This window comes from Pseudomonas sp., from assembly GCF_050739935.1.
Lineage (GTDB): Bacteria > Pseudomonadota > Gammaproteobacteria > Pseudomonadales > Pseudomonadaceae > Aquipseudomonas.
On sequence record NZ_JBOICF010000112.1, the window covers coordinates 57,672 to 104,383 of the forward strand.

Consider the following 46,712-nt stretch of genomic DNA (forward strand, 5'->3'; position numbering starts at 1 on the left):
TGTTTCTAAATGGACAGAGGGGGACGGTTTGCGGCTGCCTTGCAGCCGATCGTCAGCAGTCGGACTTCTACGCTTTCAACAGAAGCAATTCGTCTTCGGCGCAGTAATTGCGTAGTTGCCCCTCCGAAGCGACGAACGCTTCGGAGGTAGCGAATCGGATCAACCCTTGTAGGCAGCGACCGATTTGGTGATGGCTTCGCGAGCGGCGTCGGCGCCGGCCCAGCCTTCGATCTTCACCCACTTGCCTTTTTCGAGGTCTTTGTAGTTGGCGAAGAAGTGCTCGATCTGCTGGATCAGCAGTGGTGGCAGGTCGGTGTATTCCTTCACGTCGACGTACAGCTGGGACAGCTTGTCGTGTGGCACTGCGATGACTTTGGCATCGCCGCCGCCATCGTCGGTCATGTTCAGCACGCCGACTGGGCGGGCGCGGATCACCGAGCCAGGGGCAACCGGGTAAGGCGTCACGACCAGCACATCGAGGGGGTCGCCGTCGTCAGCCAGGGTATTGGGAATGAAACCGTAGTTGGCCGGGTAGAACATTGGGGTGGCCATGAAACGATCAACGAACAGGGCGTCGCTTTCTTTGTCGATTTCGTACTTGATCGGCGCGTGGTTGGCCGGGATCTCGATTGCGACGTAGATGTCATTCGGCAGGTCTTTACCGGCCGGAATCTTGCTGTAGCTCATTGGGCTTTGCCCCCTTGGTTGACCATTCAGAATCTGGCGTGCAACGCCAAAAAGTGGCCCGGATTATAGGCATATTCGAGAAGCGTTGCCATGCGTGGCGAGCGTCTTCTAAGCGTCATGTCGAGCCTGATAGACCGGCGTTTCAGGCTTAAGTGCCGGCTTGAAGTGCCGTCAGGCGAGCAAGAGGGTCCTGTCGATAGAAGGCTTTGAGTTGTTCGTAGACCTGCGGATACGCTTCGACCAGCAAATCCGGGGCACTGAAGAAGTATTCGCTGGTGACGGCGAAAAACTCCGCGGGGTTCTCCGCGGCATAAGGATCGATCGCGGTTTCGGCGTCGGGATCGGCGTCCAGTTGGCGATTCATGTCATCGAACGCGCCCTGCATGGCGCTGGCCCAATCGGCGATGCGCATGTCGTTGTGCAGTGGCGGGTGGCCGTTGGCATCGCCGTTGAGCATGTCGAGCTTGTGCGCCAATTCGTGGATCACCAGGTTGTAGGCCTCCCACCCGCCGCTGGACAGCACTCCCGGCCACGCCAGAATGACCGGGCCTTGCGACCAGGCTTCGCCGCTGTGCTCGCCATCCCATTCGTGTTCGATGCCACTGGCGTCGCGATGCCGTTGCGGGCTTATGAAATCGTCGCCGTAGAGAATGATTTCGTGAAACCCCTGATACCAGTTCAGATCGCCCAGAGCCAGCAGCGGCAATTGCGCTTGCGCGGCGAGGAACAGGCGCGATTCGTCGTCCATCTCGACGCCTTCCAGTGCGGTCAGGTGTTTGCCATGCAGGAACAGCACGCAGCTGTCGAGCAGGTAGCGATCCTCTTCGGCAGTCAGTCCGTCGAGAATCGGCAAGCGCCGGCGCACCCGATCCCAAAGCTGCGGGTCGATCGGGTTGCGCGCCAGCGTGCGGCGTTTCAGCCAGCGCCCGAGCGACCACATGATTCAGCGCGCTGTAGCAGAACGGCCCATGCGGCTGCGGACCAGACCGATGATCATCGGCAGCAACGAAAGCACGATGATCGCCAGCACCAGCAGGGTGAGGTTTTTCTTGATGAACGGGATGTTGCCGAAGAAGTAACCGAGGGTGACCAGGCCGCCGACCCACAGGATCGAACCCAGCACGCTGAAACCGAGGAAACGCAGGTAATGCATCTTGCCCAGCCCCGCGACGAAGGGGGCGAAGGTGCGGATGATCGGCAGGAAGCGAGCCAGAGTCACGGTTTTACCGCCGTGGTGTTCGTAGAACTCGTGGGTCTTGGTCAGATAGTCGCGACGAAAGATCTTCGAATCGGGATTTTTAAACAGCCTGTCGCCAAGCGTGCGGCCGATCACGTAGTTGGTGCTGTCGCCCAGAATCGCTGCCGCCATTAGCAGACAGGCCAGCAACACCGGATCCATGCCACCACCGGCCGCGACGGCCCCTGCGATGAACAGCAGGGAATCACCTGGCAGGAACGGCGTTACGACCAGGCCCGTCTCACAAAAGATCACCAGGAACAGGATGGCGTAGACCCAGGTGCCGTAGTTGGTCACCAGCAGGTCGAGGTAGACGTCGAGGTGAAGGATGAGGTCGAGCGGGTTGAAATCCATGTACGGCACCTGATTGAAAAGCCTTGGCCGAGCCCTGTGCGGGTCGATGATGACTGCTGATGTGGGGCGCATTATAGAGGGAAGAAACGCGATGTTGCTGGGTGCGATATCCCGATTGAAACATTTGGTAGTGATGGGGGTGACACCAGCGAACCTGCGTGAGCTTGCTCACGAAGAGCCGGAGCATCCGTTACGTCTCTGGCGGCTGATGGGCAGCATTCGTGAGCAGGCTCACTCCCACAGTAAGTTTTCAGCCAATGAAAGCGGCCGGTCAGTTGATCGGCAGAACGTAATTCCTGAACTGGGTATCTTCGCGAAACCCAATCGACTCGTACACCTTTTGCGCAACGTCGTTGTTGGCGCTGGTCGACACACGCATGCGCACGGCGTGGGTTTCCCGGGCCATTTTCTTGGCCTTCTGGATCAGGTGATCGGCGACCAGTTGGCGCCGGGCGTCTTCGGCGACGTAGATGTCGTTAAGAATCCACACGCGCTTGAGCGATAACGAGGAATAGCTGGGATACAGCTGGCAGAAACCCAGCAGCTTGTTGTCATCTTCATCGTGCAGGGCCAGGTAAATGACCGATTCTTCGCGGCGCAGGCGTTTTTCCAGAAAGTCGCGGGAGGAATCAGGGAAGGGATGTTCGCCGTAGAACTCGCGGTATTTGACGAACAGGGGGGCCAATAGGTCCAGGTGCTCCAGAGTGGCTTGGATGATCCGCATGGTTGGGCCTCAACTTCATTGTGCAATTCATGAAAGGGGGAGGACGCGCCTGGCACTGGGGCAGACGGATTTGACTGTGCCTAAGCGGTTTAGAAAGCGCAATCCAAAGTCGGGGGGTAGTCAGGCTGGGCAGGACCGTGGGAGCGAATTCATTTGCGAAAAATGGGTCGGCCGAAGCAGATGTATCGACTGTACCGCCGTATCGCGAATGAATTCGCTCCCACAGAGGTGCGCGGAGAGTGATGAATCAAAAACGGCCTCCGAGGAGGCCGTTCTTTAACAGGCAATTACCGGATCAAAAGAAACCCAGCGGATTGATGTCATAGCTCACCAGCAGGTTTTTGGTCTGTTGGTAGTGTTCGAGCGCGACTTTGTGGGTTTCGCGGCCAACGCCGGATTTTTTGTAACCACCGAACGCGGCGTGGGCCGGGTACAGGTGATAGCAGTTGGTCCACACACGACCGGCCTTGATGGCGCGACCGACGCGGTAGGCACGGTTGATGTCGCGGGTCCACACGCCGGCGCCGAGGCCGAACTCGGTGTCGTTGGCAATAGCGATAGCTTCGGCTTCATCTTTGAAGGTAGTGACGCTGACCACCGGGCCAAAGATTTCTTCCTGGAACACACGCATCTTGTTGTTGCCTCGCAGCAGCGTCGGCTGGATGTAGTAGCCAGTCGCGAGCGAGCCTTCCAGCTTTTCAACCTTGCCGCCAGTCAACAGCTCGGCGCCTTCGCCCTGAGCGATGTCGAGATAGGAAAGGATTTTGTCGAACTGCTGCTGCGACGCCTGGGCACCAACCATGGTCTCGGTGTCCAGTGGGTCGCCGCGCTTGATCTTCAGGACCTTTTTCATCACCGCTTCCATGAACTGCGGGTAGATCGATTCCTGAACCAGGCAGCGCGAAGGGCAGGTGCAGACTTCGCCCTGGTTGAAAAACGCCAGCACCACGCCTTCTGCGGCTTTGTCGATGAATTCCGGTTCGGCGCTCATCACGTCTTCGAAGTAGATGTTCGGCGACTTGCCGCCCAGCTCGACAGTGGACGGGATGATGCTGTCGGCCGCCAGTTTCATGATGTGCGAGCCCACAGGCGTGGAGCCTGTGAAGGCGATTTTGGCGATGCGCTTGCTGCTGGCCAAAGCTTCGCCAGCCTCGCGGCCATAGCCCTGCACCACGTTGAGCACGCCTTTTGGCAGCAGATCGCCAATCAGCTCCAACAGCACGGTAATGCCCAGCGGTGTTTGCTCGGCGGGCTTGAGGACGATGCAATTACCTGCCGCCAGTGCTGGCGCGAGTTTCCAGGCGGCCATCAGGATCGGGAAGTTCCACGGGATGATCTGCCCGACCACGCCCAGCGGCTCATGAATGTGGTACGCAACGGTATTGCCGTCGATCTCTGCAGCGCTGCCTTCCTGGGCACGCAACACGCCTGCGAAATAGCGGAAGTGATCGACCGCCAGGGGAATATCGGCGTTGAGGGTTTCGCGCACGGCCTTGCCGTTATCCCAGGTTTCGGTGATGGCAAGCAGTTCGAGGTTCTGCTCGATACGGTCGGCGATTTTCAGCAGGGTCAGCGAGCGTTCCTGAACGGAGGTCTTGCCCCACGCATCGGCAGCAGCGTGGGCAGCGTCCAGGGCTTTGTCGATGTCTTCGGCAGTCGAGCGAGGGAATTCGGCGATCAGCTTGCCGGTAATCGGCGAGGTGTTTTCAAAATACTGGCCTTTGACCGGCGGCACGAATTCGCCACCGATGTAATTGCCGTACTGGGTCTTGAAGGTAACGATCGAGCCTTCAGTTCCGGGATGGGCATAACGCATGGTGAATATCTCCTTGCTCTTGTGATTGTGTGGGGATAACGCACTGCTTCACGTGGTATAGCTGCGCTTGATCAAAGCGTAGAGCAAAGCGCGGGCCACTGCCGTTCAATGCCCGGTTTATAAGGGTTTGGCCGAAAAATCAGACGCTTGGTGAGTGGCTGTGTGCCAGTTGCGAAACGGCCAGCGTGACACTTTGTATCGAATGTGAGACAGCACGCCTGCTTGTGTCTTTGGAGGCATTGCAATGCAGAGAGGCTAGGAGGATGCTGGTTCGCAACTCCCCGGGAGCACCTAGGAAGAACAATAAAAATGCACAGCAATCACTTCGCCAGACATGCGCAGCAAGTCCTCACCGTCGCCCAAGGCAAGTCAGCACATCGATATGGCCCAGGCGCTGATCCGTCGATTGCTCGCTCCTGGGTGCGCTGCCTTGAGGACTATCACCTGGATCCCGCACAGCCCATGGCGCCGACCGTGCTGGAACATGCTCGCGTGCTCGAAAGTCGCGAACGCCTGCAGCAGGTGCTGACCATTGCTGGTGGCGAGATGAACAGCCTGCATCGGCAGCTTTCGGGTGGTAACGCCGTGTTGCTGACCGATGCTCGCGGGGTGATCCTCAACTGCGTGACCGAACCCGGCGAACGGAAGATTTTCGAGCGCGCAGGTCTCTGGCTCGGCGCCGACTGGAGCGAGGCGCGGGAGGGCACCAACGGCATCGGCACCTGTCTGGTCGAGCGGCAATCGGTGACTATCCATCGCGACGAACATTTTCGTGGCCGGCACACCGGGCTTACCTGCTCCGCCGCCCCGGTGTTCGATCCCCACGGCGATCTGTTGGCTGTACTCGATGTCTCTTCTGCGCGGCACGATGTGTCGCGGCAGAGCCAATTTCACACCATGGCGCTGGTCAATCTGTCGGCGAAGGTGATTGAAAGCAGCTATTTCCTGCGCCACTTCGAGGACCAATGGCTGCTGCGCTTTCATCTGCAGGCCGGGTCAGTGGGGCTGTTCAGCGAAGGATTGCTCGCGTTCGACAGCGAAGGACACGTCAGTGCGCTTAACCAGAGCGCCTTGAATCTGCTGAGCCTGGGCCGCGCTGATCTGATCGGTCAGCCGGTTGAATCATTGTTCGATTGCTCGCTGGACGAACTGATGAGCCGCGCGGCACCTGATGCTGCAACGAGCTGGCCGCTGCGTACCCGCGACGGGCGAGGTTTTTTCGCGGTACTGCGGGGGCAGTCGCGGCCCGTACTAAAAGCCTTTTCCGCGCCGTTTGTAGTCAAGTCTGTTTCGTCACCTGCCCTGAGCGGGATTTGCCTGGGCGATCCTGCGCTGCAGAACGATTTCCGCCGCGCTTTAAAGGTTTTCGAGCGTGATGTGCCTTTGCTGATCAATGGTGAAACCGGCTCGGGCAAAGAGGCATTTGCCAAGGCCGTGCATCAGGCGAGTCAACGCGCGGGCAGGCCGTTCGTGGCGTTGAACTGCGCGGCCATTCCCGAAAGCCTGATCGAGAGTGAGCTATTCGGCTATCGCGGCGGCAGTTTCACCGGCGCCCGCAAGGAAGGCATGCGCGGCAAGCTGCAGCAGGCCGACGGAGGCACGCTGTTTTTGGATGAAATCGGCGACATGCCGGTGGCCTTGCAGACGCGTCTGTTGCGGGTGTTGGAAGATCGTCTGGTAGTGCCGATTGGCGGCGAGCCGCAGTCGGTGGATGTAAGAATCATTAGCGCGACGCACCGCAATCTTCCAGGGTGTTTGGAGGATGGGAGCTTCCGCGAGGACCTCTACTATCGGCTCAACGGCCTGGAAATCGCCCTGCTGGCGTTGCGTGAACGAACGGATAGACCGCAGTTGCTGGACTTTCTGCTGGAGGAAGAAGCGGGCGGCCATCCGGTAACGATAGATGCCCAGGCGAGGCATGCGCTTCTGGCCTTCAATTGGCCGGGCAACGTGCGGCAGATGCGTAATGTGCTCAGGACATTAGCGGCGTTGTGCGAGGAGGGTCTGATCTGTTTTGACGACTTGCCCCAGGTGATTCGTCAGGGCACTGTTGAAAAGGCCGCTGCGCCTGAACCGAGTGACTCGCCGCTGGACGATGCCGAGCGTTCAGCGCTGATCACCACCCTCGAAGCCCAACGCTGGCACATGACCCACGCGGCGCGGGAGCTGGGGGTGAGCCGCAATACTTTATATAGAAAGCTGCGCAAGCATGGCATCGCGCGATAGCGAGTGAGAGCGGTCATCCTCGCATTGCATTGCATCGCTCGATAGATCGGCCTCGCCCCCGACTGTAGGAGCCGGCTTGCTGGCGAACATGCCGGTTCAGGCACTTATCTGTCGACGGACACACCGCATTCGCCAGCAAGCCGGCTCCCACAAAGGATTTCATACGCTGCTTATACCTGAGACCGTACTGCGCAAGCATGGCATCGCGCGATAGCGAGTGGGTAGCGCGGTCATCTTCTGTGGGAGCGAATTCATTCGCGATGCGGTCTGTCAGGCAACGGATTTTTGTCGTATGTACTGAGGTCTCGCGAATGAATTCGCTCCCACCGTTCGGTATTCAACGACAACTGTCGCTCCATTCAATTGCCCCGTGCGCATTGCCCACCTTCTAAGCTAACCTGCGCCCATGTTTTAAGAGGTTGGTCATGCACATTCATATTCTGGGTATTTGCGGCACGTTCATGGGGTCGCTGGCGGTTCTCGCCAAGGATTTGGGCCATAAAGTCACCGGCTCCGACGCCAACGTCTACCCGCCGATGAGCACGCAGCTCCAGGCGCAGGGCATCGAGCTGATGCAAGGTTATGACCCATCGCACCTGGAGCCGGCGCCGGATCTGGTGGTGGTCGGCAATGCCATGTCGCGAGGCAACCCGGCTGTCGAATACGTTTTGAACAAAGGCCTGCCATACGTTTCCGGTCCGCAGTGGCTGGCTGATCACGTCCTGCGTGGGCGCTGGGTATTGGCTGTGGCGGGAACTCATGGCAAGACCACCACCAGCAGCATGCTGGCCTGGGTGCTGGAGCACGCGGGCATGGCGCCGGGCTTTCTCATCGGTGGAGTGCCTCAGAACTTCGCAGTGTCCGCGCGGCTGGGCGACACGCCGTTTTTCGTGGTCGAGGCCGACGAATACGACAGCGCGTTCTTCGACAAGCGTTCGAAATTCGTCCACTACGGCCCGCGTACCGCGATCCTCAACAACCTTGAATTCGATCACGCCGATATCTTCCCGGACCTACCCGCCATCGAGCGGCAATTCCACCACTTGGTGCGTACGATTCCGAGCGAAGGTCTGGTGATTCATCCAACCACCGAGCCGGCTCTTGAGCGGGTGATCAGGATGGGCTGCTGGACGCCGGTGCAAACCACCGGGCAGGGCGGTCAGTGGCAGGCGAAATTGCTCAGCGAGGACGGCTCGAAGTTCGAAGTGAGTTTCGACGGCGTCGCGCAAGGCGTGGTGGACTGGGGCATGACCGGTCAGCACAACGTGGCCAACGCATTGGCAACGCTGGCAGCAGCTCGGCATGTCGGTGTCGTGCCAGAGCAGGGTATCGAAGCCTTGAGCGCGTTCAAGAGCGTCAAGCGCCGGATGGAGAAGGTCGCCGAAGTGCGCGGCATCACCATCTACGACGACTTCGCGCACCACCCGACCGCCATCGCCACCACGCTGGACGGTCTGCGAAAAAAAGTCGGCGACTCGCCGATCATTGCCATCGTCGAGCCGCGCTCCAACTCCATGAAGCTGGGCGCGCACCGTGAAGGCCTGCCGGAAAGCGTCGATCAGGCCGATCAGGTGGTCTGGTACGCGCCGGCCAATCTGGGTTGGGACCTGGGCGCAACCGCCGCGCTGTGCACCGTGCCTTCGGAGGTGTGCGATTCGTTGGAGGCCATCATCGAACGCGTGAAAAGTCAGGCCCAGCGCGGTACGCACGTGGTGATCATGAGCAACGGCGGTTTCGGCGGCCTGCACGGCAAACTGGCCGAGGCGCTGCAATGAGCGGGCCGGAACGCATCACCCTGGCAATGACCGGCGCGTCTGGCGCGCAATACGGCCTGCGCCTGCTGGACTGCCTGGTGCGCGAAGATCGCGAAGTGCACTTCCTGATATCGAAGGCCGCGCAGTTGGTCATGGCCACTGAAACCGACGTCACGTTGCCGCCAAAGCCACAGATGATGCAGGCGTTTCTGACCGAGTACACCGGCGCCGAAGCCGGGCAGATTCGGGTCTATGGCAAAGAAGACTGGATGTCGCCAGTGGCGTCCGGCTCCGGGGCGCCGAGTGCGATGGTCGTTGTGCCTTGCTCGACAGGCACCTTGTCGGCCATTGCGACCGGCGCCTGCAACAACCTGATCGAGCGCGCCGCGGACGTGACCCTCAAAGAGCGGCGGCAGTTGATTCTGGTGCCTCGCGAAGCGCCGTTTTCCAGCATTCATCTGGAGAACATGCTCAAGCTGTCGAATCTGGGTGCGGTGATCCTTCCGGCGTCTCCAGGTTTTTATAACCAGCCGCAGACCATCGATGATCTGGTCGATTTTGTCGTGGCGCGGATCCTCAATCTGTTGAACATCCCTCAGGACATGCTGCCGCGCTGGGGCGAGCATCATTTTGGCGCCGATGAATAAAAAACTGTTTGTGCTGACACTTGGGCTGGTGCTGGCGACCGGCTGTTCCACCGTGCGCACGCTGGATGCCAATCAGCCGGGCGCGCCGGTGGTGTATTCCGGCACGCGCCTTGATCTGTATGCGATACAGGGCGGGTGCTGCGAGAAGGATCGCTTCGGTGCCGAGGCGCCAAAATACCCGATGCTCGATCTGCCGGGCAGCGCATTGCTCGATACGGTGTTGTTGCCGCTGTCGGTTTTGACGGTATTGGGCGTGGGGTTTCAGGCGTCGGGCGGGATGTAGCCAAGGTATATGGGCCGGGGTTTTAACCTGTGGGAGCGAATCCGTTCGCGAGACGGCGGTACATTCGACCCATTTATGTGGGATGTACCACCGCATCGCGAATGAATTTGCTCCCACAGGGGGGTGTGCGTGTGACAGAAATTACTTACCCAACCGCCGCAACTCATCGGACTCTACAATCCTCACCCCATCCTGCTCCTCCAGCGCCAGACGCCACAGCGCGCGGGCCAGTTGGCAGGCTTCGATGCCGCCGTATTTGCCGGGGATCAACTTGGCGATGGGTGCGGCCAGTTGCTCGACCAAGCGCTGATCCTCCCGCTCGCCAATCAACAGGGAAGGGCGGGCGATGGTCAGTTGCGGCCAATTCTGGTCCTTGAGCGCCTCTTCCATTTCGCCTTTCACGCGGCTGTAGAAAATGCTCGATTCAGGGTCGGCGCTCACTGCGCTGATCACTAGCAAGTGCCTGGCTCCCAGCTCCCGAGCGCGTTTGCCAAAGGCCACGACCATGTCCTTGTCCACTGCGCGGAAGGCGTCCTGGGATCCAGCCTGCTTGATCGTGCTGCCCAGACAACAAAAGGCGATATCGACCTGGCCGTTCAGTTCGGGCAGCAGCGAAGTGAATTCACCCACCGGGTTTTCAAGGTGCGGGTGTTCAGCCAGCGGTCTGCGGCTCGGGGCCAGGACGCGGCTGACAGTGGGTTCGTTGAGCAGGCGATCGAGCAGATGCTCGCCAGTCAGACCGGTCGCTCCGGCAAGCAGAATGTGTTGCGGCGTCAAGTACATAGTCTTTCTCCCTTGATACGCCACAAGCATAGGCGTTCTAACGCAACAGACTGCGCGCCGAGCGGGCTGGTTTCACAAAAGCGTTAAATATTCATCTATGCCGTGTCTATCTCCACAGATATGCACAGGGCATATGACGATATCGCGCTGGCTGCTTTTGATTCTGGCCGGAAGGCCGCAGGAGCAAGCTTGCTCGCGATCTGGTGCGAAGCGGCAGCAAACCCGAACGCCTCGGCTTGTCTGATGCGACGAGATTGAATGGATTTACTACGGCTACGTAGCAGATCGCAGGCGAGACAAGCGTGTGTACGCCTTCGAAAGAGTCAAAAGCATTGAATGCGCGTTGCCAGATCCGTCAGCGGTGATTCAATGACTACCGACGGCCTTGGCAGTCATGCCGATCGAAACAGTATTCAACGCCCGTTCCGCTTGGCTTTTGCGCAGCTTCTGCCAATGCGCGATGACGCCTTTGGGGGCCCACATCTGGGGGTCGGAGGCTTCGAAGCTTTCCTCGATTTCCCGCTGCGCGACGATGGTCCTGGCGTCGTTGAAGGCCTGTTGCAGGTCGTCGGTGGCCACCAGCGCCTTGCCGAACAGGGCTTCGCCGAAATAGGTGAAGTCCGCTTCTTCCGAGCAGCCGAACGAAACGCGATCCTCGCGGGATGCCGTGATGACCATGGTTTTTTCGTCCTTGATCGCCGGGATGAAGCCACCGGAATAACAGGCGGAAATCACCACGATCTTGTCGCGGTTCTTCAGAGGGGCGAGCACGCTGGCCATCTCGTTGGCGGGCAGGTCCGACAGTTCAAGGCGCGGCTGATCCAGCACCAACTCATGGTCATGGGTACCGTGGCTGGTGAGGTAAATGAAGATCAGGTCTTCCGGACCGCTGCGTTGAGCCAGGGTCTGCACGGCGCGGTTGATGTTTTCGCGGGTCGCCAGCGGACGATCGGCCATGTGGTCGCGATGGTTAACCAGCGAAATCTGACCGAACGCGCCGAAGCGGGTCGCCAGCAGATTGTTGACGTAGTCGGCCTCGCGCAGGAACACGCTCTGCTTGCCGTCGCCGCCGACCACCAAGCTGTACAGCTCGATAGCCGAAGTGGACGCAGGAACCGCCGCCAGCGCCTTGTCCAGAAGCGGACCTTGCGCAAGCAGTCCCATCTCCAGCGAATCGGGCAGCAGTTTGCCCGTCGCATCGCGCACGCGCTGGCCGTTGGACCAGATGCCGCTCTGCACGCTGCCATCGGCAGATGTCAGAACGCCCTGACCCTGATAGTTGTCATTGTCGAAGTGACCGACGTAAACGCTGCCGTCCGCCAGTTTCAAACGCCCTTCGCCCGCGAAACGCCAGTTGCGAAACTGCCCTTGATAGTGGGTGCCGTCGGAGCCGATCAGCTCGCCCTTACCGGTGAACGCGCCATCCTTGAACTGACCGGACCATACGTCGCCATCAGCGTTTTCATAGCGTCCGCGGCCGTTGAGCTGGTTGTCATGAAAGCCGCCGACGTACTGATCGCCATCGGCGCTGTTGAAGTTGCCAACGCCTTGCAGCTGGCCATCGACGAACTTACCGCTGAACTGATTGCCCGCGGCATCGCTGCGCTGTCCTTCGCCGTTAGGTTTGCCATGGGCGAACTGGCCCTGATATTCGCTGCCGTCTTCCAACTCCAGGTGGCCCAGACCGTCGTACAGGTCGGCCTTGAACTCGCCGCGATAGCTCATGCCATGCTCTTTGAGCGAGCCTTCGCCATCGCGCCGCCCCAGTTTGTAGCCGCCCACATAGCTGCCGGCGCTGGTGGTCAGCTGACCCTGGCCTTGGAATAGTCCGTCCTGAAAGCCGCCTTTATAGACGTCGCCGTTGCTGGCGTGCCATTCGCCCTGGCCGTTCCATTGACCGTTCCTGAACTCCCCGGCGTACCAACTGCCGTTGGGATAATCGATGCGGCCCTTGCCTTGCAGGACGCCATTGACCACGTCACCACGATAGCGACCGCCATCGGGCAGGCGTGCGTCCGGTGGCAACAGCGACTCGCCGTCACCGCACGCGGTAATCAGAAGGGTAAGGGCCAGAGGAGCAAGCGCGCGCATGGTAAATCCCGAAAAAGAGGTGTTTCGGCGTGATCAGATCGCGTACTTGTATCGAGTCGCTCACACAGCCGCGCCGAGTATGCCGCAGCCGGGAAGCGTCATGAAACAGTCTGTTACGACTGTTTCATGTTTTAGGGGCGTTACACGAAGCAGAGGGAAAGTGGTTCAGCGATAAACCCAGGCTTGTCCTGACCCTCGATTTCAAGCGTTGCAGTGGCTTTTAGCAGCCATTGGCCGGGCTTCTTCTCGGTCACTTCGGCAAGGGTAACTTTTAGACGAACGCGCGAGTCGACTTTGACCGGCTGGATAAAACGCACGCTGTCCAGCCCATAGTTGATCGCCATTTTCATGCCCTCGGGTACGACGAGAAGCGACTCCATCAGTTTGGGAATCAGCGACAGCGACAGGAAACCGTGGGCGATAGTCGAGCCGAACGGGGTCTGCGCAGCTTTGACCGGGTCGACGTGAATGAACTGGAAATCGCCCGTCGCTTCAGCGAACAGATTGATACGCGCCTGGTCGATCAACAACCACTCGGAACTTCCCAGTTCCTTGCCTTCATAACGCTTGAGTTCTGCAACAGGTACATAGGGCATCGGTACTCTCCTTGTGGATCAACTATGTTTTTTCAGTGGTCTGGCGTCTCGGGCGCTGTTATTGCTTGGTGCGGTATAGCGCCGCATACCTGTAGGAGCCGGCTTGCTGGCGAACCGGCTGTGTCAGGCATTGTAGATTTGACCGATATACGGCGTTCACCCGCAGGCCCGGCTTCTACAGCGTCAGGCGCCGCTTGGAAGAACGCCACCGGCAACAGCGTATTTACCGTTGCCGCTGTCGGACCTAGAGATCAGCACGCCCTGTAAGCCCGGTCAACAATCCCCCGGCTTGCGAATACCGCCTCATAGGCCGACGGGCTGCGTGCTTATAATGTCGCCGCCAATTCGCTGGAGTTTTTTATGTTGCTAAGAGGCCTGACGTGGCTGGTGCTGTTCCAACTGGTGGGAACGGCGCTGAATCATTTATTCCTGTCGATACTGCCGGGGCCGATCATTGGCCTGGTGTTGTTGATGATCTACCTGATGGTCCGCGGCGAGGTGAGTCAACCCATCAGCCTGGCGGCCAGCAGTCTGCTGCGATATCTGCCGCTGTTACTGGTGCCGCCTGCCGTGGGTGTAATGGTCTATGCCGGTCAGATCGCCGACGATTTCTGGGCCATTGTAGGTTCTCTGGTTTTGTCGTTGATGATCTCGCTCACGTTTGCCGGCTGGTTGATGCAAAAACTCATCGATCGCCAGGCCAGTCGCCGGGAGCCATCATGAGCCTGGATTGGCATGGAGCCTGGCTGGCCGTCATCCATCACCCGCTGTTTGGCATCGCCATCACGTTGGGCGCTTATCAGGTGGTATTGGCCGGGTACGAGAAAACCCGCTGGGTGTTTCTGCAGCCGGTGCTGGTGTCGATGCTGGTGGTGATCGGCGTGCTGGTCAGTTGCGGGCTGGAATATGCCGAGTACCGCAAGAGCACTGAAATACTCAGCATCCTGCTCGGCCCCGCAACGGTTGCGTTGGCAGTGCCGCTTTATTTGAATCTGCGGCGTATTCGGCAGTTGTTCTGGCCGGTCTTGACTACGCTGGTGGTTGGCGGCGTGTTGGCGACCGGGCTTTGCGTGGGGCTGGGCTGGGTGCTGGGCGCCGATCACATGATCCTGATGACCATGGCGCCGAAGTCGGTCACATCGCCGATTGCCATGCTGGTGGCCGAGCAGATCGGCGGTGTGGCGGCATTGGCAGCGGTTTTCGTGTTGATCACCGGCGTCATTGGCGGCATATTCGGCCCCGGTCTGTTGACCCTGGCGGGCGTGCAAAGCCCGGAAGCCCGAGGCATGGCGCTGGGCCTGACTGCGCACGCGGTGGGGACCTCGGCGGCCTTGCAGGAAGGTGAAGAGTGCGGTGCCTTTGCGGCGCTCGCCATGAGTCTGATGGGGGTCGCCACGGCATTGTTCTTGCCGTTGGCGGTGTCTCTGGTTGCTTGAGGGTGTGTCTATGTCGTTGCCGTTGTTTCCGCTAAACGCTGTGCTGTTCCCGGGGTGTGTGCTCGATCTGCAGATATTCGAGGCGCGCTACCTGGACATGATTGGCCGCTGCATGAAACAGGGCGAAGGCTTTGGCGTGGTGTGCATTACCGAAGGCAGTGAAGTCGGTGATGTGCCTGAAGGTTTTTCGCAGATCGGTTGCGAAGCGCTGGTCACCGACTTCCAGCAGCAGGACAACGGCCTGCTGGGCATTCGCGTGGTCGGCGGTCGGCGTTTCCGCGTGATCGGCGCCGAAGCTCAGCGTGACAACCTGTTGATCGCCGAAGTGGAGTGGCTGGAAGAACCCCAGGAAAAGCCGTTGCAGGAAGAGGACGACGACCTGGTGGCATTACTGGCTGCACTGGCCGAACACCCGATGGTCGCTGCGCTGAACATGGGGCTGACAGCGAGCGGGCAGCAGTCACTGGCCAATCAACTGGCATACCTGCTGCCGTTTGCCGAAGAAGACAAGATTGAGTTGCTGGAAATCGACGACGCCGAAGAACGGCTCGACGCGATTCAGGACCTGCTCGATGAGATGCAAGGGGATATGCAGGCTTAGTGTCGTCGCCTTTTCAGTGTGGGAGCGAATTCATTCGCGAGAGGGTCTTACTGACGACACAAATCTGTCGACTGTACAGACGCCTCGCGAATGAATTCGATCCCACGGTGTCCGGTTTCTTCAGGCGCGCTCCGTGAAACGCTCTCATCAATACTCATACCGAATCAACCCATGAGTCAGCGAATGAACCGCGAACCCGATCAGCACCGCGATGATCGCCGGTAACAGTAGCCACCACACGCGTAATGGCAGGGCAGGCATAGGCTGCTTGTTCTGCACGAACGCCAGGCTCGTGGCGCAGGCGAAGAACGCCAGCAGCATCCCGGCCAGCACATCGGTCGGCCAGTGCACGCCCAGATACACCCGCGATACGCAGATCGATGCCGCAGGAATCACCCCCAACAGCAGCCAGGTCAAGCGCAGACGAACGGGCTGCCCGCGGCCTGCGAGCACCGCCAGCGTCATGAACAGTGCGAACGATGCTGACGCGTGTCCACTGGGCATGCTGTAGGTCGTCAGCGGCTCGGCCAGCACTTCGGGGCGAGCGCGGGCGAAGGTGTGCTTCATGCTCTGGTTAATGATCGCCGAGCCCAGGGTGGTCGAGCAGGCAAAGATCGCATGGCGCCATTGGCGGGTGATGATCAGCATGATCAACAGTACGGCGGCCGCGCAGAATTGCGTTCTGAAATCCCCCAGCCCGGTGACCAGTACCACGAAATTTTCCGCGGCTGCGCTGCGATGCTCCTGCACCAGCGTCATCACACCCTGATCCAGATGCGCCAGGTATGGCCAGCCCAGAAACACCGCAATTAACATGACCAGGCTGGTCAGCGCGATCAGCTTGGTGGCGTAACGCTTGGCCCGCACGCTGCTCTGAATCGCCACGCCCAACAATATCGCCAGCCCCGCGCCTACCGCCGCAGCCTCCGGCCAGAAACCTTCCGGCAATGGCAGACGAATTGCCGCCCCTGTCGCCCAGCCCGGCAGAATGTACGCCACCGACCAACCGGCCGCTGCAACAACGCTCACCGCAGCGAATCGCACGAAAGGCATGTCGAACATCCCGGCCACCATCGGCAGCATCGGGCGCAAGGGGCCGATGAAGCGACCTACCAGAAGGCTGGCGATGCCGTAACGCTGGAAATACGTTTCGGCACCGGCTATCCACTCCGGATGATGGCGAAGGCCCGGAAGCCGACGAATATTCTGGTGGAATCGTCGACCGAGGAAGTAGGAAACGAAATCCCCCAGTAATCCGCCGACGAAACCCAGCAGCAAGGCCTCACTCAGCGGCAGAATCCCGCTGCCTGCCAGCGCGGCAATGGCGAACAACGCGACCGTACCGGGAACGATGATGCCCGCAATGGCCAGGCATTCGACGAATGAAACCAGAAAAACCGCCGCGCCCAGCCATGAGGGGTTGGCACTCAGCCATGCGGTGATGCTTTCGAGCCATGAGCCCATGGGTCAATTTCCCTGCTCGATGATGAAATAATCGCGGCCTTCGGCTTGCCCGCGTCTGATCGGGTTCCGCGTGCAGTACCGCGCATAGGCTGCATCGACGAAGCGGTACATCAGCTCTTCGTCGCGTCCGGCGGGGATGCCCAGGCGGGTGGTCTGGATGATCTGCGCGGGACGCTGGCCCACGTCGTCGACAAAGATCTGCTCGTGGTCGAAGCGCTTGGCGTCCCACATTGGCACCTTCAGGCCCAGCGCCTTGCACAGCAGCGTCTGGCCGGCGCATAGCCGTTCGGGTGGGCGGATATTGCCGCTGGCGTCGGGGTTGTTGAGCAGCATCTGTGCCAGGCTGTTCTCGCCCGAGGTTGCATCGACCCACGGATACGCCGATTTGATCAGCACGGCGTTGCCCGGCCCACCTGCGCTGAAATTCAGCGAGTCACCGCCTCGGGCGTAATACATATAAATGTGACCGCCATCCAGAAACAAAGCCTTACGTTTTTCTGTATAGCCCAAGGAGGCGTGGCTGCCTTTTTCCTCGAGGTAATACGCTTCTGTCTCTATGATGCGCGCCGACAACCACAACTCGCCGACCTTGTGACGCACCACCTTTCCCAGCAGATCACGGGCAAGCGTCTGAGCGTCGCGATTGAAGAAACTGTCGGGCAGGGCGCGGTGGGCGTGATCGGGCATAAATAGGCAACATGGTGAGGTGGCAGGCGATGATAGCAATGTCGGGCTTAATTGCAGCTGAATGGCTTGAACGATCACACACCGACTGCAGGAGCCGGCTTGCTGGCGAACCGGTTGTGTCAGCCGCCATCAACATGTGCGACCCTCCGCATTCGTCAGCAAGCCGGCTCCTACAGTTGTTTCGAGGGTTTGAATTAGGGTTTCACCCAACAAATCCTGCTTATATCGACCATCCGCCTGTCGCCGCTGTCGTTCGGCCCGCCCGACAGCTATAATCGGCCGCTTTCCTCTCTGCCAAGACCTCTGAGACCATGACTGAGTCCGTTCTTGACTATATGACCCGCCTGGGTCGTGCCGCCCGCGAAGCTTCGCGCGTGATCGGCCGCGCCAGTACCGCGCAGAAAAACCGCGCGCTGACGGCCACCGCCAATGCGCTGGACGCTGCCCGCGACGAGCTGACAGCTGCCAACGAGCAGGACCTGGCCGCTGGCCGCGCCAATGGCCTCGAACCTGCCTTGCTCGAACGTCTGGCCCTGACCCCGGCTCGCATCGACAGCATGATCGCCGGTTTGCGTCAGGTCGCCAGTCTTGCGGACCCTATCGGCACTATCCGTGACATGAATTTCCAGCCTTCCGGCATTCAGGTCGGCAAGATGCGTGTGCCGTTGGGCGTGGTCGGCATCATCTACGAGTCGCGTCCGAACGTGACCATCGATGCCGCCAGTCTGTGCCTGAAATCCGGTAACGCGACCATCCTGCGCGGTGGTTCCGAGGCCATTCACTCCAACCGTGCCATCGCCGCCTGCATCCAGCGTGGGCTGGACGAGGCCGGTCTGCCTGCTGCCGTGGTGCAAGTAGTCGAAACCACTGACCGTGCCGCCGTTGGCGCGCTGATCACCATGCCCGAGTACGTTGACGTCATCGTTCCGCGCGGCGGCAAAGGTCTGATCGAGCGTGTGAGTCGCGACGCCAGGGTGCCGGTCATCAAGCATCTGGACGGTATCTGCCACGTCTATGTCAGTGCCCACGCCGATTTGGCTGCGGCGCAACGCATCGCCTTTAACGCCAAGACTTATCGCTACGGTATCTGTGGCGCCATGGAAACGCTGCTGGTGGATCAGGCGATCGCTATCGACTTCCTGCCGCAAATGGCTGCCCAGCTCCGCGAAAAAGGCGTTGAGCTGCGTGGTTGCGAGCGTACCCGCGAGCTGATCGATGCGATCCCTGCGACCGAAGAAGACTGGCACACCGAATACCTGGCGCCGATCCTCTCGATCCGAATTGTCACCGGTCTGGATCAGGCCATCGAGCACATCAACCATTACGGCTCGCATCACAGCGACGCCATCATCTCCGATTCCCAGTCTCAGACTCGCCGCTTCATGGCTGAAGTCGACTCCAGCTCGGTGATGATCAACGCACCGACCAGTTTCGCGGACGGTTTCGAATACGGTCTGGGTGCGGAAATCGGCATTTCCACAGATAAGATCCACGCCCGTGGCCCGGTAGGACTTGAAGGCCTGACCTGCGAGAAGTACATCGTCGTGGGTGACGGACACCAACTGCGCGGGCAGGGGCCAGCCTGACTTGGCCGACATTCGGCAGCACGCAGACAGTGATGCGAAAGCGGTAGCCGAGCCTGCCGGGGACGTGGCTTCTGTCCCGCGCGCGGCAAAACGTATAGGCATGCTGGGCGGGACGTTCGATCCCGTGCACATTGGCCATTTGCGCGGCGCGCTGGAAGTCGCCGCATTGCTTGAACTCGATGAGTTGCGCCTGACGCCCAGCGCTAGGCCGCCTCATCGCGACACACCCAGTGTTTCGGCGCAGGACCGTCTGGCGATGGTCCGCTGTGCCGTGCAAGGGGTGTCGCCATTGACGGTGGATGATCGCGAGTTGTTGCGCGACAAGCCGTCGTACACCATCGACACGCTGGTATCGATGCGCGCCGAACTCGCCGCCGATGACCAGCTGTTTTTGTTGCTGGGATGGGACGCCTTTTGCGGGCTGCCCACTTGGCATCGTTGGGAAGAGTTGCTGGAGCACTGCCATATCGTGGTGCTGCAACGCCCGGACGCCGACAGCGAGTCGCCGGACGCCATGCGTAACCTGCTGGCGGCGCGCGCGGTCAGCGATCCGAAGGCCCTCAAGGGCCCTGGCGGACACATTACATTCGTCTGGCAGACGCCGCTTTCGGTGTCTGCCACCCAGATCCGCCAACTGCTGGCCAGCGGGAAGTCGGTACGTTTTCTGGTGCCAGACGCAGTACTGGCCTATATCGAGGCGCACGGGCTGTACCGTGCGCCCAATTGAACTGAATGAGTTTTATATGACAAAGCAAAAAAACACCGTATCCGGCGAAGAGCTGGTTGAACTGACCAAGGCCGCGCTGGAAGACGTGAAGGCCCAGGATATCCTGGTCATCGACGTGAAAGACAAGCACAGCCTGACCGACTACATGGTGATCGCCACCGGTACCTCGAACCGTCAGATCAACGCCATGCTCGACAAGGTTCGCGAGAACGTCAAAGCCAAGGGCGCGCAACCCCTGGGCGAAGAAGGCAAAGGCGAAAGCGACTGGGTACTGCTGGATCTGGGCGATGTGATCGTGCACATGATGACCGCCGCTGCCCGCCAGTTCTACGACCTTGAGCGTTTGTGGCAAGGCGCCGAGCAGAGCCGTGCTGCCAGCGGCGCGCACCATACGCCGGGCAACGAATAAGGGCTCACTGTGCGTCTGCGTCTGATTGCTGTCGGTTCACGCATGCCCAAGTGGGTGGAAGAGGGTTGGCATGAGTATGCCAAGCGTCTGCCATCCGAGCTGGCGCTTGAACTGGTAGAGATTCCGCTCAACACCCGTGGCAAGAACGCCGACGTGGCGCGCCTGATCCGTCAGGAAGGCGAGGCCATGCTGGCCAAAGTGCAGCCGGGCGAGCGGATCGTCACCCTCGAAGTTCATGGCAAGCCGTGGAGCACCGAGCAACTGGCGGGAGAGCTCGATCGCTGGCGCCTTGATTCGCGCACCGTGAACCTGATGGTTGGCGGTCCGGAAGGGCTGGCGCCAGAGGTCTGTGCTCGTGCCGAGCAACGGTGGTCGTTGTCGCCGCTGACGTTGCCGCACCCGCTGGTGCGCATCCTCATCGGTGAACAGATTTATCGTGCCTGGACAGTGTTGTCCGGTCACCCTTATCACAAGTAGCGCCGCTGCCTTCACTGTGAACACGCCCTAAATGTCTCAGCCGATTCGCCTGAAAGATCACGAAAAGGACGCACGCCTGGTGCGCAGCCGAGTCGTGGTCGGCGCTGTGGCAGTCATCGTGCTGATCTGCGTGCTGGTGGCGCGGCTCTACTTCCTTCAGGTCATCCAGTACGACTATCACTCGACTCTGTCGGAAAATAATCGGGTGCATGTGCAGCCGATTCCGCCGAGTCGCGGGCTGATTTTCGACCGCAATGGCGTAGTGATCGCCGACAACCGTCCGAGTTTCAGCCTGAGTATGACCCGCGAGCGTTCCGGCGATTGGGCGCAGGTGCTCGACACCATCGTTGAGGTGCTGGAGCTGACCCCGGATGACCGGATCATCTTCGAAAAACGCATGAAGCAGGGACGCCGGCCGTTCGAGCCGGTACCGATCCTGTTCGAGTTGAACGAAGAGCAGATCGCTCGCATCGCGGTCAACCAGTTCCGCCTGCCGGGCGTCGAAGTGGTCGCGCAACTGGTTCGTCACTATCCGCAGGGCGAGCACTTCGCTCACTCGGTCGGCTACATGGGACGGATCAACGAGAAAGAGCTCAAAAGCCTGGACTCGGTCAATTACAGCGGCACCCATCACATGGGCAAGACCGGCATCGAACGCTTCTACGAGCCAGAGCTGCACGGTCAGGTTGGCTATGAAGAGGTCGAAACCAATGCCCGTGGCCGGGTGCTGCGGGTTCTGAAACGTACCGATCCAGTGCCAGGCAAGGACATCGTCCTGAGCTTGGACATCCAACTGCAGGAAGCTGCCGAAGCTGCGCTCGCCGGGCGTCGTGGCGCGGTCGTGGCGCTGGACCCGAACACCGGCGAAGTGCTGGCGATGGTCAGTCAGCCAAGCTTCGACCCGAATCTGTTCGTCACCGGCATCAGCTTCAAGGCGTATTCCGAGCTGCGTGATTCGGTGGACCGGCCGCTGTTCAATCGTATTCTGCGCGGCCTGTATCCGCCGGGCTCGACCATCAAGCCGGCCGTGGCCATCGCGGGCCTTGATTCGGGCGTAGTGACCGCCAGTACCCGGGTGTTCGATCCCGGCTACTACATGCTGCCGAACTACGATCACAAATACCGTAACTGGAACCGCACCGGCGACGGCTGGGTGGACCTGGACACGGCGATCATGCGTTCCAACGACACTTATTTCTACGATCTGGCGCACAAGGTGGGTATCGATCGGCTGTCTTCTTATCTGAACAAGTTCGGTATCGGGCAGAAGGTCTCGCTGGACATGTTCGAAGAGTCGCCGGGCCTGATGCCGTCTCGCGACTGGAAACGCATCACCCGCCGTCAGGCCTGGTTCCCGGGCGAGACATTGATCCTCGGGATCGGCCAGGGCTACATGCAGGCCACTCCGCTGCAACTGGCTCAGGCCACGGCGCTTGTGGCCAACAAGGGCAAATGGAACCGTCCACATCTGGCCAGGACGGTAGAGGGCCAGAAACCCGTGGATGAAAACCCCATGCCCGATATTGTCCTGCGCGACCCGTCTGACTGGGCCAAGGTCAACCATGGCATGCAACAGGTCATGCATGGTGCCCGCGGCACTGCGCGCAAGGCGGCGATCGGCGCTCAATACCGCATCGCGGGCAAGAGTGGTACCGCGCAAGTCGTCGCCATTCGCCAGGGCGAAAAATACGATCGCTCGAAAGTGCAGGAACGCCACCGCGACCACGCCTTGTTCGTGGGCTTCGCGCCGGCCGACAGCCCCAAGATCGTCGTTGCGGTGATGATCGAAAACGGTGAATCCGGTTCCGGTGCCGCGGCGCCTGTCGTGCGTCAGGTCATGGATGCCTGGCTACTGGACCCTCAGGGTCGTTTGAAACCCGAATACGCCAGCAATACACTGCCTCCGGAGACCGCGGCCCGTGAAGAGTAATTTCGACCGCATTCTCTCCAGCGAAGATGTGATGCGCCGTCGCGCCACTTTCCTGCAGAAAATCCATGTTGACGGTCCTCTGCTGATCCTGCTGCTGACCTTGGCCGCAGGCAGCCTGTTCGTTCTTTATTCGGCCAGCGGCAAGAGCTGGGATCTGCTGATCAAACAGGCCACCTCGTTTGGGATCGGGTTGGTATCGATGTTCGTCATTGCCCAGCTGGAGCCACGCTTCATGGCGCGCTGGGTGCCGATTGCCTACGTCCTCGGCGTGCTGTTGCTGGTGGCGGTGGACGTCATGGGCCACAACGCCATGGGGGCGACGCGCTGGATCAACATTCCGGGGGTTATCCGCTTCCAGCCTTCGGAATTCATGAAGATCATCATGCCGGCGACCATCGCCTGGTATCTGTCCAAGCGCACACTGCCGCCGCACCTGAAGCATGTGGCAGTGAGTCTCGGACTGATCGGTCTGCCGTTCATTCTGATCGTGCGCCAACCCGACCTCGGCACCTCGCTGCTGATTCTCGCTTCCGGGACCTTCGTGCTGTTCATGGCTGGCCTGCGCTGGCGCTGGATCATCGGCGTCATCGCGGCGGCGGTGCCGGTCGCGGTGGGGATGTGGTTCTTCTTCATGCACGACTATCAGAAGCAGCGAATCCTGACCTTCCTCGACCCGGAAAGCGACCCGCTGGGCACTGGCTGGAACATCATCCAGTCCAAGGCTGCGATCGGTTCTGGCGGCGTCTTCGGCAAGGGCTGGCTGCTGGGCACACAGTCGCACCTGGACTTTCTGCCAGAGAGCCATACCGACTTCATCATTGCGGTACTCGGCGAAGAGTTCGGTCTGGTAGGGATTTGCGCGCTGTTGCTGATTTATCTGCTGCTGATCGGTCGCGGGCTGATGATCACCGCTCAGGCGCAGACGCTGTACGGCAAGCTCCTCGCCGGCAGCCTGACCATGACGTTTTTTGTTTATGTTTTCGTCAATATCGGTATGGTCAGCGGGCTGCTGCCGGTGGTGGGGGTGCCCTTGCCCTTCATTAGCTACGGCGGAACTTCGCTGGTTACGCTGCTGTCAGCGTTTGGGGTTTTGATGTCGATCCATACCCATCGCAAGTGGATCGCTCAGGTTTGATTACAGTGAATAACCGGTCAGGTTTTAAGGTCAGGAACTCAATGCAAGTAGTGCGTGGCTGGGCTGCTCGATATGCGCCGCTGGTCGGTCTGATGGGCATCCTCGGCTCAGTGCAGGAGTCGCTTGCCGGTGACTATGAAGGCTCGCCTCAGGTTGCCCAGTTCGTCAGTGACATGACCCGTGACTACGGGTTTGCAGGCGAACAACTGATAGAGGTCTTTCGCAATGTTGAACGCAAACAGTCGATTCTGGATGCGATATCCCGGCCCGCCGAACGGGTGAAACCATGGAAGGATTACCGCCCGATGTTCCTCACCGATGCGCGGATCGCGAGGGGTGTGGATTTCTGGCGACAGCACGAAACAGCGCTGGCTCGCGCCGAACAAGAGTATGGTGTGCCCGCGCAAGTGATCGTCGCGATCATTGGTGTGGAAACATTTTTTGGTCGTAATACCGGAAATTATCGGGTAATCGATGCGTTATCGACGCTGAGTTTCGATTATCCTCCGCGCGCGGATTTCTTCCGCAAGGAACTGCGCGAGTTTTTGTTGCTTGCCCGTGAAGAGCAGGTCGACCCGCTGACGCTCAAAGGCTCGTATGCCGGGGCGATGGGGTTGCCGCAGTTCATGCCGAGCAGCTTTCGCAACTATGCAGTGGATTTCGACGGTGACGGTCACATCAACATCTGGAACGACCCGGATGATGCGATCGGCAGCGTTGCCAGCTATTTCAAGCGTCATGGCTGGGTCGCGGGTGAGCCTGTGGTCAGCCGGGCAAGCGTGCGTGGCGACCTTTTCGAAGGTGGTTTGAGCCCGGGAATCGAGCCGGTGAAGACCGTCGGGGAGTTGCGAGCCTTGGGGTGGGCGAGTCATGATGCGCTGCGCGATGATATGCCGGTCACGGCTTTTCGTCTGGAAGGCGACAATGGCCCTGAATACTGGATGGGTTTGAAGAATTTTTACGCAATCACGCGTTACAACCGCAGCGTGATGTACGCCATGGCCGTGCATCAGCTGTCTGAACTGCTTGTTCAAGCTCGGGGCGTCAAGTAATGCGGTCATTGCCGATCAAACAACCATTGAAGCTGATGGCCTTCGCCGCGCTGACATTGCTGGTCGTCAGTTGCTCCACCAGTCGACCGACGCAGCAGGGCAACATCATCCGCGCGCAACCGGGGCTGGACATCAATCGGGCGCATAAAGATGGCGCGCCGTGGTGGGACGTCGACGTCTCGCGCATCCCCGATGCGGTCCCAACTCTGCATACCGGCCCTTACAAGGCCAACCCGTACACCGTGTTGGGCAAGACCTACTTCCCGCTCAGCGATTCCAGCAGCTACGTTCAGACGGGCACGGCATCCTGGTACGGCACCAAGTTTCACGGTCAGAACACCGCCAACGGCGAAGTATATGACCTGTACGGCATGAGCGCGGCGCACAAGACGCTGCCGCTGCCGAGTTACGTACGGGTGACCAACCTGGACAACAACCGCACCGTGATCCTGCGGGTCAACGACCGCGGGCCGTTCTATTCCGATCGCATCATCGATTTGTCCTACGCGGCCGCGAAAAAGCTCGGATATGCCGAAACGGGCACTGCGCGGGTGAAGGTCGAGGGCATCGACCCTGCGCAATACTGGGCGCAACGCGGCAAGCCGGCGCCGTTGATGCTCGATCAGCCGCAAGTGGCCAGTAACCCGCCGCCTCGTCAGCCGGTTGCGGCAGCGCCGGTGATCACGGCGTCGGCAGGCACCATCGAGCAATGGACGCCGCCACCGCAACAACACGCCGCGCCGGTTTCGCCGGTTCCGATCGACGCAAAAAAAAACGCTTCCGGACAAGTGTCTGGGCTGTTTCTCCAGGTGGGAGCCTTCGCCAACCCGGACGCTGCGGAACTCCTGAGGTCGAAACTGAGCGGGATGGTTCGGGCACCGGTTTTCGTCAGTTCGATAGCGCGCAATCAACAGACGCTCTATCGCGTGCGACTGGGGCCGGTCGACACGCCGGGTGAAGCCCAGCAACTGCAGAACAGCGTAAGGTCGGCCAATCTGGGGTCGCCAAGCGTCGTTACATCGGATCAATAAAGTCCGATCAGTACCCAATTAATGGTTCGAACTTCGTCAGCGAGGTCGAATCGAATTTGCCTGGCAGACGACTTGCCACCAGAGCAAGCGTTGGCAGCAGCTTTTCTCGGGGGCATCTGTAGAATGTGACCCCGTTCGCCAGGGTAGCCTGGCATTACCGCTTTGCCCGCGAGGGCATGTTTGCCCATTAGCATTTTCGAGAGACGGATGAACATCACCACCTTTGCAAAACGCCTTTGCCTGCTTATCCCGCTATTCACCGCGCCTGCCGTGTTCGCGGCAGAACAGATGACGCCATCGCCACCGCAATTGGCTGCCAAGGCTTACGTGCTGATGGACGCCAACAGCGGCAACGTTCTGGTCGAAAACAACGGTGACCAGCGCTTGCCTCCGGCCAGTCTGACCAAGCTGATGACGGCTTACATCGCCACTCTGGAAATCCGTCGTGGTCAGATCGGCGAGAACGATCCGGTGACCGTCAGTGAGAATGCCTGGCGCACCGGCGGCTCGCGGATGTTCATCAAGGTCGGCAGCCAGGTGACCGTCAGCGATCTGCTGCACGGCATCATCATTCAGTCGGGTAACGACGCCAGCGTTGCGCTTTCCGAGCACATTGCCGGCAGCGAAGACGCATTCGCAGACATGATGAACAAGACCGCTGGCGACCTGGGCATGGTCAACAGCCACTTCATGAACCCCACCGGTCTGCCGAACCCTGATCACTATGCCACCGCCCACGACATGGCGATTCTGGCGCGCGCGATCATCCACGAAGACCCGGCTCACTACGCGATCTATTCGCAGAAAGAATTCTTCTGGAACGGCATCAAGCAACCTAACCGTAACCTGCTGCTGTGGCGCGACAAGACCGTCGACGGTCTGAAAACCGGTCACACCGAAGAAGCCGGCTACTGCATGGTGTCCTCGGCCGTTCGTGATGGCATGCGTCTGATCGCCGTGGTATTCGGTACTAACAGCGAGCAGGCCCGCGCCGCCGAGACCCAGAAACTGCTGACCTATGGTTTCCGTTTCTTTGAGACTCAGACCTTCTATCAGAAGGGCACTGAACTGGCCCAAGCGCCTGTCTGGAAAGGCACCGAGCGTCAGGTCAAGGCCGGTCTGGCCGAGGACCTGTCCATGACCATGCCTAAAGGCGAGATCAAGAAGCTCACCGCCAGCATGACCATCAACCCGAAACTGGTTGCGCCAATCGCCAAGGGCGACGTGATCGGTCAGGTTGACGTGAAGTTGGACGACAAAGTCGTGCGCACCGCTAATCTCATCGCCATGGACGCCGTTGAAGAAGGTGGTATCTTCCGCCGCCTGTGGGACAGCGTTCGCATGTTCTTCTACAGTCTGTTCAACTGATCACATATTGATCACTGACTGACTGTTGCTCCGTACGCCCCCGCCGCTGATCGCGGTGGGGGACTGTCCGTTTTCCGGCTTACGAGGCCGTTACTGCCATGACAGATTCCGAAGTTAAAGCACCAAAAATCGAATTCCCTTGCGCCGACTACCCGATCAAGATCATCGGCGACACCGGCGTGGGCTTTACAGACACAGTCATTGAGATCGTCAAGAAACACGCGACGATCCTTCCTGAGAAGCAGGCTGAGCGCCAGAGCAGCAACGGCAAGTACACCACGTTGCAGCTGCATATCGTCGCCACCGGGCAAGACCAGCTTTACGACATCAACAGCGAGCTGCGCGCCACGGGCAAAGTGCACATGGTGCTGTGATGGGCGAGCGTCTGGGCTTTCGCGATCTCGGATTGATCGATTACCAGCCCACCTGGCAGGCCATGCAACGCTTCACGGACGGCCGCGGCCGTGACACGCCCGATGAGGTGTGGCTGGTCCAGCACCCTGCGGTTTTTACCCAGGGGCAGTCCGGAAAACCCGAACATCTGCTACTTCCGGGTGATATTCCGGTGGTACAGGTCGATCGCGGTGGCCAAGTGACTTATCATGGCCCCGGTCAACTGGTGGCGTATCTGCTGCTGGACGTGCGTCGCCTGGGTTTCGGCGTGCGCGAACTGGTGACCCGGATCGAGCACAGCCTGATCGATCTGCTGGCCAGTTACGGTGTGACGGCAGCCGCCAAACCTGAAGCGCCGGGGGTCTATGTCGAGGGCGCGAAGATCGCTTCTCTGGGCCTTCGTATCCGCCACGGCTGTTCGTTTCATGGACTGGCGCTGAACGTCGACATGGATCTGGACCCGTTTAAACGGATTAATCCCTGCGGGTATGCGGGGCTGGCAATGACCCAGCTGCGTGAACAGGCAGGCCCGATTGAATTTGCCGAGGTAAGTGCCCGGCTGCGTGCGCAGCTCGTCAAACACCTCGACTACGCTGAGCAGACGACCCTAACGGGCGGAATCGACTGATATGACTACTGCGCATGAGACGGCAGACGCCGTGCAAACCCTGATCCCGACAGTGAACGTTGTCACACCCGAGCGTGCGGCGCGTCCAAAAGTAGAGGCCGGCGTGAAGCTGCGCGGCGCGGAAAAAGTTGCGCGCATCCCGGTAAAAATAATCCCAACGGTGGAACTGCCGAAGAAGCCGGACTGGATTCGCGTCCGTATCCCGGTTTCGCCCGAGGTCGACCGCATCAAAGCCCTGCTGCGCAAGCACAAGCTGCACAGCGTCTGCGAAGAAGCGTCCTGCCCGAACCTGGGCGAATGCTTCTCCGGTGGCACCGCGACCTTCATGATCATGGGCGACATCTGTACCCGCCGTTGCCCATTCTGCGACGTTGGTCATGGCCGTCCGAAAGCGCTGGATGTGGACGAGCCGAAGAACCTGGCCGTCGCCATCGCTGACCTCAAGCTCAAGTATGTGGTGATCACTTCGGTTGACCGCGATGACCTGCGCGACGGCGGTGCTCAGCATTTCGCCGACTGCATCCGCGAAATCCGCGCGCTGTCGCCGAATGTGCAGTTGGAGACGCTGGTCCCGGACTACCGTGGCCGCATGGACATTGCGCTGGAAATTACTGCTGCCACGCCACCGGATGTGTTCAACCACAACCTGGAAACCGTGCCGCGCCTGTATAAGGCCGCGCGTCCTGGCTCCGATTACCAGTGGTCACTGACCCTGCTGCAGCGCTTCAAGGAAATGGTGCCTCACGTGCCGACCAAATCCGGCCTGATGCTGGGTCTGGGCGAGACCGACGAGGAAGTCATCGAGGTAATGCAGCGCATGCGCGAGCACAACATCGACATGCTGACTCTGGGCCAGTACCTGCAACCTTCCCGCAGCCACTTGCCGGTTCAGCGCTTCGTGCATCCTGACACCTTCGCCTGGTTCGCCGAGGAAGGTTACAAGATGGGCTTCAAGAACGTCGCGTCGGGCCCGCTGGTGCGTTCCTCGTACCACGCCGACGAACAGGCCAAGCTGACCAAGTCGTTGTTGACTACGGGCTGATTTTTCGCCGTATTGCACGCAGTAAAAGGGCCGGATATCGCTATCCGGCCTTTTTTATTGGGTATCCGCTTGGCGCATTGTTGTAGGAGCCGGCTTGCTGGCGAAGGCGTTGTATCAGACCACTGATCGGTCACTGACCACCGCTTTTGCCAGCAAGCGGACTCCTACAAAGAAATGGGCAGGCCATTGGCTACGGCTTACGCAAACTCTCCAACAACTCCTGCGTCGGATAACCATCTGCTGGCCAACCGAGCGATTGCTGTGCGCTGCGAATGGCCTTGCGCGTATTAGCGCCGATGATCCCGTCCGGCGCGCCGGCGTCGTATTGACGGGCCGAGAGCAGCGTCTGCAATTCAACACGCTCAGAGCGGCTCAGAGGGAGGTCACCGCGTGGCCACTGGCCAAGCACATAGCCACCGCCCGTGAAGCGCTCCGACAGCAAGCCAATGCCCAGCGCGTAAGACGACGAGTTGTTGTACTTCAGGATTGCCCGGAAGTTATCCATCACCAGAAACGCCGGGCCTTTGTAACCCGCTGGCAACAACAGCGCCGCCTGCTGTTGCAGCAGATTGGCTGGGAGCGCTGAGCCATTGGGCAAACTCAGGCCTAGTTGCTGCCATTCGGCAATAGTCTTGCGCGTCGAGGAATCGGCCATTGCGTAATCGAAGCCCTGGCGCAATTGCACCTCAAAGCCCCAAGGCTGGCCTTTCTGCCAGCCCGAGCTTTGCAGGTAATGCGCGGTCGAGGCCAAGGCATCGAGTGGCGAGTTCCAGATATCGCGGCGGCCATCCCCGTCGAAGTCCACGGCATGGGTGTTGTAAGTGGTGGGAATGAATTGCGTCTGTCCCATTGCCCCGGCCCACGAGCCCAACATGCTCGGCGCGTCTATATCGCCATGCTGAATGATCTGCAGCGCGGCGATCAGTTGATCCTGCGCGAACTGAGGGCGGCGGCCTTCATACGCCAGCGTCGCGAGCGAGCGAATGACCGACTGCGTGCCCTGGAACTGACCGAAGCTGCTCTCCATGCCCCATACGGCAATCAACGCCTGACGATCAACCCCGTAGCGTTGCTCGATCTGGGTCAGCGTATCGGCATATTGCGCCAGCAATGCCTGACCCTTGCGAACGCGCACGGCGGACATCGCGCTGTCGAGGTATTCCCAGACCGGACGGGTGAATTCGGGTTGGCTACGGTCGGCCTTGACCACACTCATGTCCGGCGTCACGCCTGCAAAGGCCGTGTCGAAGACATCAGGGCGAATACCTGCGCTCAGCGCTTGCGCGCGGAACATGGTCTGCCATTCGGCAAACGTCATCGCCGGCTGGATTTCGAAGTTGGAATCGTCGGGCTCGGCGACAGCGCTGGACGGTGCCGGCGCGGCTTTCGCGACATTCAGAGGGGCGGCTTGGAGCGGAGTGGCGATGGCGGCGGTAGGTTGCTCCGCACAGGCAACCAGAGCGAACAGGCTGGAGGTGGCGATCAGCTGGCGGACGTGCCGGCCACGGGGAAAGCTAAAGGGCATTCTGGGGTCCACAGGGATAAATCGTAAGGTGCAGACCTTAACATGCGATGAGCCGCGAAGGCTGCAACGGAGGTAACTGGAAATTGCTCCCCGAGAATTAAACAGCGCCGATTTATCGCCAAACGTTCTCACCTACTGTCATTTCTGACAGTTGTGCCACTGGGCCGGCGGCGACACATTAACCGGGGCTGCGAACGATCCTTCAGGGAAGAGGTTTCAAATGAAAAAGCTACTCATAGCGCTCGTCATGGGGTTTCTGGCTGGCTGCTCATCCAGCAGTTCTACAGGGCCGAAAAATGTGAATGTGGATAACTCCATATCGACAACGAGCGGAGTTTCCACTGCTGCGGTTGATACGGGAGATCAAGTTGCGAGCAATCTGGAGAAGCGATATCGCGATACTCGGAATGACTGCGGAGCAGCTTCCAAGCCGGCATTTTTGTGCAGCGGTCTGATTCTTCGCGGAGGAATGCCTTCTACCGAGTTCGATATCTGGAACCCGAGTCCCATATCGCAGAAAAACGGAGGCGTCTCGTTTTCCTTCGTGCGTTCGGATTACAAGATGAAACGGCTGGCATATACCTACGATAGCGGTTTCATCTTTTATCCAATCCTCAGCACTCCGCAGGGAAAAGAGCTTATCGAGATACTGTGTTTCTTTCCCGTGGACGGATCTTCCAATGCGCGGCCTAACGGCGGCTGTGATGAGCACCCAAATTATCCGGTAATCAGCAAAAGCTGCGAACTGCAGAGCCCGGTCATCGACACCGCGGCGAAATGGGTCGCCAAATATCGCGCGGACGGAGCGGCCGGTAGAAGTAGGGCCGAGGCAATGTGCTCATTCAATGTCCGGGATTCCGTAAACAACGCTGCCGCCGGACGATTTCTGGAGGGCATGCGCGGTGGGCGCTTGATTTCCCCTGATGCCTTCAACACCCCTAACGACATGAAGCTAAAAGCCTGGGCTCAGAACATCCCGGAACGGCTGCCGATAGAAGCATTTTTCTATACCAAGTCGACGGGGCTTGCGGGCGCCCAGTTGTATCAGCGGCGCTTCCGGCAACTGACCGGCACAACCATTCCGATCATTTATATTCCGCTGCCTCAAACGTTGGAACAGTCGGCCACGTTTACCTACAAACCCGAAGATCAAACTCTGTGACAGGCGTGAGCGGAACAACGTACCTATCGGATAACTGCCCGTGAAAAGTTTCATGCCGCCATAACGGAAGAAGCCTCCCAGTTTTTCGACTGGAAGGCTTCGCGGCGGTAGCTGCCTTTGCCCTTGGCGGGTTGTTCCTGACGGCTGCGGAACAGTGGCTGGGCGACGATGGATTTGGCCTTGTTCGGCCGCTTTTGGGCTTTGCTCATGGCAGTTTCTCTCGGTTGGTTGTAAAGCGGCTGGAATGATCGGGCAGATGAGCGCGTACGTCTAATTGATCCCTGCTATCGCAGGTCTTTGTAGCCGATTGCTCGGCCCCGGAGCTCACGCCGGATCGCACTTGTTCGGTCTGTAAAACTGATGGATATGTACAACATCATTTAAAGCAATGGAGGCTAAATGAACACTCAAAAAATGCTAGGGATCATGCTCGTTCTTTCGCTGCTGGGCTGCAGTCACGATGACGTCCAGGTTACCGAATCCCACCCCCCGGCCGTTGCTGCGTCCGCTATGCCCCAGGCAGCGTCGAGCTCTGGCCCAGCCGTAGCGCGGGCATTGGAGGCACGTTATGCCGATAGACGAATGAATTGCGGGAAGGACTCGATGCCAGCGTTCCTTTGTTCCGGCATCATCCTGCGAGGGACACGCCCATCGACCGAATATGATGCCTGGAACCCAAGCCCCACCGCAGTCAGAGTGGGCGGCGTGTCGTTCTCGTATTTACGCTCGGATTATAATTTCAGGCGTTTGGCTTTCACATATAACAATGGTTTTATTCTCACGCCGTTCTTGAGCGCAGCTCCAGAGAAGTACCACATGCAAGTGCTGTGTTTCTTTCCTGTGGATGGGGCTTCGGATAATCGCTCGGATTTCGGTTGCGGGCCTAACACGGTTTATCCAGTAGAAAGTCAGCCCTGCGACCGCCAAGGAATTACCACAGGTGAGCAATACCGCGACCATTTCAACAGGCGTCCGGATAGCTACGAGTGGCGGTGTGGTTTTAATGTCCAGGACTCTGCCAACAATGCTGCAGGTCCCGCCTTTTATCAGGGGATGCGAGGGGGACGTATGGTGGCTCCCTATTCGTTCGAAATACCCAATGACTTGAAGCACGCAGTGTGGCCTCAGAACATCCCGGCCCAGCTGCCTATCGAGGCTTTCTTCTATACCCAGTCGGGGGGGCGTGCCGGCGCTCAATATGATCAGAAGCGTTTCTATGAGCTGACTCGGATTCCCCTGCCTGTCATTTCCGTGCAATTACCGACGGTCGTCACAGGTACTGCGACATTTCAGTACCTGCCTGCCGATCAGGCAATTACGGTTCCTTAGGGGGGCGGGAATTCAAGCGGGCATAACACGAGCGCCTTTCAGACTTCGACTGAAAGGCTTTCCCGCATTAAATGCCTTCGTTTGAAATTATTCCGACGGCAACGCGAGTCGCTGTCCCGCCATCAGCAGGGACAACCGGCTCAGGCTGTTCCAGACCGAGCCTTCGGCCTGACCCTTGATCTGCGCGTCGATGTGTTGAGCATCCATAAGCAATTGGCCCCAGCGGCGGGCGGAATGCCGTTGCAGGGCTTTACTCATCAGCGGTTTGCGCTTGTCCCATATCGGCGGGCGGGCTTGGCTGAACGCTTTGTCCAGCGGCACGCCCTGGCTGTATTGCAATGCCAGGTTGGCCAGCACGCGCAACTCTCGTGACAGTGCCCAGAGGATCACAGGCGGCTCGACACCTTCGCCGCGCAGGCCTTCGAGCATGCGCAATGCGTGGGAGGCTTCGCCGTTGAGGATGGCGTCGGTCAGACCGAAGACATCGAAGCGCGCGCTGTCGGCCACGGCCGCCTGCACGGTTTCGACCGTGATCTGCCCCTGTTCGGCCATCAGCTTGAGCTTTTCGATTTCCTGAGCGGCGGCGAGCAAGTTGCCCTCCACACGAGCGGCGATCAGTTCGACGGCATCAGGGCTGGCTGCAAGCCCTGATTGCGCCAGGCGCTGACGAATCCATTGCGGCAGTTGACTGGCATCTACGGGCCAGATCTGCACGAACTGCGTTTGTGCACCCTCGACCAGCGCCTTGCCCCACTTGGTCTTCTGCGCAGCGCCGTCGAGCTTGGGCAGGCTGATCAGCAATAAGGTGTCTTCGGCTGGGCGGCTGCAATATTCGAGCAGCGCGGCAGCGCCCTTATCTCCAGGCTTGCCCGACGGAAGGCGTAATTCCAGTAGGCGGCGTTCGGCGAACAACGACATGCTGGCGCCGGCCTGCAGCAGGGAGCCCCAATCGAAACTTGCGTCGGCACTGAACACCTGGCGTTCGTCGAAACCCTGCTGCCGGGCCGCCGCACGAATGGCATCGCAGGCTTCCTGGCATTGCAGTGGATCATCGCCACTGACGATGTAGACAGGCGACAACGCACCTTGAAGGTGTTTGGAGAGTTGGGCAGGAGCGAGTTTCATCGGTCAGAAAAGATCAGGGCCGGCGAACCGGCCCCGATGCCATCACTTGGACGGGATTTCGATCGGAGACTGCTGTGGCGTCTCGTCGCGAACACGTTGAGCAGCGGCTTCTGCATCGGCCTGCGCACGGGCAGCGTCGTCAGCCTTGGCTTGCAGCTCGTCCAGGCGTTCCGGGCTCAGCTGTTGCAGGCGGGCGACCATTTTCTGTACCAGATCACTGCGCATTTCCTTGCGGATCTGCTCGGCTTCCTGGTCCGAACCGATCAGGTTGTTGCCGTCATGCACGAAGACTTTTGTCGATTGCACGTTGTCGTCCAGCAGCAGGACGTCCTTGGAGCCGTGGATCTCGTATCTCAAGACGGTGGTCAGCTCATACTCAGCCGAGCGGCCGGAACCTGCGTAGCTGGCGGTGCGCTGGCTTTCATCTTCGCGGGCCAGGAACAGCTTGTACTGGGCCCCGGTATAGACGTGAACGCCACTGTTGGTCAGGGTCTGACGCAATTGAGTGACAACGTCGCCGTAGGCATCACGAGCGCTGACGTCCAGTTCCTTGATCGACAAGGCATTGGTGCCAGTGCCGCGCAGCTGGAAACCGCAGGCGCTCAGCAACACCGCGAGGCCCATTACCAGCAGATTGCGTTTGATCATCTTGTTGTTCCCCTTGAATCCGTTTGAGCCCGAAGTGCGGGCTCTGGAAGTGTTTTCAGCGCCTGGCAGTGCCAGGCGCCTGATCCATTCAGCTAGCGACGATATTCACAAGTTTGCCGGGCACCACGATCACTTTGCGGATCGTCAGGCCGTCGATGAAGCGCAGGACATTTTCGTTGGTCCGTGCGGCGGCTTCGACTTCCTCGCGACTGGCGCTGGCGGGCATTTCGATCTGGCCGCGCAGCTTGCCGTTGACCTGTACCACCAGTTGCAGCGTGTCCTGTACCAGTGCGGACTCATCGACCACCGGCCACCCAGCGTCGATCACCGGGTCTGCGTGGCCCAGTGCAGTCCACAGTTCATGACTGATGTGCGGAGTAATCGGGGCCAGCAGCAGGGCGACGGTTTCCAGACCCTCCTGTAACAGCGCGCGATCCTGCTCCGACGCCTGTGGTGCTTTTTCCAGCACGTTCATCAGGGTCATCACTTGGGCGATGGCGGTGTTGAATTTGTGATGCTGACCGACATCCTGACCAGCTTGTCTGATGGCCAGATGCGTCGCACGGCGCACGGCTTTCTGCTCGTCGCTCAGCGCGGTCTTGTCCAGAGCGCCCGGCAAGCCAGCGTTGACGTGGGCCTGAGCCAGACGCCATACGCGCTTGAGGAAGCGGTGCGAACCTTCGACGCCGGAATCGGACCATTCCAGGCTCATGTCGGGCGGCGAGGCGAACATCATGAACAGGCGGCAGGTGTCGGCACCGTACTGATCAATCATCGATTGTGGGTCCACGCCGTTGTTCTTCGACTTGGCCATCTTCTCGATGCCGCCGATTTCCACCGGAAGGCCGTCGGCAATCAGCTTGGCACCGACGATCTTGGCCTTGCTGTCGCGTTCGAATTCGACATCGGCCGGGTTGAACCAGGTCTTGCTGCCGTTGGCCTCCAGGCGATAGAAGGTCTCGGCGACCACCATGCCCTGAGTCAGCAGGTTCTTGAACGGCTCGTTGGAGCTGACCAGACCTTCGTCGCGCATCAGCTTGTGGAAGAAGCGCGCGTAAAGCAGGTGCAGGATCGCGTGTTCGATACCGCCGATGTACTGATCGACCGGCAGCCAGTGGTTGGCGGCTTTCGGGTCGACCATGCCGCCTTCATAGTGAGGCGAGGCGTAGCGGGCGAAGTACCACGAGGACTCCACGAAGGTGTCCATGGTGTCGGTTTCGCGTTTGGCCGGTGCGCCGCATTTCGGGCAGCTGCACTCGTAGAACTCGGGCATGCGCGCCAGTGGCGAACCGGCGCCGTCCGGAACGACGTCCTCCGGCAGCTTCACTGGCAACTGGTCTTCAGGGACAGGCACGTCGCCGCATGCGTCGCAGTGGATGATCGGGATCGGGCAGCCCCAGTAGCGCTGACGGCTGATGCCCCAGTCGCGCAGACGAAACTGAGTGCGCGACTTGCCGAGCTCTTTCTTGGTCAGAGCCACTTCGATGGCGTCGAAGGCACCGGCGAAGTCCAGGCCGTCGAACTCGCCGGAGTTGATCAGCTGGCCGTGCTCGTTGTACGCATCCTGCCATGGGGCTGGCGTTTCATCGCCCGCGCTGGTGCGCACCACTGGTTTGACCGGCAGGTTGTACTTGATAGCGAATTCGAAATCGCGCTCGTCATGAGCCGGTACTGCCATCACGGCGCCGTCGCCGTAGTGCATCAGTACGTAGTTGGCGACCCACACTGGCAGTTTTTCGCCGGTCAGTGGGTGTTCGACGAACAGCGGCGTCGGCAGGCCTTTCTTTTCCTGAGTGGCGACGTCGGCTTCTGCGACGCTGCCGCTCTTGCATTCATTGATGAAGGCTTGCAGCTCTGGATTGTTCTGCGCTGCCAGGGTCGCCAGCGGGTGCTCGGCGGCAACGGCCACGTAAGTCGCGCCCATCAGCGTGTCTGGACGGGTGGTGAAGACTTTCAACGCGCCGGCTTCGCCGATCGACGCTTGGTCGTAAGGGAACTGCACTTCCATGCCACGGGATTTGCCAATCCAGTTGCGTTGCATGGTCTTGACCTGTTCAGGCCAGCCCGGCAACTCGTCGAGGCTCTCCAACAGCTCATCGGCGTAGGCCGTGATCTTGAAGTAGTACATCGGGATTTCGCGTTTTTCGATTACCGCGCCCGAACGCCAGCCACGACCGTCGATCACTTGCTCGTTGGCCAGAACGGTCTGGTCGACCGGGTCCCAGTTCACGGTGCCGTTCTTGCGGTAGATCACGCCTTTCTCGAACAGGCGAGTGAACAACCACTGTTCCCAGCGATAGTAGTCCGGCTTGCAGGTGGTGACTTCGCGCGACCAGTCGATCGCAAGGCCCAAGCTCTTGAGCTGGGTCTTCATATAGGCGATGTTTTCGTAGGTCCACTTGGCGGGCGCGACGTTGTTCTTCATCGCGGCGTTTTCCGCCGGCATGCCGAAAGCGTCCCAGCCCATCGGCTGCAAGACATTCTTGCCCTGCATGCGCTGGTAGCGCGCGATCACGTCGCCGATGGTGTAGTTACGCACGTGACCCATGTGTAGCTTGCCGCTGGGGTAAGGGAACATCGACAGGCAGTAGTAGGTGTCCTTGCCTGGCTGTTCACTGACTTCAAAAGACTTTTGCTCTTCCCAGAAGGTCTGGGCGGCGGCTTCGATTTCGCGGGGCTGATAGAGTTCGTGCATGGCTACTTTTGACTAGAGATTGGTGACCCTTGACCTCTTCGCTACAGTCCCGGACCTGATGGCCGTCGCTTGTCAGGCTGTGCCTTTGGCAACGCGACGGGTTCGAGCCCGGTTGAGCGGAAGTGGAATTACAGGAAGCGCCGTAGCATACATGAGGGCAGAGTTCCGAGGGAAACCCTGATTGCGCAGGCCTGGTACGACAAATGGCCTGGCCGCCGTTGGTCGCGGCATCGCGCCGGTTTTCGCAGTGCCGCTAAGCTCATTGACGAGGGTATGTCTTTATCTTCAGTGAGGTGAACGGATGGCAGAGCTGCGGCACCAAGTAAAAAAGAAACCTGATCTGTATGACCGTTTGATCGATCGTCTGGGGCTTGCTCTGGACGTGGCGAAAACAGCAGTCCGGCTTCGCAATGAATACCCCGCCGAACTGGAACTGCGTGGATTGAGTCACGCCGAGTTTCAGCTCATCGAGGCGTATCTGGGTAGAAACGATAGACAAGAAGTCGTCGTGATTGAGGATTCATCAAGCATAAAGAAGAGCAGTTCCAGCACTTCTCGGGAGCCTTCGGAGCCGCCCCGCGGCCCGCATCCCTCGGCCAATGTCATCTGGCTGAAGGATCAGCGTCGCGCCAAGGCGTCGGCAAAGTTGAGTCGCTACAGTTCCAGCAAACATTTTAAGCGGTAACTTTTACGGGTCTTGATCCCGTCTGATTAAGCATTGTTGCTTAGCGTCAATCCTTTTAGGCTTCGGGCATCTTCTGGAGATGCTCGATGCCTTTTCGCTATTTCATCAAGAACCTGCTCCTGCCGCCCGGCCTTTTTCTGCTGCTTCTTCTGTTTGCCTGGTGGTTGAGAAACGCCAGGCCTCGGCTGGCGCGTGCGCTGTTCGTGGTCGGGCTGGGCGGCATGTGGCTGATGAGTTTGCCGGTGATGGTGGAGTGGTCGGCCAGAGGGATCGAAAGCATTCCGCCATTGGCTCAGGGCGAGTGGTCGACGTTGGCGCAGCGGGCCGATGCCATAGTGGTCCTGGGTTCGGGGCGCGAGCGCAACGAGCCGAGCTGGGGCAGCGACGTTCCCACCGGTGTGGCCCTGGAGCGCATGCGCTACGCGGCACGTCTGTCCAAGGCCTCAGGTCTTCCGATCCTGACCACTGGCGGTCTGCATTACGGCGAGCCGCCCAGTGAGGCGGCAATCATGGCTGATTCCTTGCGCGATGACTTCGGTGTGACCGTGCGTTGGCAGGAAGGGCAGAGCCGCACCACATGGGAAAACGCCACCATGACCGCTGCGATGCTGCAGCCGCTGGGTATCAAGCGCGTGGTGGTGGTGACTCAGGCCTGGCACATGCCGCGTTCGGTGTGGAGTTTCGAGAAGGCGGGTTTCAGCGTCGTGCCCGCGCCCGTTGGATTTCTGAGCACCGACAACGCCAGGCCTTTCGGTGGCTGGATCCCGGAGTCCAGGGCCGTCTGGCAGATGGGGCAATTGCTGAATGAGGCGGCGGGGTGGGTGGGGTATCGGCTGTTCTATCGATGATTCCATTGACCTGCGCGGATCCCTGTGGGAGCGAATTCATTCGCGAGACGTCAGTGCCGCCAATACATCTCTGTGGGCCGAAACACCGCGTTGCGAATGAATTCGCGCCTACAGAGGATTTGTATCGCGGCCAGCCTCTGCGTCAAACCGCCTTGGAAATCCGGCTCGCCAACAGCGCCCATCCAATCAACATCAGCGACAGAATGATCAGCGGCCACGAACGCCAGTGCAGATACGGCGTGAGGTTGCGCATGGGCGTGACTTCGCCGTACATCACTGCACGTTCAAACTGCGGCACGGTGGCTGTTATCTTGCCGAACGGATCGATCAGTGCGCTGACGCCGTTGTTGGTGGCGCGGATCATCCAGCGACCGGCTTCCAGTGCGCGCATCTGCGCCATCTGCAGGTGCTGCAGCGGGCCGATGGAGGTGCCGAACCAGGTGTCGTTGCTCACCGTCAACAGCAGATCACTCTGCGCAGACAAACCGGCGGCGAATTCCGGGTACACCACTTCGTAACAGATGAAGGGGGCGATCTGGTAACCCTTGGCTTGCAGCAGAGGCTGTTCGGCCGGGCCGCGGGCGAAGTCCGACATCGGCAGATCGAAGAACGTGATTACCCCACGCAGCAGGTCCTGCAAGGGCACGTACTCGCCGAAAGGCACCAGCTTCTGTTTCAGGTAAGTGCCATCGCCTTCGCCGGTCACGGTAATAGCGTTGTAATAACGGTACTCACCATGGCCGCCTTTCTGGCGCAGCGGCACACCGGTGATCAGCGCCGAACCGCGATCAGCAGCGAATTTGCCCATCATCGACAGATAACCCTCGACAGACTCCTTGAGCACAGGCACGGCGGTTTCCGGCCAGATGATCAGATCGGCCTTTTGCGAGGTAAAAGTCATGTCGCGGTACAAGGCCAATTGCGCGTTAAGCGCGGTCGGGTCCCACTTCATGCTTTGCTCGACGTTGCCCTGAATAGCGGCGACTTTCAGTGGCGCGCCGGAAGCTTCGGTCCAAGCGTGGCTCTTGAACGCCAGACCAGCAACCCAAGGCGCCAGCAACAGCACAATGCCCACTGCCAGAAAGCTCTTGCGTGTGCGCAGGCGGGGCAGGTTACACAGCAGCGCGGCGGTCAATGCCAGGCTGAACGAAATCAGCCACATGCCACCCAGCGGGGCCAGACCTTTGAGCGGGCCGTCGAGCTGGCTGTAACCGGAATAAAGCCAGGGAAAGCCGGTCAGGAACCAGCCGCGAAACATTTCCTGACCGAACCACAGCGCGGCGAACGCCAGCGCATCGGCCAGCGGCGCTTCGTTGCGACGGATCCATCGCGCCCAGAGCCACGCGGGCAGGGCGAAGAAGAAGGCCACGCAGGCGCAGAACAGCACCATCAGGAAGCCAGCGAGCCAGACCGGTGCTTCGCCATAGGTGTGAATGCTGACGTAGATCCAGCTGGTGCCACCACCGAACAGACCGAAACCGTAAAACCAACCGCGCCACAAGGCCTGTCGGGGTTTCAGATCACGAAGTCCAAGATAGAAGACCACCAGCGCGACAATCGCCAGTGGCCAGATATCGAATGGCGCCAAGGCCAGGGTGATCAGCGCGCCAGCCACCATGGCCAGCAGGTTACCGGGCCAGCCGGGGCGGGTGATCCAGCGCATTTACATTCCTTATTACGGGGGCACAACGTTACGAGCGGGAGATCGGGCTCAGACGCAACAGGTGAATACGACGGCTGTCGGCGTTCAGGATGCGGAAACGATACGCGCCGATTTCGGTGATTTCATTACGCTTGGGCAGGTGCCCGAACGCATTCATCACCAGACCGCCGACGGTGTCGAATTCGTCATCGGAGAATTCGCTGTCGAAGAACTCGTTGAAGCTGTCGATCGGCGTCAGCGCCTTGACCAGGAAGTCGCCGCTTGGCAGCGGTTTGATGTAGCTGTCTTCCTCGACGTCGTGTTCGTCTTCGATATCGCCGACGATCTGCTCCAGCACGTCTTCGATCGTCACCAGACCCGCCACACCGCCGTATTCGTCGATGACGATAGCCATGTGGTTGTGATTGGCGCGGAATTCACGCAGCAACACGTTCAGGCGCTTGGATTCGGGCACGAAGGTTGCCGGACGCAGCAGGTTCTTGACGTCGTCGGCCCCGCCGTTTTCCTTGAGAATCAAGGGCAACAGGTCCTTGGCCAGCAGCACGCCGAGCACGTCGTCATGGCTTTCGCCAATCACCGGGTAACGTGAGTGTGCCGATTCGATCACCGACGGCAGGAATTCACGAGGGCTCTGGCTGGCCTTGATGCTGATCATCTGCGAGCGCGGCACCATGATGTCGCGCACCTGCAGGTCTGCGACCTGAATGGCGCCTTCGACGATGGCCAGCGCTTCGCTGTCCAGCAGCTTGTTCTGATGGGCTTCGCGCAGCAGCTCAAGCAGCTCCTGGCGGTTTTTCGGCTCATGGGCAAATGCCTGGGTCAGTTTGCCCAACCATGACTTTTGCCCGCTGCTCGATCGGTCTTCGCTCATAGCCCTTACTCGTGGTCCTTGCCTGGTGTTTCCGTAGGTGGTGTGTCGACAATTTCATCGTCGGCGTAGGGGTCGGGGTAGCCCAACTCTGCAAGCAACTCTCGTTCCAGTGCTTCCATCTCTTCGGCTTCGTCATCGTCGATGTGATCGTAGCCCAACAAATGCAGGCAGCCGTGAATCACGAGATGCGCCCAGTGTGCGTCCAGCGCCTTGCCCTGCTCGGCAGCCTCGCGGGCCACGACAGGCACGCAGATCACCAGATCGCCCAGCAGCGGGATATCGAGTAGTTCGTCGGGCACATCGGCAGGAAACGACAGCACGTTGGTGGCGTAGTCTTTGTGCCGCCAGGTGTGATTCAGCTCTCGGCCTTCGACTTCGTCGACCAGGCGAATGGTCATTTCCGAATCCGTCGAGCGCTGGCGCAGGCCCATTTCACACCAGAGGCGGAACTGGGCTGCGCTCGGAGCGCTGGCTTGAGAAGCGACTTGCAGATCCAGCTCAAGCATCACGACGATTGTCCCGTGAACCGGTCTGATCGTTGCGTTCCTCGAAGCGCTCGTAGGCTTCGACGATGCGCTGCACCAGCGGATGGCGCACGACGTCCTTGGGCTTGAAGTGGGTGAAACTGATGCCCGGCACATCCTTGAGCACTTCGATGACATGAGTCAGCCCGGATTTGGTGCCTTTGGGCAGGTCGATCTGGGTGATGTCACCGGTGATCACGGCGGTGGAGCCGAAGCCGATACGGGTCAGGAACATCTTCATTTGCTCGACGGTAGTGTTCTGACTCTCGTCGAGAATGATGAAGCTGTTATTAAGGGTGCGACCGCGCATGTAGGCCAGAGGCGCGACTTCGATCACCTGTTTCTCGATCAGCTTGGCCACATACTCGAAACCCAGCATCTCGTATAGCGCGTCGTAGAGCGGTCGCAGGTACGGGTCGATCTTCTGGGCCAGGTCGCCCGGCAGGAAACCGAGTTTTTCGCCTGCTTCGACCGCCGGGCGAACCAGCAGGATGCGGCGGATCTGCTCGCGCTCCAGCGCATCGACCGCAGCGGCCACAGCAAGGTAGGTCTTGCCGGTACCGGCCGGACCGATACCGAAGTTGATGTCGTTGGCGAGGATTTCCTTCACGTACCGCTGCTGATTCAGGCCGCGTGGGCGAATCATGCCTTTTTTGGTACGCAGGGCCACGCCGACTTCGGCGGCAGGGTGGTTGTCCAGTTCTTCGACACCGGATTCCTGCAGGAACAGGTGAACCATGTCTGGCGACAGCTCGGTACTCTTGGTTTCCCGATACAGTCGGCGCAGAAGGTTTTCTGCCGAATTGGTTTGTTTGCGCTCGCCAATCATCTCGAACTGGCCTCCGCGATTGCGGATCTCGATGTCCAGGCGCTGTTCGATCAAGCGCAAGTGCTCGTCGAATTGCCCACACAGATTGGCGAAGCGATGTGCCTCGATAGGTTCAAGGCTGAAGCGATGTGGTTCGATAGGTGCGTTCAAGGTCGTTTTTGGCCGCCCGCCGGCAATAAAGGTGAAATGAAGGATAACCCCTGTGGGCAGTGTCCGAAAGGGCCCACTTACTAATGGTTGAACAGCGGCAGGATTCGCCTGCGGCGCCAGGCCCTACGCAGACCCATGTGGGAGCGAATTCATTCGCGAGAGGTCGGTAAGTCCGACAGAGATGGGTCGGATGTACCGACCAATCGCGAATGGATTCGCTCCCACAGGTCTTGGTCCTCTCGCAATACCGCGGGTCCATCCCCGTAGTCCAATAGCCGGCCTGCTGGTGAACGCGGTGGGTCAGTTGATATTTGCGTGTCTGACACAGTGCCTTCTCCAGCAGGCCGGCTCCTACCAGGTAATCGAGATGCGGGCCATACCGTCGTAACCTTCGACGGATCGCCGGGATTTCGCGTAAAGCCGCGGTCCATTGTAGAAGCCGGCTCGGCAAACCGGTGATCAGACACATGAATGTGGACTGACGCATGATCCCCTGTGGGAGCGAATTCATTCGCGAGACGCGGGTACATTCGGCACAAATGTGTCGTCCATGCCGCCGTCTCGCGAATGAATTCGCCCCCACAGGTCATGCGTGGCCACAGCTTATTGCAACAAAGACCCACGCAGCGAATGCGGTTGGGCGCTGTCGATGTACACGTCGGCGAACTGTCCGATGAGCTTGGGGTTGTCGCAGCGGAAGTTGACGATGCGGTTGTTCTCGGTGCGGCCCTGCAGTTCGCCAGGGTCTTTCTTCGAGTAATCGGTCACCAGAATGCGCTGCACGGTGCCCGCCATCTTGCGGCTGATCTCGTAACCCTGCCGGTTGATCAGATCCTGCAGCTGCTTGAGGCGCTCTTTCTTGGTTTCTTCCGATGTGTCGTCGGCAAGGTCCGCCGCCGGGGTGCCCGGGCGTGAGCTGTAGACGAAGGAGTAGGAGAAGTCCATGCCGACGTCTTCCACCAGCTTCATCGTCTGCAGATGGTCTTTCTCGGTTTCACCGGGGAACCCTACGATAAAGTCCGAACTGATGCAGATATCCGGCACTGCCGCGCGCAGTTTGCGTAGGCGCGATTTGTATTCGAGCACGGTGTGATTGCGTTTCATCGCCGCCAGAATCCGGTCCGAACCCGATTGCACCGGCAAATGCAGGTGTTTGACCAGTTCCGGCACTTCGGCGTGAGCCTGGATCAGGCTGTCCGAAAACTCCAGCGGGTGCGAGGTGGTGTAGCGAATTCGGTCGATGCCATCGATGGCCGCCACGACGCGGATCAGCTCGGCAAGGTCCGCCACGCGGCCGTCGTGGGTCGTGCCGCGATAACCATTGACGTTCTGTCCGAGCAGCGTCACTTCGCGCACGCCGTTCTCGGCCAGGTGGAAAACTTCGGTGATCACGTCGTCGAACGGACGGCTGACTTCCTCGCCTCGGGTGTAAGGGACCACGCAGAACGTGCAGTATTTGCTGCAGCCTTCCATCACCGAGACATAGGCGCTCGGGCCATCGACACGGGGCTCGGGCAAGTGGTCGAATTTTTCGATTTCCGGGAACGAGACGTCGACCTGCGGCAGGCGAGTGACGCGCGCGGCATCGATCATCTCCGGCAGGCGATGCAGGGTCTGCGGCCCGAACACCACATCGACGTAAGGCGCGCGATCACGAATCGCCGCGCCTTCCTGACTGGCCACACAGCCACCGACGGCGATCACCATTTCCGGGTTCGCCAGCTTCAGTTCACGCCATCGGCCAAGCTGGGAGTAGACACGATCCTGCGCCCGCTCGCGAATCGAACAGGTGTTGAGCAGGATGACATCGGCGTCTTCCGCGCGGGCGGTGACTTCCAGTGCTTGATGTTCGCCCAGCAGGTCGACCATACGCGAGCTGTCGTACTCATTCATCTGGCAGCCGTGGGTTTCGATGTAAAGCTTCTTGGCCATGCGGGTTCGGATTCATCAGGTGATTCGAAGAACCGCGCATTATAGGGACCATGGCCTCAGCTTCCTAGCGTTGCCTAACCAGCGGCATGCTATAGTTCGCGCCCTTTTCAAAACACCGATCATTGCCTGCCTGTTATGACCAAACGCGAAGCTCCAATCTACAAGGTGATTTTTCTCAACCAGGGACAGGTGTACGAGATGTACGCCAAACAGATCTATCAGAGCGATCTGTGGGGATTCCTTGAAGTGGAGGAATTCGTCTTCGGCGAGCGTACGACCGTGGTGGTAGATCCCAGCGAAGAGAAGCTCAAGGCGCAGTTCGATGGCGTGGTGCGCAGCTTCGTGCCGATGCATTCGATCGTGCGTATCGATGAAGTCGAGCGTATGGGCACAGCGAAGATCAGCGAAGCGCGTCAGACCGGTAACGTGATGCCGTTTCCGATGCCGATGCCGGACAAGTAAGGCCGTCAAACAGGCCCTGCGATCAGGGCTTGCCGGTATTGGGGAAGGGCGCGAAAGGCGTGCGCCCTTCGGCAGTCTGCAGTTCCAGCAGGTATTTACGGAAAATTTGCCCCAGCACCTGGGTGGCGACTTCCAGGTCTTCCTTCTTCATCTGCGCGGAAACTTCGTCGGCCTGATCCAGGGCGTCTTCCGAGCCATTGACCGCCGCCATCTTCAGCACGATATAAGCCTGAATGTTATTGGCTTGCACGCCTTCACCACGGAAGAACATCAGACCCAGTTGATACTGTGCCTGCGCATGGCCCTGCAATGAGGCCTGTTCGAAGTAGTTGAGCGCCTGGGTGAGATCACGCGGCGCATTCTTGCCGTCGTAATAGAACTGCCCCAACTCGTACTGTGCCTGCGCATCCCCGCCTTGAGCCGCCTGCTGACAGGCCGACAATGCGGCTGGCAGGTTGTCTGGCTGGGTATTCAGGGTGCAGCGACCCACCGCTGGTATTAACAACGAGTTGCCACCTGCATTCGCCAGCAGGGGATGAAGAAGCAACAGGCAGCCCAATGCAAGGGTGCGGCCGGTGCGATTCATGGAAGTCGACTTACCTCTGAAAAAGGTGCGGGCATGCCCGTCCAGCTAAACGTGCTGGCTGCGCATTATGAAATAAGCAGGGCCAACCTTACAAAGTCTTTACTGATTTTCTGCTGCACGGGGCCGGTTGGCCTGTATTCAGGGGCTCGAATCCGTGTGCGGAACTAAGTATCGAACAAAATAACCTGAGAGCAGCGTAACTCAACTGCATGAACTTGCGGCTGATGCAGAGTTGTAGGAACCGATATGCTGGCGACGCGGTGGTTCAGTTGACATTTCCGTGTTCGACACAGTGCCTTCGCCAGCAAGCCGGCTCCTACAAGGTAATCGGGATGCGGCCCACGCCGTCGTAACCTCCGACCTCTTCTACCGGTTCTGCAGAGCGCCGGGATTTGGCGTACAGCCGCGGTCTATTGCAGGAGCCGGCTTGCAAACCGGCGGATCAGACACATGAAGGTCGACAGATGCATGACCCCCCTGTGGGAGCGAATTCATTCGCGAGACGAGGGTACAT

45 protein-coding genes are annotated in these 46,712 nt (G+C 59.6%); 24 read left to right on the forward strand and 21 right to left on the reverse strand.

What is annotated here, in order from left to right:
- Positions 1-159: 159 nt before the first annotated feature.
- From ppa to exaC, 5 genes are all read right to left on the reverse strand, one after another.
- Positions 160-687 (reverse strand): inorganic diphosphatase, encoded by a 528-nt coding sequence (ppa, locus tag ACRER8_RS22635; protein WP_110947834.1) that lies wholly within the window; start codon positions 685-687, stop codon positions 160-162.
- 148 nt (positions 688-835) lie between these two features.
- The gene (locus tag ACRER8_RS22640) at positions 836-1,627 is read right to left on the reverse strand and encodes a zinc-dependent peptidase (RefSeq protein WP_431748419.1); all 792 of its coding nucleotides are present in this window, start codon (positions 1,625-1,627) and stop codon (positions 836-838) included.
- A 3-nt stretch (positions 1,628-1,630) separates the two neighbouring features.
- Complete coding sequence (locus ACRER8_RS22645; protein WP_431748420.1) at positions 1,631-2,278, reverse strand: DedA family protein; 648 nt, start codon at positions 2,276-2,278, stop codon at positions 1,631-1,633.
- Between the two features lie 271 nt (positions 2,279-2,549).
- Entirely contained in the window at positions 2,550-3,002 is a 453-nt protein-coding gene (locus ACRER8_RS22650; protein ID WP_431748421.1) for an N-acetyltransferase family protein, read from the reverse strand.
- Positions 3,003-3,297: 295 nt separating this feature from the next.
- Positions 3,298-4,818, reverse strand: coding sequence for an acetaldehyde dehydrogenase ExaC (exaC, locus tag ACRER8_RS22655; protein ID WP_431748422.1), 1,521 nt, complete (start codon positions 4,816-4,818; stop codon positions 3,298-3,300).
- Positions 4,819-5,127: 309 nt separating this feature from the next.
- Here exaC and ACRER8_RS22660 point away from each other — a divergent pair, with 309 nt between their 5' ends.
- The 4 genes from ACRER8_RS22660 to ACRER8_RS22675 all read left to right on the forward strand — a co-directional run bounded on the left by ACRER8_RS22660 (position 5,128) and on the right by ACRER8_RS22675 (position 9,728).
- On the forward strand, positions 5,128-7,044 hold the full coding sequence (locus ACRER8_RS22660) for a sigma-54-dependent Fis family transcriptional regulator (RefSeq protein ID WP_431748423.1): 1,917 nt from the start codon (positions 5,128-5,130) through the stop codon (positions 7,042-7,044).
- Between the two features lie 425 nt (positions 7,045-7,469).
- A complete protein-coding gene (gene mpl, locus ACRER8_RS22665; RefSeq protein WP_431748424.1) occupies positions 7,470-8,819 on the forward strand; it encodes a UDP-N-acetylmuramate:L-alanyl-gamma-D-glutamyl-meso-diaminopimelate ligase in 1,350 nt (449 codons plus the stop codon).
- Positions 8,816-9,445 carry a flavin prenyltransferase UbiX gene (gene ubiX / locus ACRER8_RS22670; protein WP_431748425.1) on the forward strand — a complete coding sequence of 210 codons (630 nt, stop codon included), beginning with the start codon at positions 8,816-8,818 and terminating at the stop codon, positions 9,443-9,445. Before mpl ends, ubiX begins: the two co-directional genes overlap by 4 nt.
- A complete protein-coding gene (locus ACRER8_RS22675; RefSeq protein WP_431748426.1) occupies positions 9,438-9,728 on the forward strand; it encodes a YceK/YidQ family lipoprotein in 291 nt (96 codons plus the stop codon). The genes ubiX and ACRER8_RS22675 overlap by 8 nt, the downstream gene beginning before the upstream one ends.
- A gap of 141 nt (positions 9,729-9,869) precedes the next feature.
- Here ACRER8_RS22675 and ACRER8_RS22680 read toward each other — a convergent pair whose 3' ends face one another.
- The 3 genes from ACRER8_RS22680 to ACRER8_RS22690 all read right to left on the reverse strand — a co-directional run bounded on the left by ACRER8_RS22680 (position 9,870) and on the right by ACRER8_RS22690 (position 13,198).
- Positions 9,870-10,511, reverse strand: a complete 642-nt coding sequence (locus ACRER8_RS22680; protein WP_431748427.1) for an oxidoreductase — start codon at positions 10,509-10,511, stop codon at positions 9,870-9,872.
- 366 nt (positions 10,512-10,877) lie between these two features.
- Complete coding sequence (locus ACRER8_RS22685; protein WP_431748428.1) at positions 10,878-12,602, reverse strand: C13 family peptidase; 1,725 nt, start codon at positions 12,600-12,602, stop codon at positions 10,878-10,880.
- Between the two features lie 140 nt (positions 12,603-12,742).
- Complete coding sequence (locus ACRER8_RS22690) at positions 12,743-13,198, reverse strand: MaoC family dehydratase (protein ID WP_431748429.1); 456 nt, start codon at positions 13,196-13,198, stop codon at positions 12,743-12,745.
- Positions 13,199-13,558: 360 nt separating this feature from the next.
- Between ACRER8_RS22690 and ACRER8_RS22695 the strand changes: the two genes are divergently transcribed.
- The 3 genes from ACRER8_RS22695 to ACRER8_RS22705 are packed head-to-tail and all read left to right on the forward strand — an operon-like array spanning position 13,559 to position 15,235.
- Positions 13,559-13,921: a CidA/LrgA family protein gene (locus tag ACRER8_RS22695; RefSeq protein ID WP_431748430.1), complete on the forward strand. Its 363-nt coding sequence runs from the start codon at positions 13,559-13,561 to the stop codon at positions 13,919-13,921.
- Between the two features lie 2 nt (positions 13,922-13,923).
- A complete protein-coding gene (locus ACRER8_RS22700; RefSeq protein ID WP_431748457.1) occupies positions 13,924-14,634 on the forward strand; it encodes an LrgB family protein in 711 nt (236 codons plus the stop codon).
- 10 nt (positions 14,635-14,644) lie between these two features.
- Positions 14,645-15,235, forward strand: a complete 591-nt coding sequence (locus ACRER8_RS22705) for an LON peptidase substrate-binding domain-containing protein (protein WP_431748431.1) — start codon at positions 14,645-14,647, stop codon at positions 15,233-15,235.
- A 147-nt stretch (positions 15,236-15,382) separates the two neighbouring features.
- Here the strand turns inward: ACRER8_RS22705 and ACRER8_RS22710 are convergent, their stop codons facing one another.
- Entirely contained in the window at positions 15,383-16,699 is a 1,317-nt protein-coding gene (locus ACRER8_RS22710) for a bifunctional DedA family/phosphatase PAP2 family protein (protein ID WP_431748432.1), read from the reverse strand.
- A 3-nt stretch (positions 16,700-16,702) separates the two neighbouring features.
- Positions 16,703-17,386, reverse strand: a complete 684-nt coding sequence (locus ACRER8_RS22715) for a DNA-3-methyladenine glycosylase (protein ID WP_431748433.1) — start codon at positions 17,384-17,386, stop codon at positions 16,703-16,705.
- A 311-nt stretch (positions 17,387-17,697) separates the two neighbouring features.
- Between ACRER8_RS22715 and ACRER8_RS22720 the strand changes: the two genes are divergently transcribed.
- From ACRER8_RS22720 to lipA, 12 genes are all read left to right on the forward strand, one after another.
- Positions 17,698-18,972, forward strand: a complete 1,275-nt coding sequence (locus tag ACRER8_RS22720; protein ID WP_431748434.1) for a glutamate-5-semialdehyde dehydrogenase — start codon at positions 17,698-17,700, stop codon at positions 18,970-18,972.
- A gap of 64 nt (positions 18,973-19,036) precedes the next feature.
- The gene (gene nadD, locus ACRER8_RS22725; RefSeq protein WP_431748458.1) at positions 19,037-19,699 is read left to right on the forward strand and encodes a nicotinate-nucleotide adenylyltransferase; all 663 of its coding nucleotides are present in this window, start codon (positions 19,037-19,039) and stop codon (positions 19,697-19,699) included.
- Between the two features lie 16 nt (positions 19,700-19,715).
- Positions 19,716-20,108 carry a ribosome silencing factor gene (gene rsfS / locus ACRER8_RS22730; protein WP_110947852.1) on the forward strand — a complete coding sequence of 131 codons (393 nt, stop codon included), beginning with the start codon at positions 19,716-19,718 and terminating at the stop codon, positions 20,106-20,108.
- A 9-nt stretch (positions 20,109-20,117) separates the two neighbouring features.
- On the forward strand, positions 20,118-20,585 hold the full coding sequence (rlmH, locus tag ACRER8_RS22735; protein ID WP_037017961.1) for a 23S rRNA (pseudouridine(1915)-N(3))-methyltransferase RlmH: 468 nt from the start codon (positions 20,118-20,120) through the stop codon (positions 20,583-20,585).
- 31 nt (positions 20,586-20,616) lie between these two features.
- Positions 20,617-22,515, forward strand: a complete 1,899-nt coding sequence (mrdA, locus tag ACRER8_RS22740; RefSeq protein ID WP_431748435.1) for a penicillin-binding protein 2 — start codon at positions 20,617-20,619, stop codon at positions 22,513-22,515.
- Positions 22,516-22,546: 31 nt separating this feature from the next.
- Positions 22,547-23,650 carry a rod shape-determining protein RodA gene (rodA, locus tag ACRER8_RS22745; protein ID WP_431748459.1) on the forward strand — a complete coding sequence of 368 codons (1,104 nt, stop codon included), beginning with the start codon at positions 22,547-22,549 and terminating at the stop codon, positions 23,648-23,650.
- Positions 23,651-23,691: 41 nt separating this feature from the next.
- Positions 23,692-24,702, forward strand: a complete 1,011-nt coding sequence (gene mltB, locus ACRER8_RS22750; RefSeq protein WP_431748436.1) for a lytic murein transglycosylase B — start codon at positions 23,692-23,694, stop codon at positions 24,700-24,702.
- On the forward strand, positions 24,702-25,733 hold the full coding sequence (locus ACRER8_RS22755; protein WP_431748437.1) for a septal ring lytic transglycosylase RlpA family protein: 1,032 nt from the start codon (positions 24,702-24,704) through the stop codon (positions 25,731-25,733). The genes mltB and ACRER8_RS22755 overlap by 1 nt, the downstream gene beginning before the upstream one ends.
- A gap of 207 nt (positions 25,734-25,940) precedes the next feature.
- Positions 25,941-27,101, forward strand: coding sequence for a D-alanyl-D-alanine carboxypeptidase family protein (locus ACRER8_RS22760; protein ID WP_431748438.1), 1,161 nt, complete (start codon positions 25,941-25,943; stop codon positions 27,099-27,101).
- Positions 27,102-27,199: 98 nt separating this feature from the next.
- The gene (locus tag ACRER8_RS22765) at positions 27,200-27,475 is read left to right on the forward strand and encodes a DUF493 domain-containing protein (protein WP_431748439.1); all 276 of its coding nucleotides are present in this window, start codon (positions 27,200-27,202) and stop codon (positions 27,473-27,475) included.
- On the forward strand, positions 27,475-28,122 hold the full coding sequence (gene lipB / locus ACRER8_RS22770; RefSeq protein WP_431748440.1) for a lipoyl(octanoyl) transferase LipB: 648 nt from the start codon (positions 27,475-27,477) through the stop codon (positions 28,120-28,122). The genes ACRER8_RS22765 and lipB overlap by 1 nt, the downstream gene beginning before the upstream one ends.
- Position 28,123: 1 nt before the next feature.
- Positions 28,124-29,164: a lipoyl synthase gene (gene lipA / locus ACRER8_RS22775; RefSeq protein WP_431748441.1), complete on the forward strand. Its 1,041-nt coding sequence runs from the start codon at positions 28,124-28,126 to the stop codon at positions 29,162-29,164.
- A 190-nt stretch (positions 29,165-29,354) separates the two neighbouring features.
- Here lipA and ACRER8_RS22780 read toward each other — a convergent pair whose 3' ends face one another.
- Positions 29,355-30,689, reverse strand: a complete 1,335-nt coding sequence (locus ACRER8_RS22780) for a lytic murein transglycosylase (protein WP_431748442.1) — start codon at positions 30,687-30,689, stop codon at positions 29,355-29,357.
- Positions 30,690-30,909: 220 nt separating this feature from the next.
- Here ACRER8_RS22780 and ACRER8_RS22785 point away from each other — a divergent pair, with 220 nt between their 5' ends.
- The gene (locus ACRER8_RS22785) at positions 30,910-31,851 is read left to right on the forward strand and encodes a halovibrin HvnA (protein WP_431748443.1); all 942 of its coding nucleotides are present in this window, start codon (positions 30,910-30,912) and stop codon (positions 31,849-31,851) included.
- Positions 31,852-31,901: 50 nt separating this feature from the next.
- On the opposite strand, the gene arfA is transcribed toward ACRER8_RS22785, so the two are convergent.
- Entirely contained in the window at positions 31,902-32,060 is a 159-nt protein-coding gene (arfA, locus tag ACRER8_RS22790; RefSeq protein ID WP_431748444.1) for an alternative ribosome rescue factor ArfA, read from the reverse strand.
- Positions 32,061-32,250: 190 nt separating this feature from the next.
- Between arfA and ACRER8_RS22795 the strand changes: the two genes are divergently transcribed.
- Complete coding sequence (locus ACRER8_RS22795; protein ID WP_431748445.1) at positions 32,251-33,180, forward strand: halovibrin HvnA; 930 nt, start codon at positions 32,251-32,253, stop codon at positions 33,178-33,180.
- Between the two features lie 87 nt (positions 33,181-33,267).
- On the opposite strand, the gene holA is transcribed toward ACRER8_RS22795, so the two are convergent.
- The 3 genes from holA to leuS all read right to left on the reverse strand — a co-directional run bounded on the left by holA (position 33,268) and on the right by leuS (position 37,648).
- Positions 33,268-34,305, reverse strand: a complete 1,038-nt coding sequence (gene holA / locus ACRER8_RS22800) for a DNA polymerase III subunit delta (protein WP_431748446.1) — start codon at positions 34,303-34,305, stop codon at positions 33,268-33,270.
- A gap of 42 nt (positions 34,306-34,347) precedes the next feature.
- Complete coding sequence (gene lptE / locus ACRER8_RS22805; protein ID WP_431748447.1) at positions 34,348-34,953, reverse strand: LPS assembly lipoprotein LptE; 606 nt, start codon at positions 34,951-34,953, stop codon at positions 34,348-34,350.
- An 88-nt stretch (positions 34,954-35,041) separates the two neighbouring features.
- Positions 35,042-37,648 (reverse strand): leucine--tRNA ligase, encoded by a 2,607-nt coding sequence (gene leuS, locus ACRER8_RS22810; protein ID WP_431748448.1) that lies wholly within the window; start codon positions 37,646-37,648, stop codon positions 35,042-35,044.
- 301 nt (positions 37,649-37,949) lie between these two features.
- Between leuS and ACRER8_RS22815 the strand changes: the two genes are divergently transcribed.
- On the forward strand, positions 37,950-38,333 hold the full coding sequence (locus ACRER8_RS22815; RefSeq protein ID WP_431748449.1) for a hypothetical protein: 384 nt from the start codon (positions 37,950-37,952) through the stop codon (positions 38,331-38,333).
- Between the two features lie 86 nt (positions 38,334-38,419).
- Entirely contained in the window at positions 38,420-39,181 is a 762-nt protein-coding gene (locus tag ACRER8_RS22820) for a YdcF family protein (RefSeq protein WP_431748450.1), read from the forward strand.
- Between the two features lie 142 nt (positions 39,182-39,323).
- On the opposite strand, the gene lnt is transcribed toward ACRER8_RS22820, so the two are convergent.
- The 5 genes from lnt to miaB form a co-directional block, all read right to left on the reverse strand.
- Complete coding sequence (gene lnt / locus ACRER8_RS22825) at positions 39,324-40,844, reverse strand: apolipoprotein N-acyltransferase (protein ID WP_431748451.1); 1,521 nt, start codon at positions 40,842-40,844, stop codon at positions 39,324-39,326.
- A gap of 28 nt (positions 40,845-40,872) precedes the next feature.
- Positions 40,873-41,715, reverse strand: a complete 843-nt coding sequence (locus ACRER8_RS22830; RefSeq protein WP_431748452.1) for an HlyC/CorC family transporter — start codon at positions 41,713-41,715, stop codon at positions 40,873-40,875.
- Between the two features lie 5 nt (positions 41,716-41,720).
- Positions 41,721-42,224 carry an rRNA maturation RNase YbeY gene (gene ybeY / locus ACRER8_RS22835; protein ID WP_431748453.1) on the reverse strand — a complete coding sequence of 168 codons (504 nt, stop codon included), beginning with the start codon at positions 42,222-42,224 and terminating at the stop codon, positions 41,721-41,723.
- On the reverse strand, positions 42,214-43,218 hold the full coding sequence (locus ACRER8_RS22840) for a PhoH family protein (RefSeq protein WP_431748454.1): 1,005 nt from the start codon (positions 43,216-43,218) through the stop codon (positions 42,214-42,216). The genes ybeY and ACRER8_RS22840 overlap by 11 nt, the downstream gene beginning before the upstream one ends.
- A gap of 603 nt (positions 43,219-43,821) precedes the next feature.
- Positions 43,822-45,150: a tRNA (N6-isopentenyl adenosine(37)-C2)-methylthiotransferase MiaB gene (gene miaB, locus ACRER8_RS22845; protein ID WP_431748455.1), complete on the reverse strand. Its 1,329-nt coding sequence runs from the start codon at positions 45,148-45,150 to the stop codon at positions 43,822-43,824.
- A gap of 135 nt (positions 45,151-45,285) precedes the next feature.
- Here miaB and ACRER8_RS22850 point away from each other — a divergent pair, with 135 nt between their 5' ends.
- Positions 45,286-45,612 (forward strand): DUF1820 family protein, encoded by a 327-nt coding sequence (locus tag ACRER8_RS22850; RefSeq protein WP_062384926.1) that lies wholly within the window; start codon positions 45,286-45,288, stop codon positions 45,610-45,612.
- A 22-nt stretch (positions 45,613-45,634) separates the two neighbouring features.
- Here ACRER8_RS22850 and ACRER8_RS22855 read toward each other — a convergent pair whose 3' ends face one another.
- A complete protein-coding gene (locus ACRER8_RS22855) occupies positions 45,635-46,198 on the reverse strand; it encodes a tetratricopeptide repeat protein (protein WP_431748456.1) in 564 nt (187 codons plus the stop codon).
- Positions 46,199-46,712 lie beyond the last annotated feature (514 nt).

Coding starts and splice junctions, on each gene's coding strand:
- ACRER8_RS22650 (WP_431748421.1), bottom strand. CDS start 3,002: ATGCGGATCATCCAAGCCACTCTGGAGCACCTGGACCTATTGGCCCCC.
- ACRER8_RS22765 (WP_431748439.1), top strand. CDS start 27,200: ATGACAGATTCCGAAGTTAAAGCACCAAAAATCGAATTCCCTTGCGCC.
- exaC (WP_431748422.1), bottom strand. CDS start 4,818: ATGCGTTATGCCCATCCCGGAACTGAAGGCTCGATCGTTACCTTCAAG.
- ACRER8_RS22695 (WP_431748430.1), top strand. CDS start 13,559: ATGTTGCTAAGAGGCCTGACGTGGCTGGTGCTGTTCCAACTGGTGGGA.
- ACRER8_RS22640 (WP_431748419.1), bottom strand. CDS start 1,627: ATGTGGTCGCTCGGGCGCTGGCTGAAACGCCGCACGCTGGCGCGCAAC.
- ACRER8_RS22785 (WP_431748443.1), top strand. CDS start 30,910: ATGAAAAAGCTACTCATAGCGCTCGTCATGGGGTTTCTGGCTGGCTGC.
- arfA (WP_431748444.1), bottom strand. CDS start 32,060: ATGAGCAAAGCCCAAAAGCGGCCGAACAAGGCCAAATCCATCGTCGCC.
- lipA (WP_431748441.1), top strand. CDS start 28,124: ATGACTACTGCGCATGAGACGGCAGACGCCGTGCAAACCCTGATCCCG.
- ACRER8_RS22690 (WP_431748429.1), bottom strand. CDS start 13,198: ATGCCCTATGTACCTGTTGCAGAACTCAAGCGTTATGAAGGCAAGGAA.
- ACRER8_RS22780 (WP_431748442.1), bottom strand. CDS start 30,689: ATGCCCTTTAGCTTTCCCCGTGGCCGGCACGTCCGCCAGCTGATCGCC.
- miaB (WP_431748455.1), bottom strand. CDS start 45,150: ATGGCCAAGAAGCTTTACATCGAAACCCACGGCTGCCAGATGAATGAG.
- mltB (WP_431748436.1), top strand. CDS start 23,692: ATGCAAGTAGTGCGTGGCTGGGCTGCTCGATATGCGCCGCTGGTCGGT.
- ACRER8_RS22815 (WP_431748449.1), top strand. CDS start 37,950: ATGGCAGAGCTGCGGCACCAAGTAAAAAAGAAACCTGATCTGTATGAC.
- rsfS (WP_110947852.1), top strand. CDS start 19,716: ATGACAAAGCAAAAAAACACCGTATCCGGCGAAGAGCTGGTTGAACTG.
- ACRER8_RS22680 (WP_431748427.1), bottom strand. CDS start 10,511: ATGTACTTGACGCCGCAACACATTCTGCTTGCCGGAGCGACCGGTCTG.
- ACRER8_RS22715 (WP_431748433.1), bottom strand. CDS start 17,386: ATGCCCGATCACGCCCACCGCGCCCTGCCCGACAGTTTCTTCAATCGC.
- ACRER8_RS22760 (WP_431748438.1), top strand. CDS start 25,941: ATGAACATCACCACCTTTGCAAAACGCCTTTGCCTGCTTATCCCGCTA.
- ACRER8_RS22795 (WP_431748445.1), top strand. CDS start 32,251: ATGAACACTCAAAAAATGCTAGGGATCATGCTCGTTCTTTCGCTGCTG.
- mpl (WP_431748424.1), top strand. CDS start 7,470: ATGCACATTCATATTCTGGGTATTTGCGGCACGTTCATGGGGTCGCTG.
- ACRER8_RS22710 (WP_431748432.1), bottom strand. CDS start 16,699: ATGGGCTCATGGCTCGAAAGCATCACCGCATGGCTGAGTGCCAACCCC.
- mrdA (WP_431748435.1), top strand. CDS start 20,617: ATGTCTCAGCCGATTCGCCTGAAAGATCACGAAAAGGACGCACGCCTG.
- ACRER8_RS22720 (WP_431748434.1), top strand. CDS start 17,698: ATGACTGAGTCCGTTCTTGACTATATGACCCGCCTGGGTCGTGCCGCC.
- ACRER8_RS22645 (WP_431748420.1), bottom strand. CDS start 2,278: ATGGATTTCAACCCGCTCGACCTCATCCTTCACCTCGACGTCTACCTC.
- ubiX (WP_431748425.1), top strand. CDS start 8,816: ATGAGCGGGCCGGAACGCATCACCCTGGCAATGACCGGCGCGTCTGGC.
- ACRER8_RS22830 (WP_431748452.1), bottom strand. CDS start 41,715: ATGAGCGAAGACCGATCGAGCAGCGGGCAAAAGTCATGGTTGGGCAAA.
- rodA (WP_431748459.1), top strand. CDS start 22,547: ATGCGCCGTCGCGCCACTTTCCTGCAGAAAATCCATGTTGACGGTCCT.
- lipB (WP_431748440.1), top strand. CDS start 27,475: ATGGGCGAGCGTCTGGGCTTTCGCGATCTCGGATTGATCGATTACCAG.
- ACRER8_RS22660 (WP_431748423.1), top strand. CDS start 5,128: ATGCACAGCAATCACTTCGCCAGACATGCGCAGCAAGTCCTCACCGTC.
- ppa (WP_110947834.1), bottom strand. CDS start 687: ATGAGCTACAGCAAGATTCCGGCCGGTAAAGACCTGCCGAATGACATC.
- ACRER8_RS22685 (WP_431748428.1), bottom strand. CDS start 12,602: ATGCGCGCGCTTGCTCCTCTGGCCCTTACCCTTCTGATTACCGCGTGC.
- ACRER8_RS22755 (WP_431748437.1), top strand. CDS start 24,702: ATGCGGTCATTGCCGATCAAACAACCATTGAAGCTGATGGCCTTCGCC.
- ACRER8_RS22820 (WP_431748450.1), top strand. CDS start 38,420: ATGCCTTTTCGCTATTTCATCAAGAACCTGCTCCTGCCGCCCGGCCTT.
- ACRER8_RS22850 (WP_062384926.1), top strand. CDS start 45,286: ATGACCAAACGCGAAGCTCCAATCTACAAGGTGATTTTTCTCAACCAG.
- ACRER8_RS22855 (WP_431748456.1), bottom strand. CDS start 46,198: ATGAATCGCACCGGCCGCACCCTTGCATTGGGCTGCCTGTTGCTTCTT.
- ACRER8_RS22705 (WP_431748431.1), top strand. CDS start 14,645: ATGTCGTTGCCGTTGTTTCCGCTAAACGCTGTGCTGTTCCCGGGGTGT.
- ACRER8_RS22675 (WP_431748426.1), top strand. CDS start 9,438: ATGAATAAAAAACTGTTTGTGCTGACACTTGGGCTGGTGCTGGCGACC.
- lptE (WP_431748447.1), bottom strand. CDS start 34,953: ATGATCAAACGCAATCTGCTGGTAATGGGCCTCGCGGTGTTGCTGAGC.
- holA (WP_431748446.1), bottom strand. CDS start 34,305: ATGAAACTCGCTCCTGCCCAACTCTCCAAACACCTTCAAGGTGCGTTG.
- lnt (WP_431748451.1), bottom strand. CDS start 40,844: ATGCGCTGGATCACCCGCCCCGGCTGGCCCGGTAACCTGCTGGCCATG.
- leuS (WP_431748448.1), bottom strand. CDS start 37,648: ATGCACGAACTCTATCAGCCCCGCGAAATCGAAGCCGCCGCCCAGACC.